Genomic DNA, 47,170 nt, shown 5'->3' with positions numbered 1-47,170 from the left:
TGCTCTGAGGTAGAATTCATGTCGGGCAAGGTGGCGTTTTTGTTGATAGCTGTGTTTCTAGATAACTCACATTTTATCAATCACTTACGGCATTCTTGCCCTTTTTTATGCAAAATTCAGGCTAGCATAAATCACTTAGTAGTAAATTACAACTAACTTAGTTGTGCTTTTTAACTAACGACGCGAAAGTGATAGAATCCGCGTTTGCGACAACGGGGACAACGATGGGTAATGCCGATCTCACTGAACAGGAATATCTCGCCAGCTACAACGTCCACGCATTCGATGTGCCATTGACCAGCGTCGACCTGGTCATTTTCACGGTCCGGGAGCAGGCCTTGCACGTGCTGCTGGTGCGCCGTGGCGCCCATCCGGCCAAGGGGCAATGGGCGCTGCCCGGCGGGTTTATCGACATCCGCAACGACCCCGACCTGGACGGAACGGCCTTGCGCAAGCTGCGCGAAAAGACCGGCGTGACGGCGCCCTATCTCGAGCAATTGCAGGGTTTCGGCAGCAGCACGCGCGATCCGCGCGGCTGGTCGGCCACGTTCGCCTATTTTGCGCTGATCGGATCAAGCCATATCGAACTGCAGCACGGAGCGGGAGCCGATGCCGCTTCCTGGCATCCGGTCGGCGCGGCCGGGGTGGACATGGCACTGGCGTTCGATCACGGCGTGATCCTGGCAACGGCAATCCAGCGGCTGCGCAACAAGGTCGAATACACCTCGCTGCCGGCGCACCTGCTGGCGCCGGAATTCACCCTGTCCGATTTGCAGCGCGTGTATGAAATCGTGCTCGGGCGGCCAATCGACAAAAGCGCCTTTCGCAAGCGCGTGAAAGAAGGCGACTTTCTGGAAGAAATCACCGGCAAGCAGCGCCATGGCAGCAATCGTCCGGCGCAGCTGTACCGCATTCGCAGCGGGCAGCCGACCGTGTTTTTCAGCAGGACGATGGGGGCGTGATGGTGATGCTGTCCGATCCGCCACCAGATGCCGGCGGTGCTCCGTAAGCATCTTCGCCAGCTACTGTTACGCTCAGCGCACGTCGTGCTCCGTCCCGGTTGGCAGATGCCAGGCCGGCAGCGTCTCACGGCGGCCTTTCCACTCGTGCGGAATGGCTGCCGCACCGGCGCTACAGGCCACGATTCCGCCCACGATGGCGCAGATGGTATCGCGGTCGCCGCCGGCGCTGACGGCAAGCCACAGCGCCTCTTCATAATTACCGAGATGGTGGCTGCAACACCACAGCGCAAACGGCACGGTATCCTGCGCCGCCATGCCGATGCCGTTGCCGAGAATCGAGACCGCAAACTGCAGCGAATTCACGCTGCCGATCGACTGCGCGCGCACGATGCGCGAACGCACTTCGCTTGGGGGCAGCAGCGCCAGCACGCTCTCGAGAAAATCGCGGGAGGCCGGCAACGTCGCGCATGCGCGCAGACGGCTCGCCTGCGCGGCGGCCAGCGCCACGGCCACGCCTTCCGCGTGCGCGTGCGTTACTTCGGCCGACAGCGCCGCCTGCGCAGCCGCCAGCGCCAGGTCGTCGGCAAAAAACGCGCCCAGGGGCGCGGCGCGCATGGCCGCGCCATTGCCCCACGAGCCCTGCCCCTCGAAGGTGCTGGCGGCAACGTCGCGCCAATCCTCGCCCTTGCTGATGCGGGCCATCACCCGGTGCATCGACGGGCCGTAGGCGCGGTCGTAATCGTAGCGCGCGGCCATGCTGCCGGCCAGCAGGTCCTGGTCGATCCGGCCACGCTGCGCGAGCACGGCCAGGATCGACAGCGACATTTCGGTGTCGTCGGTGTAATGCCAGGGCGCCGGCGGCAAGCGGCGTTCCGCCACATCGGCGTCGGGATCGACCAGCTGGAAAAAGCACTGGCCGAATGCATCGCCGGCCGACAGGCCGTCCAGTGATGCAAGTGCGCGGGAAAATGGACTCATCAGAGATTACCAATAACTAAACAAGGAACACGCGAACCGCCAGGATGGCAGAAATTTCTATTCGGAAGATTGATGGTGCCATATTTTACAGTACGTATTCGTCGCTTGAACCCGGCCGATGTCATCAGCCGACCCATGAAAAATGCATTAACTTCTCGCTGAGCCGGCCCTTTCATTGCCACTTGGCTGAGGTGGTATTATCGGTCAAACCACGACAATAAGCAGCAAGCCCAATGACCGAGTTCACGCATTACGAGCAAAACGCCAAGGAACTGGTCACGCAATACGAATCGCTGTCGTTCGAAGAAGTTCATGCGGGGCTGATCGATCTGCTGCCGGCCCCCGGTGCGACGATTCTCGACGTCGGCGCGGGCTCCGGGCGCGATGCCGCCTGGCTGTCCCGGCACGGATACGATGTCGTCGCCGTCGAACCGTCGGACGCCATGCGCACCCAGGCGCGCGCGCTGCACGGGTCACAGAACATTCACTGGCTATCCGACTCGCTGCCCGACCTGTCCCAGGTCAGGCGGCTGGGACTGACGTTCGACCTGATCCTGCTGTCGGCGGTATGGATGCATGTACCACCCGCGGCACGCGCCCGCGCCCTGCGCAAACTGGCCACCATGCTCGCGCCGAGCGGGCGCATTGCCATCAGCCTGCGCCTGGGCGAACCGGATACCGCGCGCGCCATGCACCAGGTCACGCTGCACGAATTGTCTGCCCACGCCCAGCAATTCGGCCTGCGCCTGCTGCGCGCGACCGACAGCGCCGACCGCCTCGGACGGCCCGGCATCGCATGGACCAGCGCCGTCTTCGGCCTTCCGGACGATGGCCTCGGCGCCCTGCCCCTGCTGCGCCACCTGGTGCTGATCGACGAAAAATCGTCGACCTACAAGATCGCGCTGCTGCGCATCGTGGCGCGCATGGCCGATGCGGCGGGCGGCGCCGCGCGCCATGAAGCCGATTATGTGGCCGTGCCGATGGGATTGGCCGCGCTGTTCTGGATGCGCATGTACAAGCCGCTGATCGAAAGCGGCCTGCCGCAAATGCCGGCATCGCGCGCCGGCACCAAACCCGGTTTTGTGACGGACAGTTTCAATGCCCTGCGCATGATCCATGCCTGCCGAATTACGCGTGGGCGCGGTGTTCGGGGGCGATACGGCCAAACACCTGCACCGCAGCCTGTGGGAGATTGCCCGCACCATTCGCCTGATGCCGGCAAAGTATTTGTGCTGGCCCGCCGGCAGCGAATCAATCTTCGCTATTCATGCGCTGCGCCAGACGGCGGCGCCGTCGACGCTGGTGATCGACGAGCCATTCCTGTGGAGCTTCGGCGAGTTGCGCGTACCGCTCCAGATCTGGCAAGCGCTCACCCGTTACAACGTCTGGGTCGAGCCGGTGCTGGTATCGGAATGGGTACGGCTGATCGAGGCGTATGCGGCCAGGCGCCTGCCCGATATTCGCCAGCGTACGCATGCCCTGCTGGCCTGGGCCGATCCGGAACGCGACACGCGTATTGCGCGCGCCGCCGTCGCGCGCATGCGGGAAGCCGGAAAACCCGTGTATTGCGTCTGGTCCGGCCAGCGCCTGCGCAACGATTATGATGTCGACCACTGCTTTCCCTTCGCCGCCTGGCCTTGCGGCGACGCCTGGAACCTGATGCCCGCATCCAAAAAAATCAATAACGAGAAATCCAACCGCCTGGTAACGCAGGGCGCGCTGGAGCGCGCCAGCGACTGCATCACGACCTGGTGGAGCGACGCGTTTCTGTCCGCCGATGACGATGCCAGCAAGCGTTTCTTTCTCGAAGCGGGGCAAAGCTTGCCCATGCTGAGCGGCAGCGCGCAAGCGTCGGACATTATCGATGCGATGAAGGTGCACCGGATTCGCCTGGCAAAGGACCAGGGCTTGCTGCCATGGGAACCGAAACGCATGCCACCGCCGGCGCCGGCCGCGCCTGCGGACCGGCAGCAGACCCGGCGGGCGCTGGACCCGACCTATTTGAATTGACTTACCGGGAAACCATCGTGTCACCTTTACGCCTCGCTCTTTTCTGCCTCGGCTATGCCATATCCATCGGACACTGCAACTACATGATGTGGTCGCGCGGACCCGAAGCAACTTAAGTAAGTGCGGTAAGTGCGCCTGAATTCCTGTGATTTCTGCGCACTTGCTTAGTTCGTTCGGTGGTATGGAAAGGCCCCTGCGCATTCCCGGAGAAGCGCTCGGGGTGACGGTGGAAGCCGCTTTCCATGGCGGGTGTCAGCGCTCCGCCAGGCGGGCGCGCGGTACCCAGCCCTGGACTTTGCGTCCGCTCCTGGGATTGGTGTAGTTGGCATAGACATAGCCGCCATAGGCTAGGCTGGTGCTGACGCTGTCGCCCGGCACCACGAACACGCCGGGCATGGCGCAGTTGGTATCGGGCGCGCTCAGGAACTGCAGGCGGCCGCTGCCCGCAACACGGCTCGACAGCGGCGCGCTCAGTGGCTGCGCGTTTTTCTGGGCCAGGAACCCGTTCGCACTGCACAGGCTGGGCGATTCGAACGCCATGATCACGTCACCATCCTTCCATTGATAACTTTCCACGCCGGCTTGCGGCTCCGCACGGTCGTTCAGATGCACTACCGGCTCGGCTCCGGACATGCCGCCGCCGCCAAAGTCGCGGCAGCTTCCGAATTCCTTCGACAGCTTGGGCGCGGCGTCCGACAGTTCCAGCAGCAGATAGGCGTTCTTGCAGGTCGTCGCGGCGCGCTGCGCCTGCACGACGATATAGTCGCGCTCGCCCATGGAGGCAAGGGGAAACAGGGAAGCGCCGGCTGCGCCGATGCTGGCGATTTTCTTGCCGGCGACGAAGAGATCGGCGCCTTGCGCGCCCGCCGCGACATCCACCCTGCCATGGCGCGCGTCGATACCGGGGGCGGGCGCCGCCGCAAACGCCAGCAGCGGGGCGAACAGGATCGCGGTGGTGAGTTTTTTGATGTCGATATTGGTCATGTGCGGGCCCAGAAGGTCGCCGTATTCTATCAGTGATGCCAACGCCGGCCCGCGGCTGATGCGCTTGCGTATCCCAACGCACGCACCCGGGCCGTGGGATAGATTATGATGGGCCTACTGCAATTATCGAATTCATATCGCCAACTTCCTATGCAACAGTTCACGCTCCAGCAAAAATCGTTTCTGCTTCTTCTCGCCGTGGTCACCATCGGCTTCGGCTGGATCCTGGCGCCCTATGCGGGCGCCGTGTTCTGGGGCGTGGTGCTGGCGATCCTGTTCGCGCCCCTGAACCGCTGGCTGCTCAAGAAGACCAATAACAAGCCGAACCTGGCGGCCTTGCTGACCTTGCTGTCGATCGTGATAATGGTGATTTTGCCGCTGGCGCTGATCGCCGTGTCGCTGGTCGACCAGGCGGCCAGCGTGTACGAGATGGTCCGCTCCGGCGACATGAGCGTGGGCAACTACTTCAAGAAAATCATGAGCGCGCTGCCGCAGTGGGCCGTCAACCTGCTGGAACGCTTCGACCTGAGCACGCTGTCGAAGTTACAGCAGAAAATGACGGAAGCCGCCTCGCAGGTCAGCCAGACCGTGGCGCGCCAGGCCATCAATGTGGGCAGCTACACCTTCGACCTGATGGTCAGCATGTGCATCATGCTGTACCTGCTGTATTTCCTGCTGCGTGACGGCCAGTCGCTGGCGGCGCGCATCCGCGGCGCCGTACCGCTGAGCCGCAAGTACAAGCAGCGCCTGTTCAACAATTTCACGGCCGTGACCCGCGCCACCGTCAAGGGCAACATCCTGGTGGCGATTGCGCAAGGCGCGCTGGGCGGCATGATATTCTGGTTCCTGGACGTGCAGGCGCCGGTGCTGTGGGGCGTGGTGATGGCCTTCCTGTCGCTGCTGCCGGCCATTGGCGCGGCGCTGGTGTGGGCGCCGGTGGCGGTGTATTTCCTGGTCACTGGTTCGGTCTGGGAAGGCATTACCCTGATCGCCTTCGGCGTGATCGTGATCGGCCTGGTCGACAACATCCTGCGCCCGATTCTGGTGGGCAAGGACACCAAGATGCCGGATTATGTGGTGCTGCTCTCCACGGTGGGCGGCATGGCGCTGTTCGGCTTGAATGGGTTCGTGATCGGGCCGGTGGTCGCGGCGCTGTTCATTGCGTCGTGGGATTTGTTTGCGTCGGCCAGCGAGTTTCATACGGATTGACGCTGTTTCCGAATGTGAAAAGCGACGCGCGACCGGGGTATCCGACAGTCTGACCTACAGACCTGAAAGAGAAAGCACCATGACTGATCGCGATTTGTCTCACAGGCGCCTTGCCGTTGTGGGAGGAGGTCCGAAAGCGGTCGCCTTGGCGGTCAAGGCCAGGGTCTTGAAGTCACTCAAACAGCAGGACACGGAAGTTGTTATCTTCGAAAAGAATTCCATCGGGGCCGCATGGGAGGGCAACCACGGGTTCTCGGATGGCGAGCAACAGCTGTGCACCCTGGCGGAACGCGACCTTGGATTCCCGTACAAGTCCATGTATGGGGCGCGAGCCGACGAACATATGCTGAACTACTCGCGGCAGCGATTCCTGTTAAGTCGCGCGCACGCTTACAGTAATTGGGTCGATGCCGGGCGCAAACCTCCTAAGCACAAGATGTTCACGCTCTACTTGCGCTGGGCATTGAAACGGGCACATAACATTCCGGTGTCTGGCAAGGTCACGCAAGTTCATCAATCGGGTACGCAGTGGGTCGTCGAGTACGAAAATTCCAAAGGTGCCAGCGTGAAGTATGAAGACCCGTTCGACGGCGTGGTGATGACTGGCCCCGGCCCCGCCAGGCCATTGCAGGTACAGCGTGGTGCGGGGCAGCCGGCGACATGTTCACGCATCTTCAACGGCGAAGATTTCTGGCTGCGCCTCAGTGAAGTAAAGGCGCTTATCGCAAGGCTCGGCACTCCCGCCTCGGCCGAGTTCGATACAGACATTCTCATCGTCGGTGGCGGCGGCACCGCTGCGGCAACGCTGGCCTGGCGACTGTCCAATGGCTGCATGAGCCACGCCATTGAAGTGGTGGCTACCCGCGCGGTCTTGCACACCCGGGTGGACAGCCTGTTCGAAAACAGGCTTTTCAGCGAGGAGGAGACGTGGAAGACATTATCGGCGGACAGCCAGGACGAGGTGTTCAACCGTCTCAATCGCGGGGTGGTTTGGGCTACGGTCATCGACAAGGTGTCAGCAGCCGACAGCCTCACCGTCCGGGATGGCAAGGTGAAGTGTATCGAGATCGGCACGTTCAACGGGCGCGAGCAGCTGTCCGTAACAATGACCCAAGGCAATGGCACGGAAGTTGTGATCAAGCCGCATATCCTGATCGATGCCACCGGTTTCGACGCGCGCTGGTTCAAAGCGCTGCTCCCGCAGTGGCCCGCCGGGGTGCGCGATGACGACCTTGAAACGTCTCTTGGCGATGAGCTTCAGTATATGGCGCCATACTGGAACTTGCCATTGCTGCATGCCCCCATGTTGTCAAAGCGCGTGGGGCCAGGGTTCGCCAGCTTAATGGTGCTGGGCGGTATGTCCGACCGCATTCTGCGGGCCTACAGGTAAAACCGCCGGCTTGACTTGAAGTCTGGGGAGATATATACGTGTATACGTTTGCAATTCGCCTTGGAGTTTGCCATGTCCACTGAAAATCTGGTGCTGCGCACGGTTTACGTCGATGCGGACGTTGACGACCAGCTGCGTGACGAAGCGCTCCACAAACAGCTTAGCAAGGCGGACTTGTTTCGCAAGTATTTAGTAACCGGAATCAAAGCGGCGAAGTCACACCCTGATTTGCGCACGCTGAACCCGAAAAACACCCAGGCGTTGGTGCTGCGCACCATCCATATGGATCCCAAGCTGGACGACAAACTGCGCGTCGAAGCGTTCGACAGTCGCACCAGCAAAAACGACCTGATGCGACGCTATGTACAGCTCGGCATGAGTCTGGAGGAAGCTCGCGCGACAGGGGCATCGCGATCTTCACTGCCCGCAGCTATCAAAACAGAACCCGCTCCGGGGAAGAAGACAGGATCATCAAAGCGGCGTCAACCCGGTCAGCACGATTAATCTCCGCACAGGCCGTCGCCGCGCGCCTCAGCCGTCCGCCCTGGGATGCCAGCGCTGCAAGGGCGGCTCTGAGGCGGTGAGCGCTTGCAGGCGCTTGTACAGCAAGCTCGTTTCCAGCAGATTACAGATGCGCAGCATGGTCTCGATCAGGTCGAACGGCTTGGTCAAGAAATCCTTGGCGCCCAGCGACAGCGCGCGGCGCCTGGCTTCCTGGGTCACGTCGGCGCTGAGCACCATGACCGGACGAAACTCGTCGGCGGGGTGCGGCGCGCCAGTTGCTCCAGCACCGCATAGCCGTCCAGGTCCGGCATCATCAGGTCGAGCAGCACCAGGTCGGGATCGAAAGCCGACACCAGATCGAGCGTGTGGCGTGGATCGGTGGTGCTGACGACATTGCGAAACCCTTCCCCCGCCAGACGGCGATGCCAGAGCAGGTGGCTCTGAACTGGGACGGGGGGCGATGCGGTCGTGACGGAAACAAGCGGGCAAGGGGGCGGCGCCGGCAGATGGTCAACAGCGGCAGAACCGCCGAGCGGCCTTACAGCGCGCAAGCGGCGCAACGGACACTGCCGCGTGCCGACGCTCGATTATGCCGTGCCGCGATAGTCAATCTGACTTGTGCCATCGACGAAAAGGGTAAGCGCCAGTTCATCCGCGACCGGCGCCGTGACTATTTGCCGTGCACTTGGGACATTTCACAAGCCCGGTATGGCCGACAGTCCAGCCGCATTCTTCCGCCAAGACCACAGCCCGTGCAGACCAGTCCTCCAGCGGCTCAGTAGCCACTTCATCGCACTCGAAAAATTCACGGCAATTGCTGGTCTCACATTTGAGTAAAAATTCACAGTACAACATCTCTTGCAACAAGTTTTTCATGATGAGGATCAAAGTGTTAAGTGGCCACTAGTTCAGCTACGACCAGGAGAGGGTCAGCGGCGACCAGGTGCAGCAGAAGTGCTGGGGAAGAATCCGACAGTGTCGCTCGCGTAACTGCAAGGTGGGGTACAACTGTCAGCGGCGAAAATAGAAAAAGCCCCGTCAGGGGCTTTCAGAATACGGTGGCGGAAGCGGTGAGATTCGAACTCACGAACGGCTCACACCGTCGCCAGTTTTCAAGACTGGTGCCTTCAACCGCTCGGCCACGCTTCCTGCAGAACGCGATTATACAGAAAACCCCCGCCCTTGGGCAATTTGCCCTCAGCCCATCGCCCACTCCGCAGCTACAACGCCCACCACCGCCGGTTCCACCACCGTGATCAGGTTCTCCGTCGTCAAGGTCGTCGCCAGCACCCCCTGCAATTTCATCATCGTGACAAAATTCGCCTGCGGACCCGCCGCGCCATCCGCATCGAACTGCACCAGCGTATCGTTCCCGCTCTGCAGGTAACGCAGCGCTCCGCTGACGAACGGGTCGCCCGGCGGCACCGCGACGCTCAAGAGCGCCGACACATCGATCCGGTCGCCGCCCGCCCCCACCGCAAAATCGCGCACGCTGAAGATGCTCGTCCCGACGCTTCCCACCACGCCGAAGCGGTCGCTGCCGTCCCCGCCGATGGCGGTCACCAGGTTCGAATTCTGCGTCTCGCGGATCAGGATGATGGCGTCGTCGCCCTCGCCGCCATTGGCGACCACCCGCCCTTGCGCCAGGTAATCATTGGCGTAGATCTCGATCCGGTCGCGGCCAGCGCCACCGAACGCGCCGACATCGGCGTCGGTCTGTACCTTGATGATGTCGTTGCCGCTGCCGCCATTGAGCAGGCCCGCAGTGCCTTCGCTGCTGATCGTGTCGTCCCCCGCCCCGCCGTCAGCCACGACCTGTCCACCGTAGGCGCCGATCCTGTCGTTGCCGTTGCCGCCGTTGAACACATCGTTGCCGCCACCGCTGCCGTACAGCTGGTCGTTACCGTCGCCGCCATTGACCACGTCGTCGCCAATGTGGCCATCGAGCATATCGTCGCCGCCCCCGCCGTTGAGCGTGTCGTTGCCATCCTGGCCGTGCAGGTAATCGTCGCCCGCGCCGCCGCCGAGCAAATCGTTGCCGCTAGACCCGCTCAGGTCGTCGTTGCCATCGCCACCGTGCACGACATCGTTGCCATCGTTGGCCCACACCTGGTCGTTACCGGCGCCGCCGTCGATGGTGTCGTCGAGCACGCCGCCGTAGAGCTTGTCGTTGCCGCTGCCCGCCTCGATTGTCTTGCCGTGCTGCGAGCCATCCTGGTTGTAACCCTCTGCGAAATTGTTGGGGATGAGGTCCTGCGCCTGCACGCCAGTCAGGATTCCCACTGTGCGGAAGCTGCCGGCAGTGTCTGCCGCACCATCGACATCGATCTGCACCAGCGTGTCGCTGCCCTGTTGCAGCAGGCGCGCATAGCCAGGCGCGCCGAAGGGATTGAGATGGGGGAATGGCAGCATGCCCCCGAAGGCCAGCCGGTCGCCGCCGGCACCGGCGCTGAAGTCGTCGATGAAGATGGCTTCGTCGTGCGTGCCGTAGGCGAAAACAAACAGGTCGCTGCCCGCGCCGCCGCTGGCATGCACCTTTGTTGCCGTGGTACCGGGAAAGATGGCGATGCGGTCATCGCCATCGCCGCCGGACACCAGCACATTGCTGGGAATCATGCTGCCGGCTGCCGCGCCGATGTTGAAAGCATCCATGCCCGCGCCGCCGTACAGGCTGTCGTGGCCGGTGCCGCCTTCCAGCATGTCGTTGTCGGCGCCGCCTTCCAGGCGGTCGGCGCCAGGCCCCATGGCGAGCAGGTGGTCATTGCCCGCACCGCCGACCATGATGTTGCTGCCGATGTCATCGTGCAGGTAGTCGGCGCCGTCGCCGCCGCGCAGCACGTCGTCGCCGGCGCCCCCGTCGATCTGGTCCATCCCACCCTCGCCGTCGACCAGATCGTTGCCGGCGTCGCCGAACATATAGTCGTCGCCGCCACCGCCATACACGCTGTCGGCGCCGCCGCCGCCGTACAGGCGGTCGCCCGGGCCATCCTCGTCGCCGCCGTCGATATAGTCGTTGCCGCCGCTGCCGAAGATCAGGTCGGCGCCGCCCAGGCCGAACAGCCGGGCGTCCAGCGCGCCGCCGCGCAGGATGTCATTGTCGGCGGTGCCGGTCAGGTTCAGCCCGGTTACCAGGAAATTTTCCGGACGGATCAACTCGTCGTCGGCGTCGGACAGCATGAAAAATGTGGGCATGGCAATTCCTTGGAAAAGGTTGAAGCGCGACAAAAGGTGCGGTGCGCAAGGCGCGGCCGGCAGCAACTCAGCCCATCGCCCATTCCGCGGCCGCAGTCCCAAGCAGCGCCGGTTGCACGGCGGTAATCAGGTTCTCAGGGGTCAAGGTCGTCGCCAGCACCCCCAGCAACTTCATCATCGTGACGGGACCGGCCTGCGAGCCGGCCGCGCCGTCGGCATCGAATTGCACCAGCGTGTCGTTGGCGCTTTGCACGTAACGCAGCACGCCACTGGCGAACGGGTCGCCCGGCGGCACCGCGCCGCTCAAGAGCGCCGACACATCGATCCGGTCGCCGCCCGCCCCCACCGCAAAATCGCGCACGCTGAATATGCTGGTCCCCACGCTCCCCACCACGCCGAAGCGGTCGCTGCCGTCCCCGCCGATGGCCGTCACCTGGTTCGAATTCTGCGTCTGGCGCGTCAGGATGATGGTGTCGTCGCCCGCGCCGCCGTTAGCCACGACGCGCCCTTGCGCCAGGTAATCGTTGGCGTTGATCTCGATCCGGTCGTTGCCGGCACCCCCGAAGGCGCCCACGTCGGCGTCGGTCTGCACGCGGATGGTGTCGTTGCCGCCACCGCCATTAAGCAGGCCATCGATGGCGGCAGTGCTGATCCGGTCGTCCCCCGCCCCGCCATCGATCACGTAGCTGCCGTAGTAGGCGGACACGCTATCGTTGCCGTTGCCGCCGTTGAGCGTATCGTTGCTGCCCTCGGCGAACAGCTGGTCGTCGCCATCGCCGCCATACAGCAGGTCGTTGCCCTCCTTGCCCGACAGCAGGTCATCGCCAGCGCCGCCGTACAAGGTGTCGTTTCCTTCTGCGCCAGTCAGGTAATCGCCGCCAGCGCCGCCGTCGAGCAGGTCGTTCCCGTAAGAGCCGTCCAGGTCGTCGACGCCATCGTCGCCGCGCAACACGTCGTCGCCAACATTGCCGAGCAGGCGATCGGCGCCGGCCCCGCCATGGATGGTGTCGTTGAGCACGCCGCCGAGGATAAAATCGTTGCCGCCGCCGGCGTACACCAGCATGCCGTTGAGCGAGCCATCCTGGTTATAGCCTTCGACAAAATTGTTTGGCAAAACGTCCTGCGCGCGCACGCCGAGCAGGGTGGCGACGGTGCGGAAAGTGGCGGCGCTGCCGGCGGCGCCATCGGCGTCGCTCTGCACCAGGGTATCGTTGCCTTGCTGCAGCAGGCGCGCGTAGCCGGGAGCGCCGAAGGGATTGCTGTTGTAGAACGGCTGCAGGGAGCCAATGGCGAGCTTGTCGCCACCGGGGCCCGCCACGAAATCGTCGATGATGATGGTTTCGCCGTGCACGCCCTGGGAAAACGCAAACGCGTCGCTGCCGGCGCCGCCGCTGGCGTGCACCATAATCGGCGCCGCCGTTGCATGAAAGCCGAGCGTGTCGTTGCCGTCGCCGCCGGACAGCAGCCACTCGCCGGGCGCAGTGCTGCCCGCCGCCGCCCTGACCGTGAGCGAGTCGTGGCCGGCGCCGCCATACAGGCTGTCGTTGCCGTTGCCGCCTTCAAGTCCGTCGTTGCCGGTGCCGCCGTCGAGGCGGTCGGCCCCGGCGCCGGTGGCGCTCAGGCTGTCGTCGCCTGCGTCGCCGAGGAGAACGTTGCTGCCGAGATTGTCGGTCAGGAAGTCGCGTCCATCGCCGCCGCGCACCAGGTCGTCCCCGGCCCCGCCGTCGATCTGGTCGGTGCCGCTTTCGCCGTCAAGTGCGTCGTTGCCGGCGTCGCCGAACATGACGTCGTCGCCTGCGCCGCCGAACACGCTGTCGGCGCCGTCGCCGCCGTACAAGCGGTCGCCCGAGCCGTCCTCGTCGCCACCGTCGATGGTGTCGTTGCCGCCCTCACCGCGAATCAGGTCGGCGCCAGCCAGGCCGAAGATGCGGTCGTCGAGCGCGCCGCCGCGCAGGATGTCATTGTTGGCGGTGCCGGTCAGGGTCAGGCCGGTCACCAGAAAATTCGCCGGACGCAACAGTTCGTCGTCGGCTGTGGACAGCATGAAAAATGTGGACATGGCAACTCCTAACAGAAGGTTGAGTCGAGCCAAGAAAAGCGTTCCGCACTGCGCGGACAGCTATGATGCGCCGTTCCCTCGCCAGTGTCGAGACGCGCGCTGCCGCGCCCTTGCGCGGAGCAAGGGCGTGGCAGCGCGCCTGGCTTGCGCCGGTCAGCCGAGCAGGAACGCGGCTGCGGGGGCATCGGCCACGCCCACCAGTTGCACCGGTGCGCCGGCGGTCCCGATCACATTGTCGCTGGTGATGCTGGTAGCGAGCACGTTTTGCAAGCTCATCAGCGTAGCCGCAAGCTGCGGACCGGCGCCGCCGTCGGCGTCGAAGCGCACCAGGGTGGCGCTGCCGCTCTGCACGAACTCGAGCAAGCCGGCAGGCGATGCCAGGCCAGTCAGGTCGATGCGGTCGCCCCCGGCGCCGGCTGCGAAATCCTTCACGGTCAGGCTGCCCAGCCGTCCTTCTCCGCGCAGCACGTAGGTGTCGATGCCGGCGCCGCCGCTGGCGTTGACGGCCGTGTTGTCGAGCGCGCCGCGCGTGACGACGATGGTGTCGGCGTCGTCGCCGCCGGAGGCCACCACCCTCCCGGCCACAGCCTGCTGCGTTGCGGCGATCTCGATGACGTCGGCGCCGCGCCCGCCCAACAGGCCGCTGTTGCCGCTGCCGGTCAGCTTGAGCACATCGTTGCCGTTGCCGCCGTTCAGTTGCACGCTGCCGCTGCCGCCGTCGAGGGTATCGTTGCCGGCGCCGCCGTCGAGCACGTCGTCGCCCTGGTCGGCGAACAGCGCATCGTCGCCGTTGCCGCCGTTGATGGTGTCGGTCCCGGCGCCGCCGTGCAGCACGTCGTTGCCTTCGAAGCCGCCCAGCTCGTCATTGCCGGCGCCACCATCGAGGCTGTCGTCGCCATCGCCGGCGCGCAGGATGTCGGCGCCTTCTCCACCGTCGAGCGTGTCGTTGCCGATGCCGCCGTCGAGCAGGTCGGCGCCGTCCCCGCCTTGCAGCAGGTCGGTGCCCTGCCCGCCTTCCAGCACATCGGCGCCGGCGCCGCCGTCGAGCTTGTCGTTGCCGTCGCCGCCGTTCAGGCTGTCGGTGCCGGCGTCACCGAGCAGCGTGTCGTTGTCGTTGCCGCCTTGCAGCAGATCGTCGCCTTCGCCACCGTGCAGGGTGTCATTGTGGCTGCCGCCGAGCAGGGTGTCGTTGCCCTGGAAACCGACCAGCACGTCAACGCCTCCCTGGCCGTCGAGCACATCGTTGCTGCGCCCGCCCTTGAAATCATCCTGGTCTTCGCGCGTGCCGGACAGGTGGATGCCGTCCTCGGAGCCGTTCGGATTCATGCCGCCGGCGATGAACCTGGCGTCCAGCTGGGCGGGCGTGACACCGTCGAGTGTCAGGATGGTGCGAAAGCTTGCAGCGCTGCCCGCAGCGCCGTCGTCGTCGAGCTGAAACACGGTGCTGTTGCCGCGCTGCTCCACGCGCAGGTAGCCGAGCGCGCCGAAGGGATTGCTGACGTAGTTGGCGGCAACCTGCGGAATCAGGGCGTCCAGGTCGATCACGTCGAGGCGGTAGCCGCGATGGAAGTCGGTAATGGTCACCTGCCCGGCGCGGCTACCCGGCGCGAACACGTAGGTGTTGCCGCCGTACTCCCGCCCGCTGACCAGGACGTCCTGGAATGCCAGCGAGGGGCCGAAGGTCATCACGTCGCCGCCCGAGGCCAGCAGGCGCACCGTGCCTTTGGCGCCGCCCGTGAAATCGGCGAACAGGTGGTTCTCGCCGTAGCCGCCGTCGAGCGTATCGCCGACGCCGCCGGTGAGGGTGTCGTTGCCCACGCCGCCGTCGACCGTGTCGCTGCCGGCGCCGGTGGTGACGATCACGTCGTTCCCGTAACCGCCCGCCAGCACATTGTTGCCTTCGACATCGGTGAGCGTGTCGTCGTCGTATTCGCCGGCGAGGATATCGTCGCCCGCGCCGCCGGTGATGACATCCTTGCCGAATCCGCCCACGATGCTGTCGTTGCCGGCTTCGCCGGCCAGGGTGTTGTTGCCGCTGCCGCCGAACAGGCTGTCGTTGCCGTTGCCGCCTTGCAGCAGGTCGTCATCCGCGCCGCCCTCGAGCAGATCGTTGCCGGCGCCGCCGAGCAGGGTGTCGTTGCCGCCCAGGCCGATCAGGTGTTCGGCGCGCTCGGCGCCCTGGATGCTGTCGGCGCCTTCCGTACCGGTCAACACCCCGCCGGCGAAGCCGATCAGGGGATCGTAGCCCTGCTTGAAATGGGCGCTGGTGAGGCTGGCGGCGTTCACGTTGCGCAGAACCATGATGTCCCTCAGAGGGTTCTGGGGATCGGCCGCGCCGTCACCGTCGTGGCGCAGAACCGTATCGGCCCCACGCTGTTCCAGGCGCAGGTATCCATCGGCGCCGAACGGATTGCCGGGATAGCCGCTGCCCACGCTCAACATGTACAGGTCGATCACATCGTTTTCCGCACCCACCGAAAAATCGTTCACGATCACGGTCGGGGTGCTGTCCGCGTAGCCGGTGGTCCACAGGTAGAAGGTATCGCGCCCGCTGCCGCCGCTCGCGGTGAGCGTCACCCCGGGCGCCCCGTCCCAGATCTCGAGGCGGTCGTCGCCGGCGCCGCCGGACAATTGCACCGAGCCGAGCTTGGAGGGCTGGTAACCGCTGCCCGCAGTCAAGGTGTCGTTGCCGTCCCCGCCGTCGAGCAGACTGTGGCCGGCGTAATCCGCCGACAGCTTGTCGTTGCCTGCGCCGCCGAGCACGGTATCCGAGCCGTCGCCGCCATCGACGGTGTCGTCGCCCTCACCGCCGTCGAGCTGGTCGTTGCCCTCGCCGCCGGAGATCCCATCGCTGCCGTCACCGCCCAGCACGGTATCGTTGCCCGCGCCCGCGTAGAAGCTGTCGCCGCCGCCGTTGCCTTCGTAGCGGTCGTTCAGGTGGGAGCCGATGATGCCGTCATTGCGCTCGTCGCCGATGAAAGTCTCGCCATCGTCAATCCCGTCCGCAGTGATCTGGCTGGTCGAGATGCTGGCCGCGACCGCCTCGGCGGCCACGCCTTCGAGCCGCAGCACGGTCTTGAAGCCGGACGCGCTGCCCTTGGCGCCGTCGGCGTCGAATTGCAGCAGCGTGTCGGCGCCGGACTGCACCAGTTTCAGATAGCCGCGTGCGCTGGAAAACGGGTCGCCCAGCGACAGGTCGATCCCGGCTAGCAGACGGCTGACGTCGATCCGGTCGCCTTCGGGGCCGGCGACGAAATCGGTGACCACGTAGCCGGCCGGGCCGCTTGCGCGTTCCAGCTGGTACACATCGCGCCCGGCGCCGCCGCTCACGCGCGCCGTGCCCTGGTTGAGGAAGGATACGCTGAACAGGTCGTTGCCATCGCCGCCGTCGGCCACGGTGGTGGCGAGCGCTTCATTGGCACGGGTACGGAGCGTGATGCGGTCGTTGCCGGCGCCGCCGCTGAAGGTGTCCTGCCCATCGCCGAGCAAGGCGTCGTTGCCGTCACCGCCATCGAGCACGGCGCTGCCGCCGCGCTCCGAGTACAGAAGGTCGACGCCGGCGCCGCCCGTCAGCAAATCGCGCCCTTCGTAATCGTTGAGCGTGTCGTGGCCCGCGCCGCCGTGCAAGGTGTCGTTGCCCAGTTCGCCCTTGAGCTGGTCGTTGCCGGCACCGCCATCGGCGAAGTCGTTGCCCAAGTGGCCGTTCAGCTCGTCGCTGCCGCGACCGCCGAGAAGGGTGTCGTTGCCGTCGAAGCCGTACAGAACGTCATAGCCGGCGGACACGTCGTCCGGATCGTTGCTGGTAATGTAGTCGTCACCGGCATAGCCCCACATGCGATCCGAGCCGCCGTTGCCCGAAATCGTGTCGTTCAATTGCGAGCCATACAGAATGTCGTCGCCGCTCGAACCCTGCAGATTGTCGCCGGGGGCGGCCAGGGTGGTGACGGGGCTGGCCTGGAGGACAGCGTTGCTGGCAAGGTCGGCGGGCTGCTCGGTGACGGCGTTGGAAATGGTCATGTGGGTCCTGGGAATGGTGATCGGTTGAAGGCGTTCAACGTCAATCATGCCCGTGCCCGATTGGAATGTACAGAAGTTAAGATTGAAGAATATGTAACAATCTGCGACAGGGACGGCAAGGCGCATCGCACCTTGCCGCCGCCCGCCGGTTTAGCCGATCAGCTGCGCGGCGACAGGCACGCCGACCAGTTCCACCGGCGCGCCGCCGACGCCAAGGTCGACCACGTTGTCGCTGCTCATGCTGCTGGCGACGACGTTTTGCAAGGTCATCAGGGTGGCCGCGGCCAGCGGGCCGGCGGCGCCATCGGCGTCGAAGCGCACCAGGGTCGCGCTGCCGCTCTGCACGAACTCGAGCAAACCGCCTGGCGTCGCCAGTCCGGCGAGGTCGATGCGGTCGCCGCCGGCGCCGGCCGCGAAATCCTTCACCGTCAGGCTGCCCAGCCGCCCTTCTCCGCGCAGCACGTACGTGTCGATGCCGGTCCCGCCGCTGGCGTTGACGGCCGTGTTATCCAGCGCGCCGCGCGTGACGACGATGGTGTCGGCGTCGTCGCCGCCGGCGGCCACCACGCGCCCCGCAAGTGCCTGCTGCGTTGCCGCGATCTCGATGAGGTCGGCGCCGCGTCCGCCGAACAGGCCGCTGTTGCCGCTACCCGTGACCTTGAGCGTGTCGTTGCCGTTGCCGCCATTGAGCTGCACACTGCCGCTGCCGCCGTCCAGGGTGTCGTTGCCGGCGCCGCCCTCGAGCACGTCGTCGCCCTGGTCGGCGAACAGCGCATCGTCGCCGTTGCCGCCGTTGACGGTGTCGGTCCCGGCGCCGCCGTGCAGCACGTCGTTGCCCTCGCCACCGTTGATCTCGTCGTTGCCGGCGCCGCCGTCGAAGCTGTCGTCGCCATCGCCGGCCTTGAGGATGTCGGCGCCGTCGCCGCCGCCGAGCGTGTCGTTGCCGATGCCGCCATCGAGCAGATCGTTGCCGACGCCGCCGTCGAGCTTGTCGTCACCCTCGCCGCCCAGCAGGCTGTCGGCGCCATCCTCGCCGAACAAGGTGTCGTTATCCTGCTGGCCTTCGAGCAGGTCATTGCCCACGCCGCCGTACAAGGTGTCGTTCTCGGTACCTCCCTTGAGCACATCGCTACCCTGGAAACCGTATACCTTGTCATCGCCCTGGGCGCCGTCGAGCGTGTCGTTGCTGCGTCCGCCGTTGATGGTCTCGCTGTAGTGCGAACCCCACATGTTGATGCCGTCTTCCGACCCGTTCGGATTCATGCCGCCGGCGATGTGGCTGGCATTGAGCTGCGCGGGCAGCACGGCGTTGATAGTGAGAATGGTGCGAAAGGTCGCCGCGCTGCCGGCCGCACCGTCGTCGTCGGCCTGGACCAGGGTACTGTTGCCATTGGCTAGCAGGCGCAGGTAGCCGAGCGCGCCGAACGGGTTGCTGACGTAATTGGCCGCGACCTGCGGCACCAGGGCGTCCAGGTCGATCACCTCGCTGGTGTTGTCCAGGTCGAAATCGTTGATGGTGACCTGCCCCCGGTGGCTGCCGGGCGCGAACACGTAGGTATTGCCGCCGTACCCGTCGTCGTTGGTGATCACGTCCTGGAATGCCAGCGAGGGGCCGAAGGTGAATACGTCGTCGCCCGCACTGCCCAGCATGCGCACGGTGCCTGTGGCGCCGCCCGTGAAATCGGCGAACAGGCGGTTCCAGCCCGAGCCACCGTCGAGCGTATCGCCGGCGCCGCCGGTGAGGGTGTCGTCGCCGTGGCCGCCGTCGACCTTGTCGCTGCCGCTGCCGGTCGTGACGATCACGTCATTGCCGTCGCCGCCCATCAGCACGTTGTTGCCTTCGGCATCGGTGAGGATGTCGTCGTCGAAGTCGCCGCTGAGGATGTCGTCGCCCGCGCCGCCGGTCAGCACATCCTTGCCGGCCCCGCCCACCAAGCTGTCGTTGCCCGCTTCGCCGGCCAGCGTGTCGTCGCCCGTGCCGCCGAAGAGGCTGTCGTTGCCGCTGCCGCCTTGCAGCAGGTCGGCATCAATGCCGCCCTCAAGCAGGTCGTCGCCGCCGCCGCCGACAAGGGTGTCGCTGCCGCCCAGGCCGATGAGTTGTTCGGCGCGCGCGTCGCCCTGGATGTTGTCGGCGCCGGCCGTGCCGGTCAGCACCCGGCTGAAGAAGCCGGCCGCGGGATCGTCGCCCTGCTTGAAGTTGGCGCTGGTCAAGCTGGTCGCGCTGACGTTGCGCAGGGTCAGCATGTCGATCAGGGTGGCGGCACTGCCGGCCGCGCCATCGTTGTCGTAGCGCAGCACCGTGTCGGCGCCGCGCTGTTCCAGGCGCAGGTAGCCATCGGCGCCAAACGGGTTACCGGTGTAGTTCCACGCCGGGCCCGCCAGGGACAGGTTAAGCACGTCGCCGCCGGCGCCCGCCGAAAAATCGGTCAAGGTCACGTTGGCGATGTTTTCAGGCCGGCCGTACAGCGACAGGCGGAAGGTGTCGAGTCCGCTGCCGCCGCTCGCGCTCACCGTCACCTCCGGTGGCGCCTGGGCGATATCGAACTTGTCGTCGCCAGCGCCGCCGGACAGCTGCACCGTGCCGAACTTGATGCTCGCCCAACCACCCACCTCCAGAAAATCGTTGCCGTCACCGGCGTCGAGCACGCTGTCGCCGGCGTAATCCGCCGACAGCCTGTCGTTGCCTGCGCCGCCGAGCAGGATGTTCGCGCCTGCGCCGCCGTCCACGATGTCATCGCCTTCGCCACCTTCGATGCGGTCGTCGCCGCTTTCTCCGAACAGCCAATCGGCGCCGTCGCCGCCAAACAGGGTGTCGCTGCCCGCACCCGCCTGCACGGTGTCGGCGCCGCCGTTGCCGTCGTAGCGGTCGTTCAGATGGGAGCCGAGAATGTCGTCGTTGCGGCCGCCGGCGATGAGGGTCTCGCCATCGTTGATGCCGGCTGGAGTGAGCGCGCTGGCCGAGATGTTCGCCGCCACCGCCTGCGCCGCCGCGCCTTCGAGCCGCAGCACGGTCTTGAAGGCGGACGCCGTGCCCTGCGCGCCGTCGGCGTCGAATTGCAGCACCGTGTCGGCGCCGTCCTGCACCAGTTTCAGGTAGCCGCGCGCGCTGGAAAACGGGTCGCCCAAGGACAGGTCGACGCCGGCCAGCAGCGTGCTGACGTCGATCCGGTCGCCCTCGGGGCCGCTGGCGAAATCGGTCACCACGTAGCCGTTGGCGCCGCTCTCGCGTTCCAGCAGGTACACGTCGCGCCCGCCGCCGCCGGTCACGCGCGCCGTGCCCTGGTTGAGGAAGCCCACGCTGAACAGGTCGTTGCCATCGCCGCCGTCGGCCAGGGTGGTAGCAAGCGCTTCATTGGCGCGCGTGCGGATCGTGATGCGGTCGTTGCCGCCGCCGCCGATAAATGTATCCTGGCCGTCGCCCAGCAACACGTCGTTGTCAAGGCCGCCGTCGAGCAGGGCACTGCCGCCCCGTTCCGAGTACAGCAGGTCGACGCCGGCGCCGCCCGTCAGCAAGTCGCGTCCTTCGTAGTCGTTGAGCGTGTCGTGACCCGCGCCGCCGTGCAAGGTGTCGTTGCCCAGTTCGCCCACGATCCGGTCGTTGCCGGCGCCGCCATCGGCGAAGTCATTGCCGAGTTGGCCGTTCAGGTTGTCGCTGCCGCGCCCGCCCAGGAGGGTGTCGTTGCCGTCGAAGCCGAACAGGTCGTCGTAGCCGGCGCGCGAGTCGTCGTCCGGATCGTTGCTGGTGATGTAGTCGTCGCCGCCATAGCCCCACATGCGGTCCGAGCCGCCATTGCCCGAAATCGTGTCGTTGAGATCGGAGGCATACAGCGAGTCGCTGCCGCGCCCGCCCTGCAGATTCTGGCCGACGCCGGCCAGGGTGGTGCCGGGGCTGGCCTGGAGGGCAGCGTTGCCGCTGAGGTCGGCGTGATGATTGGTGACGGCGCTGGAAGTGCTCATGTGGGTCCCGGGAATGATGTTCGTTGAAGGCGTTCAACGTCATCATGCCGGTGCCCGATTGGAATGTACAGAAGTTAAGATTGAAGAATGTGTAACAATTTGCGACAAGGGCGGCAAGGCGTTGTGCACCTTGCCGCCGCCCGCCGGTTTAGCCGATCAGCGGCGCGTTGCCGGGCACGCCGACCAGTTCCACCGGCGCGCCGCCGACACCGATATCGACCACGTTGTCGCTGGTCATGCTCGTGGCGAGCACGTTTTGCAAGGTCATCAGAGTGGCCGCCGCCAGCGGGCCGGCGGCGCCGTCGGCGTCGAAGCGCACCAGGGTGGCGCTGCCGCTCTGCACGAATTCCAGCAAGCCGGCAGGCGCTGCCAGGCCGGCGAGGTCGATGCGGTCGCCGCCGGCGCCGGCTGTGAAATCCTTCACCGTCAGGCTGCCCAGCCGCCCTTCGCCGCGCAGCACGTAGGTGTCGATGCCGGCGCCGCCGCTGGCGTTGACGGCCGTGTTATCCAGCGCGCCGCGCGTGACGACGATGGTGTCGGCGTCCTCGCCGCCGGAGGCCACCACGCGCCCGGCCACGGCCTGCTGCGTCGCGGCGATCTCGATCAGGTCGGCGCCGCGCCCGCCGAACAGGCCGCTGTTGCCGCTGCCGGTGAGCTTGAGCACATCGTTGCCGTTGCCGCCGTTCAGCTGCACGCTGCCGCTGCCGCCGTCCAGCGTGTCGTTGCCGGCGCCACCCTGGAGCACGTCGTTGCCGGTGTCGGCGAACAGCGCATCGTCGCCGTTGCCGCCATTGACCGTGTCGTCGCCGGCGCCGCCGTGCAGCATGTCGTTGCCCTCGCCACCGTTCAGTTCGTCGTTGCCGGCGCCGCCGTCGAAGCTGTCGTCGCCATCGCCGGCCTTAAGGATGTCGGCGCCCTCGCCGCCGCCGAGCGTGTCGTTGCCGATGCCGCCGTCGAGCACGTCGTCGCCGGCGCCGCCGTCGAGCTTGTCGTCGCCCTCGCCGCCCAGCAGGCTGTCGTTGCCCTGTTCACCGAACAGCGCGTCGCTTCCGAGCGCGCCGTCGAGGCTGTCGTTGCCCGCCCCGCCGAACAGCGAATCGTCGCCGCCTTTTCCGTTGAGCCGATCGTTGCCCTGGAAACCGGACAGCTTGTCGTTGTCCAGCCCGCCGTCAAGCGTATCGTTGCCGCGCGCGCCGTTGATGGTGCCGCTTCCCCACACGCTGATGCCATCTTCCGAACCGTTCGGATGCATGCCGCCGGCGATGTGATCGGCGCTCAGTTGGGACGGCGCGACGCCGTTGATGGTGAGAATGGTGCGAAAGCTCGCCACGCTGCCGGCGGCGCCGTCTTCGTCGAACTGGAGCAGTGTGTTGTTGCCGCTGGCGAGCACGCGCAGGTAGCCGAGCGCGCCGAACGGGTTGCCGGTGTAATTGGCCACGACCTGCGGAATCAGGGCGTCCAGGTCGATCCGGTCATTGGGATAGTCGAGATCGAAGTTGGTGATCGTGACCTGCCCGGCGTGCGCGCCAGGCGCGAACGCGTAGAGATTGTTGCCGAACTCGCTGCTGGTGAGCACGTCCTGGAACGCCAGCGAAGGGCCGAAGGTGAGCACGTTCCCGCCCGCGCTCACCATGCGCACGGAACCTGGGGCGCCGCCCGTGAAATCGGCCACCAGATGGTTGTGGCCGTAGCCGCCGTCGAGCGTATCGCCAGCGCCGCCGGTGAGGGTGTCGTCGCCGTCACCGCCGTCGACCTTGTCGCTGCCGCTGCCGGTCGTGACGATCACGTCGTTGCCCCGACCGCCGGCCAGCACGTTGTTACCTTCCACATCGGTAAGGATGTCGTCGTCGTCGTCGCCGTGAAGGATGTCGTCGCCGGCGCCGCCGCCCAGGATATCGTTGCCGTCCCCGCCCACCAGGCTGTCGTTGCCCGCTTCGCCGGCCAGCGTGTCGTCGCCCGTGCCGCCGAAGATACTGTCGTTGCCGCTGCCGCCTTGCAGCAGGTCGGCGTCCAGCCCGCCTTCGACCAGGTCGTCCCCGCCGCCGCCAAGCAGGGTATCGCTGCCCGCCAGTCCGATCAGGTGTTCGGCGCGCGCGTCACCTTGCAGGCTGTCGGCCCCGGCGGTGCCGGTCAGTACCCGGCCGAAGAAGCCGGCCGCCGGATCGTAGCCCTGCTTGAAATGGGCGCTGGTGAGGCTGGTGGCGACCACGTTGCGCAAAGTCAGCGCGTCGATCATGGTGTAGTCGTTGCCGGCCGCGCCGTCGCGGTCGTAGCGCAGTACCGTGTCGGCGCCGCGCTGCTCCAGGCGCAGGTAGCCCTCGGAACCGAACGGATTGGCTGCGGAATCCGACGGCGAGCCAAACAGATACAGGTCGAGCAGGTCGCTCTCGGCGCCTGTCGAAAAATCGGTCAGGGTGGCGTTCGGGGTGCTATCCGGCGTGCCGTACATCCACATTTTGAAGGTATCGCGCCCGCTGCCGCCGCTCGCCGTCACCGTCACCGTCGATGGCGCATCGGTGATCTCGATGCGGTCGTCGCCCGCGCCGGCGAACAGTGTCACTGTGCCGGTCTTGAGACTGATGTAATTGCCCGCTGTCATGTCGTCGTTGCCATCGCCGCCATCGAGCAGGCTGTCGCCGGCGTAGTCCACATCCAGACTGTCGTTGCCTGCGCCGCCGAGCACGGTGTTCGAACCTGCGCCGCCGCCCAGGATGTCGTCGCCCTCGCCACCCTCGATGCGGTCGTCGCCGCTTTCGCCGAACAGCCAGTCGGCGCCGTCGCCTCCCAGCAGGGTATCGTTGCCCGCACCCGCATTCACGGTGTCGGCGCCGCCGTTGCCTTCGTAGCGGTCGTTCAGTTCGGAGCCGCGAATGTCGTCGTTGCGCCCGCCGCCGATGAGGGTCTCGCCATCGTTGATGCCGTCTGGCGTGAGCACGCTGGCCGAGATGTTCGGTGCGGCCGATGCCGCCGCCACGCCTTCGAGCCGCAGCACGGTCTTGAAGGCGGACGCCGTGCCCTGGGCGCCGTCGGCGTCGAACTGCAGCACCGTGTCGGCGCCGTCCTGCACCAGTTTCAGGTAGCCGCGCGCGCTGGAAAACGGGTCGCCCAGCGACAGGTCGACGCCGGCCAGCAACTTGCTGACGTCGATCCGGTCGCCCTCGGGGCCGCTGGCGAAATCGGTCACCACGTAGCCGTTGGCGCCGTTCTCGCGCTCCAGCAGGAAGACGTCGCGGCCGGCGCCGCCGCTCACGCGCGCCGTGCCCTGGTTGAGGAAGGCCACGCTGAACAGGTCGTTGCCATCGCCGCCGTCGGCCAGGGTGGTAGCAAGCGCTTCATTGGCGCGGGTGCGGATGCTGATGCGGTCGTTGCCGCCGCCGCCGATAAAGGTGTCCTGGCCGTCGCCCAGCAAGATGTCGTTGCCGTCACCGCCATCGAGCAGGGCGCTGCCGCCGCGCTCCGAGTACAGCAGATCGACGCCGGCGCCGCCCGCTAGCCAATCGCGTCCTTCGTAATCGTTGAGCGTGTCGTGACCCGCGCCGCCGTGCAAGGTGTCGTTGCCCAGTTCGCCCACGAGCCGGTCGTTGCCGGCGCCGCCATCGGCGAAGTCATTGCCGAAGTTGCCGTTCAGGCTGTCGCTGCCCCGGCCGCCCAGGAGGGTGTCGTTGCCGTCGAAGCCGACCAGGTCGTCGGACCCGGCGCGCGAGTCGTCGTCCGGGTCGTTGCTGATGATGTAGTCGTCGCCGGCATAGCCCCACATCCGGTCCGAGCCGCCATTGCCCGAAATCGTGTCGTTCAGTTCCGAGCCATACAGAATGTCATCGCCACTCCAGCCCTGCATATTTTTGCCGGGGGCGGCCAGGGTGGTGCCGGGGCTGGCCTGGAGCACAGCGTTGCTGGCGAGATTGGCGTGCTGCTCGGTGACGGCGTCGGAAGTGCTCATGTGGGTCCCGGGAATGATGTTGGTTGAAGGCGTTCAACATCAATCATGCCCATACCCGATTGGAATGTACAGAAGTTAAAATTAAAGAAAATGTAACAGTTTGCGACAAGGGCGGCATGGCGTCCCGCACCTTGCCGCCCCCGCCGGGTTAGCCGATCAGCTGCGCGCCGGCAGGCACGCCGACCAGCTCCACCGGGGCCATTGCGCTGCCGCTTGCCGCAGGGGTATACAAGAAGTTGTCGATGGTCAGGGTGCGGGCGTCGACGTTTTGCAGCGTGAAGAAGGTCTCGACGTAGTTGCTGCCGCCTTCGCCATCAAGGTCGAGCTGCACCAGGGTCGAGGTGCCGCTTTGTACGAGGCGCACCGTGCCCGTCAACAAGGGATTGCCCGGATTGATCCACGGAAGTACCGCGTGCGATACATCGAGACGGTCGCCACCGGCGCCGACGCTGAAGTCCTTGATGCTGAAGCTCGACTGTCTGGGGAAGTTGTCCATCTTGTAGGTATCGACACCCAGTCCACCGATCGCCGTCACGCTGCCGATGGAGAAATAATCGGGGTGCACGATGACGGTATCGTCGCCCGCACCGCCCCCGACCACCACCCTTCCCTCATTATTGAGCTTGATGTCGAACACATCGCTGCCGCTGCCGCCGAACAGGCCGCTGTCGCCCTTCCCTCCCACTTTCAGATAATCGTTTCCGCTTCCACCGTTCAGCTGCACCCCGCCCCACCCGCCATCGAGGCTGTCGTTGCCAGCGCCGCCATCGAGCACGCCCAGGCCTTGGAACAGCACGAGCTCGTCGTCGCCATTGCCGCCAAACAGCGTATCGACGCCCTGGCCGCTCATCAGGAGATCGTTGCCGTCGCCACCGGTGAGCAGGTCGTCGCCGTTGCCGCCTTCCATCGTGTCGTTGCCGGCGCCGCCGTTGAGCGTGTCGTTGCCGGCGTGGCCCTCGAGCAGGTCGGCCCCGTCACCGGCCTCGACCAGATCGTTGCCGTCCTGCCCGTACAGGTGATCGTCGCCCTCGCCGCCATACAGGGCATCGTCATCGGCGCCGCCGTCCAGATGATCAACGCCGACGCCGCCGACCAGGGTATCGCCGCCGCTGCCGCCGGAGAGGTTGTCGTCGCCCGTGGTGCCGAGGAAGTAGCGGCCGCCCTCCGTGCCATCGGGACGATTTCCGGTCCCAAAATTGGCTGCATGCAAGCTCGACACCTGCACATTGGCGAGGGTGGCCAGGGTCAGGAAGCCGGCAGCGGTGCCGGCGGCGCCATCCTCATCGATCTGGAACAAGGTATTGTTGCCGCTCTGGACCAGGCGCAGGTAGCCGGCGCTGCCGAACGGATTGGGCGAGAGCGGGAACAGCGCATCGTACTGCAACTGGTCGCCACCGACGCCCGGCTGGAAATCGCGGATCACCGTGGTCTGGCGATGTTGATTGCGCAGGAAGACGAAGTCATCGGTGCCGCTGCCGCCCCAGATGTCCACACGCGAACCTGCCGCCTGCGGGGCGGTGATGATCGTATCGTCGCCCGCCCCGCCGAGCAAGGTGAGCTTGCGCGGCGCATCGGAAAATCCGCTGGACGCGTAGATCACGTCGTTGCCCGCGCCGCCGTCGAGCGAGTCGTTGCCGCTATATGTAGACAGGGTGTCGTCGCCATCGAGGCCGCTGAGCAGGTCGTCGCCGCTGCCGTCGGAGAGGTTGTCGTTGCCGGCGGTGCCGGTCAAGGTCAGCCCTGGAACAGGGTTTGCAAAAGTAGAAATCGTCACGCTCGTCCTTGAAAGTGATAAAAAGCTGAAGCGCCGGCGTGTAAAACGCGGCAATATTTACAGCTTGCCATCATGCCTTCACGGGATAATCGTGTCCAGGAGGAAATCTTACATACGACTAAAAATGTGCACGCGTGCGCCGCCCGGCACGCGCTCAGGCAGGTAGCAGGCCCTTGGCGCGCCGGTGCCGCGCACCCAAGCTTAGCCGGCGTGGACCGGCTCGACCGCCATGCCGATCAGTTCCACCGCTGTCGTACCAGTGAGGAAATTGTCGGCGCTGAGGGTACTGGCCACGACATTTTGCAGTGTCATGAGGGTATAAGCGCTTCCTGCGCCCGCGCTTCCGTCCGGATCCATCCGTACCAGCGTCGAGGTGCCGCTCTGTTCGACGCGCAGTACGCCGGACAGCAGCAGTTCATCCACCTGCGATGGCGTTTTGAGCAACATCCTGACATCGATGCGGTCGCCGCCGCTACCCGCCACGAAATCCTTGACCGTCAAGCTTCCCGAGCGCTCCTTGTCAACAAATTGGTAAGTGTCGACGCCCACTCCGCCGCTGGCGGTAACGCCGCTGGTGGCCAGCTCGGTGCGGTGCAAGATGATGGTATCGTCGCCCGCCCCGCCCATGGCAACCACGCGCCCGGTTGCGCTATAAATATTGAGCACGTCGTTGCCGGCGCCGCCAAACAAGCCGTTGTCGCCATACGCATCCACGTTCAAGGTATCGTTACCGCTACCGCCATTGAGCATGACACTGCCCGACCAGCCATTGAGAATATCGTCGCCGGCGCCACCATCGAGAACGTCGTCGCCACCATCGCCTTCGAGCAGGTCATTGCCATTGCCGCCCATCAGCGTGTCGTCGCCATACCCCCCCATGAGTTCATCGTCGCCGTCTCCACCGTACAGTTGATCGTTGTCCCAACCGCCATCGATCGTGTCCTTTCCAGTGCCGCCGGTAAGATGATCGTCGCCGTCTCTACCCAGCATGTGATTGTTTCCCGCGCCGCCATCGATCGTATCGTTGCCGTTTTCGCCATCAAGGTTGTCGTTGCCCGCGCCGCCGTACAGCGCGTCGTTGCCTTGCCCGCCGCGCAAGTTGTCATTGCCGCCCCCGCCGAACATGGTATCGTCGAGAAAGTTACCAACCAGAACGTCATCGGCACTGAATCCGACAATATAGCGGCCGACTTCCGATCCGCCGGGATGGCTGCCCCCGCCGAAGTTGGCGGCATGAAAATCGCTGGCGAGGACGCCGCGCAAGGTGACCAGCGTGTGGAACTGCGATGCCGTGCCGGCAGCACCATCTTCATCCACCTGAAACAGGGTGTCGCTACCGCTCTGGACAAGGCGCAGGTAGCCGACCGGACCGAAGGGATTGGCGTCGTATTGCGGCACCGAATAGAGGTCCAGCTGGTCGCCGCCGATCCCGGTCTGGAAATCGGTGATGAGTGTGGTTTCGGTGTGCGTGTCGGGCCAGAAAAAGTAATGGTCGCGGCCACTTCCACCGGTGATCTCGATACTTTTCGACGCCGCACTGGTATGGAGTAAGATTTCATCGTCGCCCGCGCCTGCGTCGATGACGACGTGGACCGGTGCGGTCGATGCGGTCGCATTCACAATGATCAGGTCGTCACCGGTGCCGCCGATGAGGGTATCGCTGCCCCCCCCGGCGGAAAAGAAGTCGTTGCCATCCCCACCGTCGAGAAGATTGCCACCGCCGCTTGCGGTCAGGCGGTCCTCACCGGCGCCGCCGTAGAGAAAACTATTACCCCTGCTATGGAGAACGTCATTGCCATTGCCACCGAATAAGGTGTCGATGCCAGCCTCGGCGACGCTGCCGTTGTGGCTGCCGGAGAGATAATCATCTCCATCACCTCCGTCGAGCCTGTCGCTACCGGCGCTGCCATCGAGCGTATCGTTGCCGCCAAGGCCGTTCATGACGTCGTCCAACGCAGTTCCGTGCAGCACGTCGGCGTCATCGGTGCCGGTGATCGTCAAGCCGGGCGCCAGGCCATTCGCGGCGATATCGGCGGTAGCCGGGCGTTGGAGGGAGGCGAGAGCCTTACGGGGCAATGCGGAAAAACTGAAATTCGTCATGGACATCCTTGAGTATTCGACGCTGAAACACCGAAAAGGCATTCCCGGCAATATGCCTGATATGACATCATGCCTTTATCGGATAATCATGTCCAGAAAGAAATCTTGCGTTTGCATTAAGCAGTAGCCTGGACTAATCCGGTCGCACTAGACCCAGCCGGCGCGCAGCGCTGCCTCGAAATCGGCCGCCGGCAGCGGACGCGAGAACAGATAGCCCTGCACTTCGTCGCAGCCGGCGTCGCGCAAAAACTCCAGCTGCTGGCGCGTTTCCACGCCTTCGGCGATGACCTTGTGGCGCAGCTGGCGGCCGATGCTGATGATGGTGCTGGCAATGGCGCAGTCGTTGCTGTCGAACGGCAGGCCGGTGGTGAACGAGCGGTCGATCTTCAGGGTGTCGATCGGAAAGCGCTTCAGGTACGACAGGCTCGAGTAACCCGTGCCGAAGTCGTCCAGCGACAGGCTCACGCCGAGCGCGGTGATGCGGTCCATGATGGCGATCACGCGCTCGATGTCGTGCATCAGGGTGCTTTCGGTGATTTCGAGTTCCAGCCAGGACGGATCGAGCTGGTAGCGCGCCAGGGTCTCGCTCACGCGCGCCGGCAAGGCGGCCGAAAACTCGCGCGCCGAGACGTTCACCGCCAGGCGGAACGGCGGCAGTCCGGCCGCCTGCCAGCGCGCCGCCTGGGCGCAGGCCGCCTCTAACACCCATTCGCCCAGCTGGACGATCAGGCCGGTCGCTTCGGCCAGCGGAATGAAGTCGGCCGGCGGCACCAGCCCGCGCTGCGGATGGATCCAGCGCACCAGCGCTTCGGCGCCCACCATGGCACGCGTGCCGATCTCGAACTTGGGCTGGTAGTGCAGCAGCAGTTCGCCGTTGGCCAGCGCCTGGCGCAGGCCCGATTCGAGGCGCATGCGTTCCTGCATGCCCTGGTTCATGTCGCGGCTGTAGAAGGTGACGCTGTCGCCGTCACTGCCCAGCTTGGCGCGCGCCATGGCGATGTCGGCCACGCGCAGCAGGGCTTCGGCGTCGGCCCCGTCCTGCGGATAGACGCTGATGCCGACGCTGGCGCCCACGCGCAGGTCGTGCCCTTCGATCAGGAACGGTTCGACCAGCGCCGCCTGCAGCTTGTGCGCCACCGTGGTCGCTTCGAAATGCTCGCGGATGTCGAACAGGCCGACCGCGAATTCGTCGCCCGACAGGCGCGCCACCACGTCCTGCTCGCGCAGCACTTGCTTGAAGCGCTGCGCCACCTGCCTGAGCAGTTCGTCGCCGGTGGCGCGCCCGAGGGTGTCGTTGAACATCTTGAAGCGGTTCAGGTCGACGAACAGGATGCAGGCGGTGGCGCCCTTGCGCTGGGCCGAGCTCAAGGCCTGGTCGACCAGCTTGGCCATCAGGCTGCGGTTCGGCAGGCCGGTCAGGGCGTCGTAGTAGGCCAGGTGGTGCAGGCGTTCTTCGGCGTGCTTGCGCTCGGTGATATCGGTCAGGTAGGCGATCAGGCCGACCGGGCGCTGCTCGCGGTCGCGCAGCGGCGAGAGCGACAGGCTGGCCCAGAATACCTCGCCCGATTTTTTACGGCGCCGCACTTCCATCATGCGCCCGCCCTGCTCCACGAAGGCATCGTGAAAGGCCGTGTCTTCATCGGCGTACAGGAACAGGATGTTGCGCCCGACCGCTTCCTGGGCGCTGTAGCCGAACAGGCGCTCGGCGCCCTTGTTCCAGCTGGTGATGTAGCCGGTCTGGTCCATCGTCAGGACCGACTCGTGGATCTGGTCGAGGATCTGGGCCTGGTGCGACAGCTCCGCTTCGAGGTCGAGGTAGGCCTGGGTCGAGCGCAGCGCGAAGTCGTTGACCTTGAGCAGGCTGGCGGCCAGCCCGGCCAGCGCGGCCAGCAGGCGCGCGTCGTCCTCGTCGTAGGCGGCGCGCCCGCTCACCACCAGGCGGCCGTAGTCGATGGTGCCGCTGGCGACCTGGCACGCGAGCTGGGCGGCCGCACCGGCAACGGCCGGCCCGGGCACCAGTGCGCCCGCCTGGCCGGCCGCCTGTCCGGACGCGACAAAGCTGCCGTGCGGGCTGGCCAGCAGCGCGCGCGCGATGCGCCCGAGTTCGGCCGCAAGCTGCTCCCCGCGCAGGTTGAGCACGGCGGCGCACAGGGCGGCACTACTGGTCAGGAAATCCGTCGCGGGGCTGACATGCATCCTACAGGTTCCTGCCGACCTGGATCGCCCAGTGATAGGCGTGCAGCTGGCTTTGCCACCATTGTGTGCTGTCGATGCCGAGCGCGGCCAGTTGTTGCGGCTCCGCCAGGCCGTTTTCAACCAGACGCAGCTGTTGACCGAGGCGCCCTTCGCGCAGCAGCAGCGCTTCGGCCGCGGCCGGCGCCAGGCCGAGCGCGCCGACGATGTCTTCCATCGACATCCCGAACAGCACGTCGAGCAGCGAGAACACACCGGTCATGAAGGCGAGATCCTGGTCTTCGCGCTCGCCGCCCTGCAACTTGCACAGGCATTCGAGCTGGGCTGCGCGCAAGGCGGCCAGCGGCAGCAGCGGATTGGCCATGCCGTCGGGCTGCTGGCGCGCATACAGCAGCAGTTGCAGCCAGCGCTGCAACTGGCGCCGGCCGAGCAGGTTGATGGCCTGGCCGAAGCTGGTGATCTGGGTGCTGAGGGCGAACGCGGCCGAGTTGACCAGCTTGAGCAAATGGTAGGACAGCGCCGGGTCTTGCTTGAGCAATTGTTCGAGCTCGCGCGATTCGGCGTCGCGCGCTAGCAGGCCCAGCAAGGCGAGCAGGCGCTTGCGCGAGGTGCCGTCGTGCGGCTTGGCGCTCGGCGAGGGATGCAGCGGCCAGTCGCCGGCCAGCCATTCGAAACCGGCCTCGGTGCAGTCGGCGAAGCGCGCCTCGCTGTCGACCCCGTACGCCAGGTGCGGGCCGAACAGCGACAGCACCTGGTATTTACCGCCGCGCACCAGCGGCAAGCCGGCCCAGCAATCGAGCGCGACCGCGCGCAAGGCGGGCGGCAGCTTGAGGCCCTCGTCGGCCTGGCCGTCGAGCAGCACGCGGTAGCCTTGGTCGTGCAGCGCCAGCGTTTGCTTGAGCAGGGCCTGGTCGGCCAGCACGCCGGCACCGATGGCGAAGATCACGCGGTTGGGCGGCATCAAGGCCAGCAGCGCCGGCGTCAATAGCGCGGGCGAAGCGAGCGGCACGATGCAGTCGAGCGGCGCGACGGCGGTGAGCAGGTCGGGCGCGCCGAAAACCTGTTGCAGGGCAGCGCCATGGGCGGCGCCGGATGCATGGCCGCCGACGCGCACGATCAGCGCCAGCCACTCGTTTTGCGCATTGGCGACCGCTTGCATCTCTACCAACGGGAACGGTGTTGTATCGAAGGCAGCCATCGGCATCTTTGAATTAGTGGGTTCGGTAATCTTAGTTGAGATAATGATCGTAAGCAACCACTTCGTGGGTAGCGCGATAGCAGTTCGTCATCATTATTCGCAAGGAAAGCAGAAGGATACTAGCTTCCTTCAAAACGTGCGTGCTGCACGGCATATCTGATCAGTTCAGCCTGCCCTTCGATGCCGAGTTTGCGCTTGATATTGAGGCGGTGCGTTTCCACCGTGCGTACCGACAGGTCGAGCGTGCGCGCAATTTGTTTGTTGGAATGACCGCCGGCCAGCTGCTGCAATACTTCCTGTTCGCGCGCCGACAACTGGTTCTCTTGCACGCTGGGGCGGGCCAGCTGGCGCGCCAGCGCGGCGCTGTAGTAAATACCGCCGGCCATCACGGTCTCGATGGCGAGCACGATATCCTTGCCCGGCGCATCTTTCAACACATAGCCGCGCGCGCCGGCCTGCATCGCCTGGCTGACGTACTCGACCTTGTCGTGCATGGACAGGATCAGCACCGCGATGGCCGGGAACTGCTGGCGGAAACGGGCGCTGGCCTCGATGCCGCTGATGCCGCGCATGTTGATGTCCATCAGCACCAGGTCGATGGCATGCTCGCCGGCCTGGCGCAGCGCGTCGTCGGCGCCGTCGGCCTCGGCCACCACGCGAAAATGCGGCACCGCTTCGAGGCGCGCGCGCAAGCCGTCGCGCACCAGGGGGTGGTCGTCGACCAGCAGGATGTGAATGAGTTTGTCGGTCATGAGCGCGTGGTTGTGGGGGGAAGCGGGGCCGAGGCCTGCACCGAGGTGCCGGCCGCGGACGAGGTGATGGCCAGTTGGCCGCCGATGGCGTCCATCCGTTCCATCATGTTGCGCAGGCCGATGCCGCGCTTGGGGTGGATCGCCACGCTGGCGGCGTCGAAACCGGCGCCGTCGTCGGCAATGGTCAGGGTGACGCTGCGCTCGTCGTCGGTGCGCGCCAGCGTGATCTCGACCTGGCGCGCGCCCGCATGGCGCTCGATATTGGTCAGCGCTTCCTGGGCGATCCGAAACAGCACCGTGTTGGCCACGTCCGGCAAGCCATCGGTGACCCCGCGCGCCATGAAACGCACCGGCAGCGCGCTGTTCTGGGTCGCTTCGTGCGCCAGGTGGTCGAGCGCGGCGGCCAGGCCGAGGTCGTCGAGGATGGCCGGGCGCAGATTGTGCGAAATGCGCCGCACCTCGCCCAGCACATCGTTGAGCTGGGCGGCGGTGTGCTCGAAACTGGCGCGCGCCTTGTGCTGCTGGGCCGCGTCGCCGCCGAGGCGGATCACGCCCGCTTCGATCTGCAGCTTGATCGACACCAGCCACTGGCTGATGCCGTCGTGCAGGTCGCGCGACAGGCGCGCCCGCTCCTGCTCCTGCGATTCGACCACGCGCTGGGCCAGCACCTTGAGCTTGGCGTCGGCCACGCGCAGCTCGCTGATATTGAGCGCCAGCCCGGAGATGGCCACCACCAGCGCGCTGACGATCGCCAGCACCGCAATCCACAGCAAGGTGCCCTGGATATTGCGCGATTGCTGGGCGTCGATCTTGGCCAGCGCGGCGTCGACATCGTCGAGGTAAATCCCGGTGCCCAGCATCCAGCCCCAGTTCTCCAGCGGCACCACATAGCCGAGTTTCGGCGCCGGCTTGCTGATGGACGGCTTGGCCCAGATGTAGCGCTGCAGCCCGCCGCCGGCTCTGGCGCGTGCGAGCAGGCGCTGGATGGTCGGCTCGCCGTTGACGTCGCGCATCTCCCACAGGTTGCGCCCCACCAGTTCCGGCTGGCGCGGATGCATCAGGCTGTTGCCCTGGAAATCGTAGACGAAGAAATAGCCATCGTCGCCGTAGCTCAGGGTCGACAGGATGCGCTTGGCTTCGTCCAGGGTGGCCTGGTCGCGCTTGCCGGAATCGGCCAGGTGCGCGACCGCGCGCGTGGCCAGGTCCACGTAGTGTTTCAGTTCGGCTTCCTTGCTGGCCAAATAGGCTTGCTGGATGGTATCGCGCTGCTGCTGGGCCAGGGTGATGGCCTGGTGGCGCACGAACAGGGCGATCGTGCACAGCGCCAGGATCAGCGGCGTGATCGCGAGAAAGATGACCTTTTGCCTTAACTTCATACCGCGCCCGGCCTGCCGCGTACGGCTTTGTGAACAAGCCACGATTCTACGACGCCGGCGCCCGTCCCGCCTGCGTAGTAACACGTAAGGCGCTGCGTAGTGCTGCGCTTGCTGCGCGATCCGGCCCGTTCGATACTGATTCACGCTGTGCGGAATTGCACCGGCCTTGACCGGTCCAGCCAGCACGGAAGATAAAAAAACCTTGGAGGAGTCACCATGAAACGTCTGTCAAGCCAGCTCGGCTGGGCTGCGCTATCGATTTTCGGCGCCTGCGCGCTGGGCTACATCGCGCTCAAGCGCGGCGAAGCCATCAATGCCATCTGGATCATTGCCGCCGCCGTCTGCGTGTACCTGATCGCTTACCGCTTTTATAGCTCTTTTCTGGCCGACAAGGTGCTCGGACTCGATCCCCGGCGCCAGACCCCGGCCGACAAGTTCAACGATGGCCTCGACTATGTTCCCACCAATAAGTATGTGCTGTTCGGCCACCATTTCGCGGCGATTGCCGGCGCCGGCCCGCTGGTCGGCCCGGTGCTGGCCGCGCAGATGGGCTACCTGCCCGGCATGATGTGGATCCTGGCCGGCGTGGTGCTGGCCGGCGCGGTGCAGGATTTCATCATCCTGTTCATTTCCACGCGCCGCGACGGGCGCTCGCTGGGCGACCTGATCAAGTCGGAACTGGGCGACATTCCGGGCGTGATCGCCCTGCTCGGCACCTTCATGATCATGGTCATCATTCTGGCCGTGCTGGCGCTGATCGTGGTCAAGGCCCTGACCGGCTCGCCGTGGGGCAGCTTCACCGTCATGGCCACCATTCCCATCGCCCTGTTCATGGGCGTGTACTCGCGCTTCGTGCGCGTGGGCCGTATCGGCGAAGTGTCGCTGATCGGCTTCGTGCTGCTGATGCTGGCCATTATCGGCGGCCAGTACGTGCAGGAACACGCCGTGCTGGGACCGATGTTCACCTTCACCGGCACCGAACTGACCTGGATGCTGATCGGCTACGGCTTCGTGGCCTCGGTGATTCCCGTCTGGCTGCTGCTGGCGCCGCGCGACTACCTGTCGACCTTCCTGAAGATCGGCACCATCGTCGGCCTGGCGATCGGCATCCTGATCGTCGCGCCCGACCTCAAAATGCCGGCCGTGACCAAGTTCATCGACGGCAGCGGCCCGGTCTGGTCGGGCAGCCTGTTCCCCTTCCTGTTCATTACCATCGCCTGCGGCGCGGTATCCGGTTTCCACGCGCTCATTTCGTCCGGCACCACGCCGAAGATGATCGAAAACGAACAGCACGCGCGCTTCATCGGCTACGGCGCGATGCTGATGGAATCGTTCGTCGCGATCATGGCGCTGGTGGCCGCCTCGACCATCGAGCCGGGCATCTACTTCGCCATGAACAGCCCGGCCGCGATCCTCGGCACCACGGCCGAATCGGCCGCCGCGGCGGTCACCCAGATGGGCTTCTACATCACGCCCGAGATGCTGACCGAGACCGCCAGGGATGTCGGCGAAAGCACCATCATCTCGCGCGCCGGCGGCGCGCCGACCCTGGCGGTGGGGATGGCGAACATTCTGTCGAACGTCATCGGCGGCAAGACCATGATGGCCTTCTGGTACCACTTCGCGATCCTGTTCGAAGCCCTGTTCATCCTCACGGCGGTGGACGCCGGCACCCGCGCCGGGCGCTTCATGCTGCAAGACTTGCTGGGCACCTTCGCGCCATCGCTCAAGCGCACCGAATCGATTCCGGCCAATCTGATCGCCACCTCGCTGTGCGTGGCGGCCTGGGGCTACTTCCTGTACCAGGGCGTGGTCGATCCGCTGGGCGGCATCAACACCTTGTGGCCGCTGTTCGGCATCGCCAACCAGATGCTGGCCGGAATTGCCCTGATCCTCGCCACCTGCGTGCTGTTCAAGATGAAGCGCGCCAAATACGCGTGGGTGACCATGGTGCCGACCGCCTGGCTGCTGGCCTGCACCCTGACCGCCGGCTGGCAAAAGATTTTCCACGACAACGTGCGCATCGGTTTCGTGGCGCACGCGCAAAAGTTCCAGGCCGCGATCGACCAGGGCGTGGTGCTGGCGCCGGCCAAGTCGATGGCGCAGATGCACCAGATCGTCTTCAACGATTACCTGGACGCGTCGCTGGCGGGCTTTTTCATGTTCGTGGTGCTGTCGGTGCTGGTGTTCGGCGCGCGCACGGTGCTCAAGGCGCGCGCCATTGCTGCGCCAAGTTCGATGGAAACCCCGTTCGTCGCCAACGCGGCCAAGCCCGCATGAGCATGTTCGGCAACCTGCTCGACGCCGGGCGCGGGCTGGCCCAGGCCGGCCGCTATCTCGGGCAAAGCATGCGCCTGATGGTGGGCTTGCCCGAGTACGACACCTACGTGGCGCATATGGAGGCGACCCATCCGGGCCAGCCGATGATGAGCTACGAAGCGTTCTTTCGGGAGCGCCAGGAAGCGCGCTACGGCGGCGCGGGCAAGCGCGGCGGGTGTTGCTGAGCGCGCGCGCAAAGCACAGGAAAGGGGACGCTGCGGCGTCCCTTTTTGATTGCAGCCCGACAGACAGGCAGTCGCTATGAAGGGATTGCGGAATCGCATTCGGCCGGCATGGGCGTCGACGAGCCCGCTTGCACGGCGCGCTGCGCCAGGATGCGGTCCTGCATGAGGCGCGATTGCAGGCTCTGGATGCGCGCGGAGAGGTCGATGCTGGTGTCGGCTTTGGCGCGCGCCGCCACGGCCATGCGGGCGACCAGCGCCTGCAAGTCGTCGACCGACAGAATGCGATGGAACTGCCGGTCCGTGTTGGTGAAGACCAGCGAATTACGCTTGCGCGCCAGCAGTTCGACGACGTTGCTCAGCGTTCCGGTACTGATGCCATCCCACACCATCAGTCCAAGGTCGGCCGCTTGCGCCATCGCCACGTCCTTCGCGGTGAACCAGGCGCGCGAGCGTTTGGCGTGGTACGTGGCGACCTGATGCACCGGCCAGCGGCCGATGTTGTTGCGCGGGTGCTCACCGCTGCAGTACACCATGACCCTGGCAGCGCCCTGATCGGACAGAAACTGCTGGATGGCACTGTCGGCGCCGCCCGCATCGCCGACGACGACGTCGTACTGCATCGCCAGGATATTCATGATGCGCGCCTGCACCTCATCGTGCAGATGCTTGATCTTGATTGAGCCCGCGATAAATATGGTTGTCATCTCGGGCGCCTCCAGGTCAATGCCGCAGCGTCAATATACCCGCATCCCACCCCTCGCTTGCGTCGGCCAGCGCGGCGCGCAAACCCCTGCTTGCATGCCACAACGGCACAGGTAAGCTTTCCGCTTTTGCATGTCGTTTCCGTGGCCCATCTCCTTTAACCGAAATTTCCATATCGAATTGTGTAAAATACAACACAGCTAATACAAAACGAATTTGGAATGCACGAATGATCGTTATCTCGGGTCGAAAAAATGTCTATCGGAAGCTCGGCTATGTTGCCGACTTCTGTCCCATCTGCAGATCGGTGCAAGCGTTCCTGGTCAGGCGGATCGGCCGGGCCAGCCATCTGTATTTCATCTCGCTCGGCAAGGGCGACCTGGCCGGTTTCGATCGCATCTGCCAGTCTTGCCTGACGCCGTTTCCGACGGAATCGAAAAAATACACGCAGATCTTGAAGAACCCCGCTCCCCTGGCCGAACTGCGGGCAAGTACTTTTCCGAACCTTGAGGAGGTCTGGCAAGAGCGCCTGGCACTGGAGGCGCGTGTCAGCAACGCCCCCTTGTTGCTTTCCGCCGAAGAAAGGCGCGAGCTGATCCTGAGCCCCTTCCTGCTGCTGGTGCCAAAGGTGGAACGATGCTACAACTCGGCCGTCATGGACAAGCAAGCCGGATATACCATCCTTGGCGCCGTGCTTGCCACCCTGGCCGGATGGGCCGTCGCCGGCGCACTGTTTCCAGGCTCCGGTTACAAGCTTGCGCTCGGCATTTTCGTGATCGGCTATTCGCTGTCGCTCTGGCAGATCCTGGCGGCAAAAACCCGCCGTGTGACGCGCGAGGTGGTGCCGGCCATCGCCAGGGGCCTGCGTCCGCTGGCACCGAGCGAACGCGAAGTGCGGGACGCTTTCGCCACAGTGAGCGCTGCCGGACACAAGATGGGCGCCAAACTCGAATTATCCCAACTCCTGGCCCTGCTGAAATAGACGTTTCTCGCTTACCCGGGGTGCACCCGCCACCCCGGCGCTTCCGGCATTTCCCGTAAAAAACACCGCACACGTTCTGTCGCTTTTTTTGACAGCGTCCCGGCACGTTTGTTCCTTATCAAAGTCGCCCCGAATCAATCCCCGTATATTTTTCCTGCGGGACATATTTCCCGGACATTGAACTTCTTTTGCCGGGTCGTCCCATCATGCTGAACTTTGAACGCTCGAGCCTGAACAAAAAACTGACGATCATTTCGTTCCTGTCGACCGGCACCGCCCTGTTCTTCGTCTTCATCGCATTCGCCGTCACCTCCGTGCTCAGCCACCGCAAGGACGAAGGCATGCAGCTGTCCTCGTTCGCCGGCGTGATCGGCACCAACAGCGTCGACGCGCTGATGTTCAACGACCGCGACCAAGCCACCGCCACCTTGTCCGCGCTCAAGGCCAAGGTCGAAATATCGAGCGCGGTCTTGTTCGACCGCAAAGGCAAACTGTTTGCCCGCTATGTCCGCAGCGGCCAGGCCGAACCGGAACCGAGCGCGCCCGAAATGAACCTGGACGAAGACGTGCTGGCCGAAGCGAGCCGCCAGGGCAGCCGCTTCTGGTCCAGCCGCATGCGCCTGTACCGCCCCGTCATCAACGCCAACTACCAGGTCGGCATCGTGATGATCGAAGCCGACCTGACCCTGATGTGGCTCGACATCCTGAAAAGCCTGGGCATCATCGCCTGCGCCATGGGTGGCTCGCTGCTGATGTCGCTGATGCTGGCGAGCCGCTTCAAGGCCAGCATCGCCGACCCGGTCGCCAAACTCATCAACGCGGCGCAAAAGGTGTCGGCCAGCCAGAACTACAACTTGCGCATCGCGCACGAGCGCACCGACGAGATGGGCTCGCTGATCGACAGCTTCAACGCCATGCTGGCCCAGATCGAAGGACGCGGCGCCGCCCTCACCCACCACCGCGACGAACTCGAACGCCAGGTCAGCGTGCGCACCGAGCAGCTGGAAAAGGCCAAGAACGCCGCCGAGGCCGCCAGCCGCGCCAAGAGCGCCTTCCTGGCCACCATGAGCCACGAAATCCGCACTCCCATGAATGGCGTGCTGGGCATGACCGAAATGCTGCTCAGCACCTCGCTGAACGATACCCAGCGCAACTACACCAAGCTGGTCAAGCGTTCCGGCGAGCACCTGTTGGTGATCATCAACGACATCCTCGATTTTTCCAAGATCGAGGCCGGCAAGCTGTCGATCGAGTACATCAATTTCAATCTGTGGGACTTGCTCGACGACATCAACACCATCTACACCCCGCAAGCGCAGACCAAGGGCATCGCGCTCGACTTTGCGATCGCCAACGATATCCCGATCGCCATCTGCGGCGACCCCAACCGCCTGCGCCAGATCATGGCCAACCTGATCGGCAACGCGCTCAAGTTCACCGACCGCGGCCAGATCCTGGCCAAGGTGGTCGTCGAAACCGAAGACGGCGCCAGCGTCGGCCTGCGCTTCGAGGTGCACGACACCGGCATCGGCGTCTCGCGCGAGGCGCGCAGCCGGATCTTCGACGCCTTTTCGCAGGCCGACAGCTCGACCACGCGCAAGTACGGCGGCACCGGCCTGGGCCTGGCCATCTCGCGCCAGCTCGTCGAACTCATGGGCGGCAAGATCGGCGTCGACAACGCCTCGCCCCAGGGCTCGATTTTCTGGTTCACGGTCAGCTTCGACAAGCGCCGGGTCGACCCGAACATGCTCGATGCCAGCCTGCGCATGACCGAAGGCATGCGCGTGCTGATCGTCGACCAGCAGGCCGGCAGCCGCGCCAGTCTCGAACGCCAGCTGGCCGAGTGGCAGGTGGCCAGCGACAGCGCCGTGTCGGCGGCGGACGCGGTCGACCGCCTGCTGGAGGCGGCGCGCGCCGGACGCCCGTACGAAGTGGCGATCATCGACATGGACCTGGAGCGCACCAGCGGCCTGTCGCTGGCGGCCGGCATCAAGGGCGACCCGGCCACCAGCGCCACCCGCATCATGCTCATCAGCGACAACCGGCTGGCGGCCGATCCGGTGCAGCGGCGCGAAGCCGGCGTGGCCTACCAGCTGATCAAACCGGCGCGCGCGGCCGATCTGTTCGAATGCATCATGACGCGCCCGCGCGGCAAACCGGCGAGCGCACTGGCGCCCTCTTCGCTGGCGCCGGCACGCGCGCCGCTCACGCCGGCCGGGCGCAAGCTGCGCCGCCAGCGCGTGCTGCTGGCCGAAGACAATCCGGTCAACGTCGAGGTGGCGACCGCCATGCTCGACTCGCTCGGCCTGGGCGTGTACTGCGCCCGCAACGGCGCCGAAGCGCTGGCCGCCGCCCGCACCGACGGCTACGACGTGGTGCTGATGGATTGCCAGATGCCGGTGATGGACGGCTTTGCGGCCACCGCCGAAATCCGCCGCCACGAGCGCGAATGCGGACGCGCGCGCACCCTGCCGATCATCGCGATCACCGCCAACGCGCTGCAGGGCGACCAGGAAGCGTGCCTGGCGGCCGGGATGGACGACTACCTGAGCAAACCGTTCACGCAGCAGGAACTGGCCACCGTGATCGGCCGCTGGATCACCCTGCCGCTGCCGGCCAGCGCCCATCACGACGAGCGTCGCGCACCGCCACCGCCAGCGCCGCCCGCGCCGTCCGCGCCGTCCGCGCCGTCCGTGCCGCCACCGCCCGCACCGCGGCCAGCGCCGGCCGCGCTGGCCTCGCCCGCGCACGGCGCCGTGCTGCGCGAAGGCGCGCCGCAGCGCGACGTCATCAACCGTCACGCGCTGGAGAACATCCGGGCGTTGAGCAAGGAGCGCGGCGACGCGCTGGTGCAGCGCGTGGTCGCCGCCTACGTCGACGACACGCCGCAGCACCTCAAGACGCTGCGCCAGGCCATTGCCGGAGTCGATCCCGGCAACCTGCGCAAGATCGCGCACAGTCTCAAGTCGAGCAGCGCCAACGTCGGCGCCGAGACGCTGGCGCAGATGTGCAAAGACATGGAAACGCTGGGCCGCACCGATACCACCGAAGGCGCGTCCGGCATCCTTACCGACATGGAGCGGGAATTCCAGGCCGTGTGCCACTCGCTGCATGCCCTCCTAGAGAAGGAACACTGAAAATGGCTGCTACCCCAATCAAACGCGGCGTTGTCCTGGTGGCGGACGACGATCCGGTCATGCGCCTGCTGATGCTCGAAATGCTGGGCCAGGTCGGACTGGACGCGATCGAAGCGGAGGACGGGCTGCAGGCACTGGCCCTCTACCAGAGCATGGCGCCGGACCTGATCCTGCTCGACGTCGACATGCCGAACATGGACGGCTTTTCGGCCTGCCGCGAGATCCGCCGCATCGAGACCGGCGCGCCGGTGCCGATCATCATGGTCACCGGCGGCGACGACATCGAAGCGGTCACCAATGCCTACGAGGCCGGCGCCACCGATTTCGTGTCGAAGCCGATCAACTGGCCGATCCTGGGGCACCGCGTGCTGTACGTGCTGCGCGCCAGCGATGCCATCGTGCGGCTGCGCATCGCCGACGCCCACAACCGCGCGGTGCTGGCCGCCATTCCGGACACCTTTTTCCGGCTCGGCAAAGATGGCGTGTATCTCGATTACGAACAGGGCCACGACGCCTCGGCCGCCATTCCGGCGGAGCTGTGCGTGGGCAAGCACATCACCGAAGTACTCCCGCGCGACATCGCCGAACGCCTGCTCGAACAGATGCACTGCGTGCTCGATACCCAGCATGTGCGCTCGGTCGAATATGAACTGGCCAGCTTCGGCATGGTGCAGCACTTCGAAGCGCGCCTGGTCGCCACCGGTCCCGACGAAGTGCTTGGCCTGGTGCGCGACATCAGCGAACGGCGCCGCACCGAAGAACAGATCCGCCGCCTGGCCTACTGCGACAGCCTGACCGGCATTCCCAACCGCCAGGCGTTCCTGGAGACGCTCGAGCGCGAACTGCACCGCTCCAAGGTCGGCAAGAAGAAATTCGCGGTGCTGTTCATGGACCTGGACGCTTTCAAGCGCATCAACGACACCCTGGGCCACAACGTGGGCGACCATCTGCTCAAGATCGTCTCGGAGCGGCTGCGCGAAACCATCCGCCCGAGCGACCTGGTCTCGCGCGGGGACCAGTCGCATAACCTGGCGCGCCTGGGCGGCGACGAATTCACGATCCTGATTCCCGACCTGGAACGGGTCGAGAACGCGCTCAATGTGGCGCACCGGGTCAAGGAAGCGATGCGGCGGCCCTTCCTGATCGAAGGGCACGAGATTTTTGTCACGGCCAGCATCGGCATCTCGCTGTTCCCGGAAGACGGCGACGACTGCGATTCGCTGCTCAAGTTCGCCGACACCGCCATGTACCACGCCAAGAACTGCGGCAAGAACAACGCCAAGTTATACAGTTCGTCGCTGACGATGCAGATCATGAGCCACGTGAAGCTGGAAGTCGGCCTGCGCAAGGCGCTGCGCAACGAAGAGCTGTACCTGCTGTACCAGCCGCAGATCGACGTGGCTTCGTCCGGGATTGTCGGCGTCGAAGCGCTGGTGCGCTGGCGCCATCCGGAACGCGGCATCATTTCGCCCACCGAGTTCATTCCGCTGGCCGAGGAAACCGGTTTGATCGTGCCGATCGGCGAATGGGTGCTGCGCACCGCCTGCAACCAGACCAAGGCCTGGCAAAAGGCGACCGGGCAGTCGATCCGCATGGCGGTCAATCTATCGGCCAAGCAGTTCAAGGATGAAAACCTGACCCAGATCGTGCTCTCGGCGCTGCACGACTCGGGGCTCGATCCGAAGATGCTGGAGCTGGAACTGACCGAAGGCACGCTGATGGACGACGCCAAGGCGACCATGGCGACGCTCGAACAACTGCGCGGGATCGGCGTGTACCTGTCGATCGACGATTTCGGGACCGGGTATTCGTCGATGAACTACCTCAAGCGCTTCGATGTGCGGGCGCTCAAGATCGACAAGAGCTTTATCTGCGGGCTGCCGCAGGATTCGGAGAACGCCGCCATCACGCGCGCCATCATCGCCATGGCGCACGGCTTGAAGATGGTGGTGGTGGCCGAGGGCGTGGAGACCGATGAACAGCTGGTGCTGCTGGAGGAGTACGGCTGCGATCTGGTGCAGGGGTTCTATCTGGGACACCCCTCGCCGCACGAGTCGATTACGCTGATGCTCAACAAGGCCGGGGTGCTGGCGCTGGCGATGAAGTAGAGCGAGGGCACTGCATCTTTAAGTCGCTACCTTCAGAGCCGTCGTCCCCGCGCAGGCGGGGACCCAATTTCGTGCCGCAGTAGGAGGCTCATCGACGAACTTGGGTCCCCGCCTGCGCGGGGACGACGGGTCTACTTAAACGTCAAGGTATGCCGCGCCGCCCCCGGCAGCAGCGGCGTCGGCGTCCCCGCCACCCACTCGGCGTGCCCATCCAAAAAGTACGGCGACAGCGGATGCCCGCTCTGCCCACCCGGCATGTTGAACACGCCCTGCTCTTCCTTCCCCGGCGAGACCGTCAAGCGCTGCGACTGGCCGAAATTTTTGCCCGACACGCGCGGCATGTTGGCGTCTCCCGGCAGCATGTCCGGCGCTGCGCTCAGCGACCGCGCCAGCAGCGGCACCGCCGCCGCGATCGGATGCGAAATCGCGGCCGTGTTGCGCTCGCCCCAGGTCGCCTTTTCCAACGGCAGGCCATCGGCCGCCAGTTCGGCCATCACCCGGTCGATGGCCGCCAGCTGCACCGACTGCCAGGTCGCATGCCCCGGCGGCAGCCAGGCCGCAGGCTGCTCGTCGAGCAAGCGCGCGACCACCTCCGGCCAGCGCGATGTCGCCAGCGCCATGCTCGACTTGGGATGAAGTTCCGCCAGGTCGCCGTTGACGCCCCCGAACAGCACATCGCCGAGCGCCCACAGAAAATGGCGCGCGAGCCGGTAGCCGACTGAGTCCACGCTGGCGCGCCCGCTCCAGCTCTTGTTCAACAGATCCAGGAACTGCGCGCGCTGCGGCTTGCCTTGCAGCGCCTGCGCATCGAGCACCTTGATCGCGCGCTCGCGCCACGGCGCCACGAACAGCGCGCGGTCGTCGAGCGCCACGCCATACACGCCCGCCACGTCGGTCGCCGGTCCCAGCGCGGCCAGCGCATCGCGTATCTGGCGGTTGCGCGCGCCGATATCGAAACCGCCGTCGCCGAGGATCTGCGCACCCGGGCCATTCAGCTGGCGCGCATTCGCGGTCGACAGCTGGCCGCCGGGCGGGTTCACCACGCGCGGATAATCGCTCGGCGCCAGCGCGCCGTCGAACGTTGCCTGGCCGCCGTCCACAGGCAGCGGAAAGGTCGCGCCGCTGCCCGGCTGGCCGCGGCGCGGCAGCGCACCGGAGATGGTCCAGCCGATATTGCCCTTGTCGTCGCCGCCCACGAAATTCTGCGACGGGATGCCGATGGTGGCCGCAACCGCCAGCGCTTGATCGAGCGTATCGACCGTTTCGAGCCGGATCGGATGCAGGTTGAGCGAGGCCGGTGCATGCGCCAGCCAGTGGATGGCGTACGGCTTGCCGCCGGTTTCGCGCAGCGGCCCGAGCGAGGTTTCGTACACCGTCATCCGTTCGGCGGGCGCGCCCTTGACCAGGATGGTTTCGACCACGGCGACCGGCTTTTCCCAGCCGGCCGGGGTGCGCACCTCGCCCGGGCGCTGCGCGTCCTGGCCCAGCATCACCAGGTCGAGCAGGTCGGCGTAGCTGTTGGTATAGCCCCAGGCCACGCGCCCGTTGCTGCCGGCGATGATGACCGGCGGCGCGCCCGGCAGGGTGACGCCGACGATGCGCCGTGGCGCGCCTGTGGCGTCGGGATACTGGATCGCCAGGCGGTACCAGGTGTTGGGCAGCGACAGGCCCAGATGCATGTCGTCGGAGACGATGGCCACGCCATCCTTGCTGCGGCTGCCGGCCACGGCCCAGTTGTTGCTGCCGACCGAATCGATGAAGTCGGCCGAGGCCAGCCTGGTCGCATCCGCCTTGCGCGGCTTGCCCCACCACGCCGGCGGTGCGGGCGGGATCGGCGCCTGCTCGAAAACGACGGCGGCGGCATCGAGCGGTGCGTCCCACTTGCTGGCGTCGGGCAGCAGGAAGGCGAGTTGGGCGGCGTCGCTGTGGTCGCGGATCCAGCCGCGCGTCAGTTCGCGCGGTTCGACCGTGCCTTGCAGGTCGAAGTACATCGCACAGACCACCAGCAGCGAATCGTCGACGGTCCAGGGACGCGGCTTGACGCCCATCAGGGCGTATTCGAACGGGTTGGCGCCGAGCGAATCGAGGCCGGCATTGACGCCGGCCACGTAGCGCTCGAGCAGCAGGCGGTCGGCGGGATTGAGCAGCTTGAGCGAGGCGGCCACGCGCGCGCGGAAGCGGTGCAGGCGGTTGGCGCGGTCGCGCGGCAAGGCGCGCGCGCCGAACAGTTCGGACAGCTCGCCCGCGCCCACGCGGCGCAGCAAATCCATCTGGAAGAAGCGTTCCTGCGCATGCACGAAGCCGGTGGCGTAGGCCACATCGGCGCGGCGCTGGCCGCTGATCAGCGGCACCCCACGCGCATCGCGCGCCACCGTCACCGGGGCCGACAGGCCGGGCGCCCGGACCTCGCCATCGAGCCGGGCCAGGCTGGCGCGCAGGTACAGCCACACGGCGAGCGCGGCCAGCACCAGCAGGACAACAAGGCCGGACAGCAGCCGCAACGACCAGACTTTGATTCCACGCGTAGGCATAACGTTCCCCGAATTGATTTCGCAAAGCATCTTGCCAGATAAATCATGATCGGCGCAAACATTGTTGGCGCTCGCCCGCGACGAGACTAGAACAACTAAGAGGTTCCCCGGAGCGCTTTGATCTGGATCACGCCCCTTCCCTGCGGCCCTTTTAAGCTAGCCTGAATGTTTCATAAACTGCTACCGCAGTCCTGGTCCGGCGATGTATGAGCTCCTTGGTGACAATCACGGTGTCGCGGGCAATAGTCGCCCTACCCGATCGATCGGGATATCAAATGTTGCGGTATGGGGTTGATGTTGGCGACGGAGTGGTCAATTCTCGGCTGACCGGACGTGCATTACTCAGGACGAGTTTAAGGACCTGGCCGGCGTTGCCAAACGCAGTCGTTCGGTCAACGTCCACAGCGAATCTTTGAGTGGACAAGCACTTGGTAAATGTAAAACGATCTTGTTCTTGTACTGCCTGACCTGCACGGCGATTTTGAACAGTTTGGCAATGACCGTTGATGGCTGCGCCTGCGACAGCGCGGTATACCGTAGCCCTTCGGTACGCAGTTGCTGATGCAGAATGTAGGCCGCCGCGTGCAGCAACAAGCGCATGCAATTGGCGA

Annotated in this window: 28 protein-coding genes, 1 tRNA gene and 2 pseudogenes; 12 read left to right on the top strand and 19 right to left on the bottom strand. The window is 65.4% G+C overall.

The window, feature by feature from the left end; genetic code table 11:
• The first annotated feature begins 224 nt into the window (after positions 1-224).
• Positions 225-962, top strand: coding sequence for an NUDIX hydrolase (locus F2P45_RS28850; protein WP_166881659.1), 738 nt, complete (start codon positions 225-227; stop codon positions 960-962).
• 72 nt (positions 963-1,034) lie between these two features.
• On the opposite strand, the gene F2P45_RS28845 is transcribed toward F2P45_RS28850, so the two are convergent.
• A complete protein-coding gene (locus F2P45_RS28845; RefSeq protein ID WP_166881658.1) occupies positions 1,035-1,940 on the bottom strand; it encodes an ADP-ribosylglycohydrolase family protein in 906 nt (301 codons plus the stop codon).
• A 233-nt stretch (positions 1,941-2,173) separates the two neighbouring features.
• Here F2P45_RS28845 and F2P45_RS37560 point away from each other — a divergent pair.
• The 3 genes and pseudogenes from F2P45_RS37560 to F2P45_RS28835 form a co-directional block, all read left to right on the top strand.
• Positions 2,174-3,055 (top strand): annotated as a pseudogene (locus F2P45_RS37560) (class I SAM-dependent methyltransferase); the annotation flags it as partial.
• Position 3,056: 1 nt separating this feature from the next.
• Positions 3,057-3,344, top strand: a pseudogene (locus F2P45_RS37555) (DUF8808 domain-containing protein); the annotation flags it as partial.
• A gap of 156 nt (positions 3,345-3,500) precedes the next feature.
• Entirely contained in the window at positions 3,501-3,950 is a 450-nt protein-coding gene (locus F2P45_RS28835; protein WP_166881656.1) for an HNH endonuclease domain-containing protein, read from the top strand.
• Positions 3,951-4,202: 252 nt separating this feature from the next.
• Here F2P45_RS28835 and F2P45_RS28830 read toward each other — a convergent pair whose 3' ends face one another.
• The gene (locus tag F2P45_RS28830; RefSeq protein WP_166881636.1) at positions 4,203-4,934 is read right to left on the bottom strand and encodes a hypothetical protein; all 732 of its coding nucleotides are present in this window, start codon (positions 4,932-4,934) and stop codon (positions 4,203-4,205) included.
• Positions 4,935-5,084: 150 nt separating this feature from the next.
• On the opposite strand from F2P45_RS28830, the gene F2P45_RS28825 reads away from it, so the two are divergent.
• The 3 genes from F2P45_RS28825 to F2P45_RS28815 all read left to right on the top strand — a co-directional run bounded on the left by F2P45_RS28825 (position 5,085) and on the right by F2P45_RS28815 (position 8,037).
• Entirely contained in the window at positions 5,085-6,143 is a 1,059-nt protein-coding gene (locus F2P45_RS28825; protein ID WP_166881655.1) for an AI-2E family transporter, read from the top strand.
• 79 nt (positions 6,144-6,222) lie between these two features.
• Positions 6,223-7,533 (top strand): FAD/NAD(P)-binding protein, encoded by a 1,311-nt coding sequence (locus F2P45_RS28820; protein ID WP_166881654.1) that lies wholly within the window; start codon positions 6,223-6,225, stop codon positions 7,531-7,533.
• Positions 7,534-7,605: 72 nt separating this feature from the next.
• Positions 7,606-8,037 (top strand): hypothetical protein, encoded by a 432-nt coding sequence (locus tag F2P45_RS28815; RefSeq protein WP_166881653.1) that lies wholly within the window; start codon positions 7,606-7,608, stop codon positions 8,035-8,037.
• A 27-nt stretch (positions 8,038-8,064) separates the two neighbouring features.
• Here F2P45_RS28815 and F2P45_RS36520 read toward each other — a convergent pair whose 3' ends face one another.
• The 14 genes from F2P45_RS36520 to F2P45_RS28750 all read right to left on the bottom strand — a co-directional run bounded on the left by F2P45_RS36520 (position 8,065) and on the right by F2P45_RS28750 (position 34,595).
• Positions 8,065-8,274: a response regulator gene (locus tag F2P45_RS36520; RefSeq protein ID WP_229505358.1), complete on the bottom strand. Its 210-nt coding sequence runs from the start codon at positions 8,272-8,274 to the stop codon at positions 8,065-8,067.
• Positions 8,253-8,597 (bottom strand): response regulator, encoded by a 345-nt coding sequence (locus tag F2P45_RS36515; RefSeq protein ID WP_229505357.1) that lies wholly within the window; start codon positions 8,595-8,597, stop codon positions 8,253-8,255. The genes F2P45_RS36520 and F2P45_RS36515 overlap by 22 nt, the downstream gene beginning before the upstream one ends.
• A 499-nt stretch (positions 8,598-9,096) precedes the next feature.
• A tRNA-Ser gene (locus F2P45_RS28805) sits at positions 9,097-9,186 on the bottom strand.
• Positions 9,187-9,234: 48 nt separating this feature from the next.
• Entirely contained in the window at positions 9,235-11,229 is a 1,995-nt protein-coding gene (locus F2P45_RS28800; RefSeq protein ID WP_166881652.1) for a calcium-binding protein, read from the bottom strand.
• A 67-nt stretch (positions 11,230-11,296) separates the two neighbouring features.
• Positions 11,297-13,288, bottom strand: a complete 1,992-nt coding sequence (locus tag F2P45_RS28795) for a calcium-binding protein (RefSeq protein ID WP_166881651.1) — start codon at positions 13,286-13,288, stop codon at positions 11,297-11,299.
• A 153-nt stretch (positions 13,289-13,441) separates the two neighbouring features.
• Positions 13,442-17,305 (bottom strand): calcium-binding protein, encoded by a 3,864-nt coding sequence (locus tag F2P45_RS36845; protein WP_166881650.1) that lies wholly within the window; start codon positions 17,303-17,305, stop codon positions 13,442-13,444.
• Positions 17,306-17,455: 150 nt separating this feature from the next.
• Positions 17,456-21,262 (bottom strand): calcium-binding protein, encoded by a 3,807-nt coding sequence (locus F2P45_RS28785; protein ID WP_166881649.1) that lies wholly within the window; start codon positions 21,260-21,262, stop codon positions 17,456-17,458.
• 148 nt (positions 21,263-21,410) lie between these two features.
• The gene (locus tag F2P45_RS28780; protein ID WP_166881648.1) at positions 21,411-25,202 is read right to left on the bottom strand and encodes a calcium-binding protein; all 3,792 of its coding nucleotides are present in this window, start codon (positions 25,200-25,202) and stop codon (positions 21,411-21,413) included.
• Between the two features lie 148 nt (positions 25,203-25,350).
• The gene (locus F2P45_RS28775; RefSeq protein ID WP_166881647.1) at positions 25,351-26,976 is read right to left on the bottom strand and encodes a calcium-binding protein; all 1,626 of its coding nucleotides are present in this window, start codon (positions 26,974-26,976) and stop codon (positions 25,351-25,353) included.
• Positions 26,977-27,177: 201 nt separating this feature from the next.
• Positions 27,178-29,076 (bottom strand): calcium-binding protein, encoded by a 1,899-nt coding sequence (locus tag F2P45_RS28770; protein WP_166881646.1) that lies wholly within the window; start codon positions 29,074-29,076, stop codon positions 27,178-27,180.
• Between the two features lie 147 nt (positions 29,077-29,223).
• On the bottom strand, positions 29,224-31,272 hold the full coding sequence (locus F2P45_RS28765) for a putative bifunctional diguanylate cyclase/phosphodiesterase (protein WP_166881645.1): 2,049 nt from the start codon (positions 31,270-31,272) through the stop codon (positions 29,224-29,226).
• Between the two features lies 1 nt (position 31,273).
• Positions 31,274-32,467 carry an HDOD domain-containing protein gene (locus F2P45_RS28760; RefSeq protein ID WP_166881644.1) on the bottom strand — a complete coding sequence of 398 codons (1,194 nt, stop codon included), beginning with the start codon at positions 32,465-32,467 and terminating at the stop codon, positions 31,274-31,276.
• 119 nt (positions 32,468-32,586) lie between these two features.
• Complete coding sequence (locus F2P45_RS28755) at positions 32,587-33,219, bottom strand: response regulator transcription factor (protein WP_166881643.1); 633 nt, start codon at positions 33,217-33,219, stop codon at positions 32,587-32,589.
• Positions 33,216-34,595, bottom strand: a complete 1,380-nt coding sequence (locus F2P45_RS28750) for a cache domain-containing protein (protein ID WP_166881642.1) — start codon at positions 34,593-34,595, stop codon at positions 33,216-33,218. Before F2P45_RS28750 ends, F2P45_RS28755 begins: the two co-directional genes overlap by 4 nt.
• 216 nt (positions 34,596-34,811) lie before the next feature.
• On the opposite strand from F2P45_RS28750, the gene F2P45_RS28745 reads away from it, so the two are divergent.
• Together F2P45_RS28745 and F2P45_RS28740 are read left to right on the top strand one after the other, a co-directional pair.
• Positions 34,812-36,875 (top strand): carbon starvation CstA family protein, encoded by a 2,064-nt coding sequence (locus F2P45_RS28745; protein ID WP_166881641.1) that lies wholly within the window; start codon positions 34,812-34,814, stop codon positions 36,873-36,875.
• Positions 36,872-37,099, top strand: a complete 228-nt coding sequence (locus F2P45_RS28740) for a YbdD/YjiX family protein (protein WP_229505356.1) — start codon at positions 36,872-36,874, stop codon at positions 37,097-37,099. Before F2P45_RS28745 ends, F2P45_RS28740 begins: the two co-directional genes overlap by 4 nt.
• Before the next feature lie 74 nt (positions 37,100-37,173).
• Here the strand turns inward: F2P45_RS28740 and F2P45_RS28735 are convergent, their stop codons facing one another.
• Positions 37,174-37,803: a hypothetical protein gene (locus F2P45_RS28735; RefSeq protein WP_187367244.1), complete on the bottom strand. Its 630-nt coding sequence runs from the start codon at positions 37,801-37,803 to the stop codon at positions 37,174-37,176.
• Positions 37,804-38,030: 227 nt separating this feature from the next.
• Between F2P45_RS28735 and F2P45_RS28730 the strand changes: the two genes are divergently transcribed.
• The 3 genes from F2P45_RS28730 to F2P45_RS28720 all read left to right on the top strand — a co-directional run bounded on the left by F2P45_RS28730 (position 38,031) and on the right by F2P45_RS28720 (position 44,028).
• Positions 38,031-38,783, top strand: a complete 753-nt coding sequence (locus F2P45_RS28730; protein ID WP_166881640.1) for a hypothetical protein — start codon at positions 38,031-38,033, stop codon at positions 38,781-38,783.
• 206 nt (positions 38,784-38,989) lie between these two features.
• On the top strand, positions 38,990-41,920 hold the full coding sequence (locus F2P45_RS28725; protein WP_166881639.1) for a response regulator: 2,931 nt from the start codon (positions 38,990-38,992) through the stop codon (positions 41,918-41,920).
• Between the two features lie 2 nt (positions 41,921-41,922).
• Positions 41,923-44,028: a putative bifunctional diguanylate cyclase/phosphodiesterase gene (locus F2P45_RS28720; RefSeq protein ID WP_166881638.1), complete on the top strand. Its 2,106-nt coding sequence runs from the start codon at positions 41,923-41,925 to the stop codon at positions 44,026-44,028.
• A gap of 131 nt (positions 44,029-44,159) precedes the next feature.
• Here F2P45_RS28720 and F2P45_RS28715 read toward each other — a convergent pair whose 3' ends face one another.
• Complete coding sequence (locus F2P45_RS28715; protein ID WP_166881637.1) at positions 44,160-46,559, bottom strand: penicillin acylase family protein; 2,400 nt, start codon at positions 46,557-46,559, stop codon at positions 44,160-44,162.
• A 342-nt stretch (positions 46,560-46,901) separates the two neighbouring features.
• Positions 46,902-47,170 (bottom strand): transposase (locus F2P45_RS28710; protein ID WP_187367243.1); only part of this gene is annotated, 269 nt, incomplete at its 5' end.

Origin of the sequence: Massilia mucilaginosa (genome assembly GCF_011682145.1) — a bacterium.
Classification (GTDB): domain Bacteria; phylum Pseudomonadota; class Gammaproteobacteria; order Burkholderiales; family Burkholderiaceae_D; genus Telluria_A; species Telluria_A mucilaginosa.
Note: the sequence above shows the minus strand (reverse complement) of the source record. Positions and strands in the feature narration are given on the sequence as shown.

What these genes read in the sequence shown, in the direction of transcription:
- F2P45_RS28780 (WP_166881648.1), bottom strand. Translation starts at nt 25,202, where the DNA reads ATGAGCACTTCCGACGCCGTCACCGAGCAGCACGCCAATCTCGCCAGC.
- F2P45_RS28765 (WP_166881645.1), bottom strand. Translation starts at nt 31,272, where the DNA reads ATGCATGTCAGCCCCGCGACGGATTTCCTGACCAGTAGTGCCGCCCTG.
- F2P45_RS28850 (WP_166881659.1), top strand. Translation starts at nt 225, where the DNA reads ATGGGTAATGCCGATCTCACTGAACAGGAATATCTCGCCAGCTACAAC.
- F2P45_RS28815 (WP_166881653.1), top strand. Translation starts at nt 7,606, where the DNA reads ATGTCCACTGAAAATCTGGTGCTGCGCACGGTTTACGTCGATGCGGAC.
- F2P45_RS28845 (WP_166881658.1), bottom strand. Translation starts at nt 1,940, where the DNA reads ATGAGTCCATTTTCCCGCGCACTTGCATCACTGGACGGCCTGTCGGCC.
- F2P45_RS28740 (WP_229505356.1), top strand. Translation starts at nt 36,872, where the DNA reads ATGAGCATGTTCGGCAACCTGCTCGACGCCGGGCGCGGGCTGGCCCAG.
- F2P45_RS28715 (WP_166881637.1), bottom strand. Translation starts at nt 46,559, where the DNA reads ATGCCTACGCGTGGAATCAAAGTCTGGTCGTTGCGGCTGCTGTCCGGC.
- F2P45_RS36520 (WP_229505358.1), bottom strand. Translation starts at nt 8,274, where the DNA reads ATGGTGCTCAGCGCCGACGTGACCCAGGAAGCCAGGCGCCGCGCGCTG.
- F2P45_RS28820 (WP_166881654.1), top strand. Translation starts at nt 6,223, where the DNA reads ATGACTGATCGCGATTTGTCTCACAGGCGCCTTGCCGTTGTGGGAGGA.
- F2P45_RS28735 (WP_187367244.1), bottom strand. Translation starts at nt 37,803, where the DNA reads ATGACAACCATATTTATCGCGGGCTCAATCAAGATCAAGCATCTGCAC.
- F2P45_RS28785 (WP_166881649.1), bottom strand. Translation starts at nt 21,262, where the DNA reads ATGAGCACTTCCAGCGCCGTCACCAATCATCACGCCGACCTCAGCGGC.
- F2P45_RS28720 (WP_166881638.1), top strand. Translation starts at nt 41,923, where the DNA reads ATGGCTGCTACCCCAATCAAACGCGGCGTTGTCCTGGTGGCGGACGAC.
- F2P45_RS28755 (WP_166881643.1), bottom strand. Translation starts at nt 33,219, where the DNA reads ATGACCGACAAACTCATTCACATCCTGCTGGTCGACGACCACCCCCTG.
- F2P45_RS28750 (WP_166881642.1), bottom strand. Translation starts at nt 34,595, where the DNA reads ATGAAGTTAAGGCAAAAGGTCATCTTTCTCGCGATCACGCCGCTGATC.
- F2P45_RS36845 (WP_166881650.1), bottom strand. Translation starts at nt 17,305, where the DNA reads ATGACCATTTCCAACGCCGTCACCGAGCAGCCCGCCGACCTTGCCAGC.
- F2P45_RS28830 (WP_166881636.1), bottom strand. Translation starts at nt 4,934, where the DNA reads ATGACCAATATCGACATCAAAAAACTCACCACCGCGATCCTGTTCGCC.
- F2P45_RS28825 (WP_166881655.1), top strand. Translation starts at nt 5,085, where the DNA reads ATGCAACAGTTCACGCTCCAGCAAAAATCGTTTCTGCTTCTTCTCGCC.
- F2P45_RS28800 (WP_166881652.1), bottom strand. Translation starts at nt 11,229, where the DNA reads ATGCCCACATTTTTCATGCTGTCCGACGCCGACGACGAGTTGATCCGT.
- F2P45_RS28770 (WP_166881646.1), bottom strand. Translation starts at nt 29,076, where the DNA reads ATGACGAATTTCAGTTTTTCCGCATTGCCCCGTAAGGCTCTCGCCTCC.
- F2P45_RS28760 (WP_166881644.1), bottom strand. Translation starts at nt 32,467, where the DNA reads ATGGCTGCCTTCGATACAACACCGTTCCCGTTGGTAGAGATGCAAGCG.
- F2P45_RS28725 (WP_166881639.1), top strand. Translation starts at nt 38,990, where the DNA reads ATGCTGAACTTTGAACGCTCGAGCCTGAACAAAAAACTGACGATCATT.
- F2P45_RS28745 (WP_166881641.1), top strand. Translation starts at nt 34,812, where the DNA reads ATGAAACGTCTGTCAAGCCAGCTCGGCTGGGCTGCGCTATCGATTTTC.
- F2P45_RS28795 (WP_166881651.1), bottom strand. Translation starts at nt 13,288, where the DNA reads ATGTCCACATTTTTCATGCTGTCCACAGCCGACGACGAACTGTTGCGT.
- F2P45_RS28730 (WP_166881640.1), top strand. Translation starts at nt 38,031, where the DNA reads ATGATCGTTATCTCGGGTCGAAAAAATGTCTATCGGAAGCTCGGCTAT.